This window comes from Nonomuraea sp. NPDC049758 (assembly GCF_040674635.1).
Taxonomy (GTDB): domain Bacteria; phylum Actinomycetota; class Actinomycetes; order Streptosporangiales; family Streptosporangiaceae; genus Nonomuraea.
Window position 1 is genome coordinate 1 of the sequence record NZ_JBFAMZ010000033.1, and the last position, 56,019, is coordinate 56,019.

The 56,019-nt window shown below is 73.7% G+C and carries 53 protein-coding genes (1 of these 53 only partly in view); 31 read left to right on the plus strand and 22 right to left on the minus strand.

Annotated elements, in window-relative coordinates; genetic code table 11:
• On the plus strand, window positions 1–1,166 hold a 1,166-nt coding region (locus tag AB0J46_RS47255; protein ID WP_364342517.1), incomplete at its 5' end, for a GAF domain-containing protein.
• 156 nt (window positions 1,167–1,322) lie between these two features.
• On the plus strand, window positions 1,323–2,546 hold the full coding sequence (locus AB0J46_RS47260) for an MFS transporter (protein WP_364342520.1): 1,224 nt from the start codon (window positions 1,323–1,325) through the stop codon (window positions 2,544–2,546).
• 86 nt (window positions 2,547–2,632) lie between these two features.
• On the opposite strand, the gene AB0J46_RS47265 is transcribed toward AB0J46_RS47260, so the two are convergent.
• Complete coding sequence (locus AB0J46_RS47265) at window positions 2,633–3,040, minus strand: pyridoxamine 5'-phosphate oxidase family protein (RefSeq protein ID WP_364342523.1); 408 nt, start codon at window positions 3,038–3,040, stop codon at window positions 2,633–2,635.
• A 64-nt stretch (window positions 3,041–3,104) separates the two neighbouring features.
• A complete protein-coding gene (locus tag AB0J46_RS47270; protein ID WP_352351499.1) occupies window positions 3,105–3,746 on the minus strand; it encodes a response regulator transcription factor in 642 nt (213 codons plus the stop codon).
• A 187-nt stretch (window positions 3,747–3,933) separates the two neighbouring features.
• Between AB0J46_RS47270 and AB0J46_RS47275 the strand changes: the two genes are divergently transcribed.
• From AB0J46_RS47275 to AB0J46_RS47300, 6 genes are read left to right on the plus strand one after another with little or no spacing between them, the layout of a single operon-like run.
• The gene (locus AB0J46_RS47275) at window positions 3,934–7,575 is read left to right on the plus strand and encodes a nitrate reductase subunit alpha (protein WP_364342687.1); all 3,642 of its coding nucleotides are present in this window, start codon (window positions 3,934–3,936) and stop codon (window positions 7,573–7,575) included.
• Entirely contained in the window at window positions 7,575–9,125 is a 1,551-nt protein-coding gene (gene narH, locus AB0J46_RS47280) for a nitrate reductase subunit beta (protein WP_364342527.1), read from the plus strand. Before AB0J46_RS47275 ends, narH begins: the two co-directional genes overlap by 1 nt.
• Window positions 9,122–9,784 carry a nitrate reductase molybdenum cofactor assembly chaperone gene (gene narJ / locus AB0J46_RS47285; protein ID WP_358301483.1) on the plus strand — a complete coding sequence of 221 codons (663 nt, stop codon included), beginning with the start codon at window positions 9,122–9,124 and terminating at the stop codon, window positions 9,782–9,784. The genes narH and narJ overlap by 4 nt, the downstream gene beginning before the upstream one ends.
• Complete coding sequence (gene narI, locus AB0J46_RS47290) at window positions 9,781–10,467, plus strand: respiratory nitrate reductase subunit gamma (RefSeq protein ID WP_364342530.1); 687 nt, start codon at window positions 9,781–9,783, stop codon at window positions 10,465–10,467. The genes narJ and narI overlap by 4 nt, the downstream gene beginning before the upstream one ends.
• Before the next feature lie 30 nt (window positions 10,468–10,497).
• Entirely contained in the window at window positions 10,498–10,722 is a 225-nt protein-coding gene (locus tag AB0J46_RS47295; protein WP_364342533.1) for a hypothetical protein, read from the plus strand.
• Between the two features lie 31 nt (window positions 10,723–10,753).
• Window positions 10,754–11,560 carry a universal stress protein gene (locus tag AB0J46_RS47300; RefSeq protein WP_364342536.1) on the plus strand — a complete coding sequence of 269 codons (807 nt, stop codon included), beginning with the start codon at window positions 10,754–10,756 and terminating at the stop codon, window positions 11,558–11,560.
• A 15-nt stretch (window positions 11,561–11,575) separates the two neighbouring features.
• Here AB0J46_RS47300 and AB0J46_RS47305 read toward each other — a convergent pair whose 3' ends face one another.
• Window positions 11,576–12,223 (minus strand): pyridoxamine 5'-phosphate oxidase family protein, encoded by a 648-nt coding sequence (locus AB0J46_RS47305; RefSeq protein WP_364342539.1) that lies wholly within the window; start codon window positions 12,221–12,223, stop codon window positions 11,576–11,578.
• Window positions 12,224–12,379: 156 nt separating this feature from the next.
• Here AB0J46_RS47305 and AB0J46_RS47310 point away from each other — a divergent pair, with 156 nt between their 5' ends.
• Entirely contained in the window at window positions 12,380–13,753 is a 1,374-nt protein-coding gene (locus AB0J46_RS47310) for a cytochrome ubiquinol oxidase subunit I (RefSeq protein ID WP_352326394.1), read from the plus strand.
• A gap of 7 nt (window positions 13,754–13,760) precedes the next feature.
• Window positions 13,761–14,732: a cytochrome d ubiquinol oxidase subunit II gene (gene cydB / locus AB0J46_RS47315; protein WP_364342542.1), complete on the plus strand. Its 972-nt coding sequence runs from the start codon at window positions 13,761–13,763 to the stop codon at window positions 14,730–14,732.
• Between the two features lie 30 nt (window positions 14,733–14,762).
• Here the strand turns inward: cydB and AB0J46_RS47320 are convergent, their stop codons facing one another.
• Window positions 14,763–15,638 (minus strand): SGNH/GDSL hydrolase family protein, encoded by an 876-nt coding sequence (locus AB0J46_RS47320; protein ID WP_364342545.1) that lies wholly within the window; start codon window positions 15,636–15,638, stop codon window positions 14,763–14,765.
• 267 nt (window positions 15,639–15,905) lie between these two features.
• On the opposite strand from AB0J46_RS47320, the gene AB0J46_RS47325 reads away from it, so the two are divergent.
• The 7 genes from AB0J46_RS47325 (at window position 15,906) to AB0J46_RS47355 (ending at window position 22,969) form a co-directional block, all read left to right on the plus strand.
• On the plus strand, window positions 15,906–16,973 hold the full coding sequence (locus AB0J46_RS47325; RefSeq protein ID WP_364342548.1) for a LacI family DNA-binding transcriptional regulator: 1,068 nt from the start codon (window positions 15,906–15,908) through the stop codon (window positions 16,971–16,973).
• 108 nt (window positions 16,974–17,081) lie between these two features.
• The gene (locus AB0J46_RS47330; RefSeq protein ID WP_364342551.1) at window positions 17,082–18,344 is read left to right on the plus strand and encodes an extracellular solute-binding protein; all 1,263 of its coding nucleotides are present in this window, start codon (window positions 17,082–17,084) and stop codon (window positions 18,342–18,344) included.
• A 3-nt stretch (window positions 18,345–18,347) separates the two neighbouring features.
• Window positions 18,348–19,310, plus strand: a complete 963-nt coding sequence (locus AB0J46_RS47335; protein WP_364342554.1) for a sugar ABC transporter permease — start codon at window positions 18,348–18,350, stop codon at window positions 19,308–19,310.
• Window positions 19,307–20,137, plus strand: coding sequence for a carbohydrate ABC transporter permease (locus tag AB0J46_RS47340; protein WP_364342558.1), 831 nt, complete (start codon window positions 19,307–19,309; stop codon window positions 20,135–20,137). Before AB0J46_RS47335 ends, AB0J46_RS47340 begins: the two co-directional genes overlap by 4 nt.
• 32 nt (window positions 20,138–20,169) lie before the next feature.
• On the plus strand, window positions 20,170–21,375 hold the full coding sequence (locus tag AB0J46_RS47345) for a family 1 glycosylhydrolase (RefSeq protein ID WP_364342561.1): 1,206 nt from the start codon (window positions 20,170–20,172) through the stop codon (window positions 21,373–21,375).
• A gap of 59 nt (window positions 21,376–21,434) precedes the next feature.
• Window positions 21,435–21,929, plus strand: a complete 495-nt coding sequence (locus AB0J46_RS47350) for a glycoside hydrolase family 20 zincin-like fold domain-containing protein (protein WP_364342564.1) — start codon at window positions 21,435–21,437, stop codon at window positions 21,927–21,929.
• A complete protein-coding gene (locus tag AB0J46_RS47355) occupies window positions 21,926–22,969 on the plus strand; it encodes a family 20 glycosylhydrolase (protein WP_364342567.1) in 1,044 nt (347 codons plus the stop codon). The genes AB0J46_RS47350 and AB0J46_RS47355 overlap by 4 nt, the downstream gene beginning before the upstream one ends.
• Before the next feature lie 82 nt (window positions 22,970–23,051).
• On the opposite strand, the gene AB0J46_RS47360 is transcribed toward AB0J46_RS47355, so the two are convergent.
• The 3 genes from AB0J46_RS47360 to AB0J46_RS47370 form a co-directional block, all read right to left on the minus strand.
• Window positions 23,052–23,963 carry a hypothetical protein gene (locus AB0J46_RS47360; RefSeq protein WP_364342570.1) on the minus strand — a complete coding sequence of 304 codons (912 nt, stop codon included), beginning with the start codon at window positions 23,961–23,963 and terminating at the stop codon, window positions 23,052–23,054.
• Window positions 23,964–24,180: 217 nt separating this feature from the next.
• Complete coding sequence (locus AB0J46_RS47365; RefSeq protein WP_352351471.1) at window positions 24,181–24,825, minus strand: response regulator transcription factor; 645 nt, start codon at window positions 24,823–24,825, stop codon at window positions 24,181–24,183.
• Window positions 24,822–25,826 (minus strand): histidine kinase, encoded by a 1,005-nt coding sequence (locus AB0J46_RS47370; RefSeq protein ID WP_364342573.1) that lies wholly within the window; start codon window positions 25,824–25,826, stop codon window positions 24,822–24,824. Before AB0J46_RS47370 ends, AB0J46_RS47365 begins: the two co-directional genes overlap by 4 nt.
• Before the next feature lie 446 nt (window positions 25,827–26,272).
• Here AB0J46_RS47370 and AB0J46_RS47375 point away from each other — a divergent pair, with 446 nt between their 5' ends.
• Window positions 26,273–26,731: a CBS domain-containing protein gene (locus tag AB0J46_RS47375; protein WP_358301452.1), complete on the plus strand. Its 459-nt coding sequence runs from the start codon at window positions 26,273–26,275 to the stop codon at window positions 26,729–26,731.
• A 5-nt stretch (window positions 26,732–26,736) separates the two neighbouring features.
• Window positions 26,737–28,020, plus strand: coding sequence for an ArsB/NhaD family transporter (locus AB0J46_RS47380; RefSeq protein ID WP_358008863.1), 1,284 nt, complete (start codon window positions 26,737–26,739; stop codon window positions 28,018–28,020).
• 15 nt (window positions 28,021–28,035) lie between these two features.
• On the opposite strand, the gene AB0J46_RS47385 is transcribed toward AB0J46_RS47380, so the two are convergent.
• Window positions 28,036–28,920 (minus strand): phosphotransferase, encoded by an 885-nt coding sequence (locus AB0J46_RS47385; RefSeq protein ID WP_364342578.1) that lies wholly within the window; start codon window positions 28,918–28,920, stop codon window positions 28,036–28,038.
• Between the two features lie 510 nt (window positions 28,921–29,430).
• On the opposite strand from AB0J46_RS47385, the gene AB0J46_RS47390 reads away from it, so the two are divergent.
• The 5 genes from AB0J46_RS47390 (at window position 29,431) to AB0J46_RS47410 (ending at window position 35,149) form a co-directional block, all read left to right on the plus strand.
• Window positions 29,431–30,369 carry a lysophospholipid acyltransferase family protein gene (locus AB0J46_RS47390; protein ID WP_364342581.1) on the plus strand — a complete coding sequence of 313 codons (939 nt, stop codon included), beginning with the start codon at window positions 29,431–29,433 and terminating at the stop codon, window positions 30,367–30,369.
• Between the two features lie 126 nt (window positions 30,370–30,495).
• The gene (locus AB0J46_RS47395; RefSeq protein ID WP_364342584.1) at window positions 30,496–32,730 is read left to right on the plus strand and encodes an MMPL family transporter; all 2,235 of its coding nucleotides are present in this window, start codon (window positions 30,496–30,498) and stop codon (window positions 32,728–32,730) included.
• The gene (locus AB0J46_RS47400; RefSeq protein WP_364342587.1) at window positions 32,727–33,584 is read left to right on the plus strand and encodes a lysophospholipid acyltransferase family protein; all 858 of its coding nucleotides are present in this window, start codon (window positions 32,727–32,729) and stop codon (window positions 33,582–33,584) included. The genes AB0J46_RS47395 and AB0J46_RS47400 overlap by 4 nt, the downstream gene beginning before the upstream one ends.
• 90 nt (window positions 33,585–33,674) lie before the next feature.
• The gene (locus AB0J46_RS47405; RefSeq protein ID WP_352351457.1) at window positions 33,675–33,926 is read left to right on the plus strand and encodes an acyl carrier protein; all 252 of its coding nucleotides are present in this window, start codon (window positions 33,675–33,677) and stop codon (window positions 33,924–33,926) included.
• Window positions 33,926–35,149: a beta-ketoacyl-[acyl-carrier-protein] synthase family protein gene (locus AB0J46_RS47410; RefSeq protein WP_364342590.1), complete on the plus strand. Its 1,224-nt coding sequence runs from the start codon at window positions 33,926–33,928 to the stop codon at window positions 35,147–35,149. The genes AB0J46_RS47405 and AB0J46_RS47410 overlap by 1 nt, the downstream gene beginning before the upstream one ends.
• 17 nt (window positions 35,150–35,166) lie before the next feature.
• On the opposite strand, the gene AB0J46_RS47415 is transcribed toward AB0J46_RS47410, so the two are convergent.
• Window positions 35,167–35,604, minus strand: a complete 438-nt coding sequence (locus tag AB0J46_RS47415; protein WP_364342593.1) for a VOC family protein — start codon at window positions 35,602–35,604, stop codon at window positions 35,167–35,169.
• A gap of 73 nt (window positions 35,605–35,677) precedes the next feature.
• Window positions 35,678–36,865 carry a cytochrome P450 gene (locus tag AB0J46_RS47420; protein ID WP_364342596.1) on the minus strand — a complete coding sequence of 396 codons (1,188 nt, stop codon included), beginning with the start codon at window positions 36,863–36,865 and terminating at the stop codon, window positions 35,678–35,680.
• A 73-nt stretch (window positions 36,866–36,938) separates the two neighbouring features.
• Here AB0J46_RS47420 and AB0J46_RS47425 point away from each other — a divergent pair, with 73 nt between their 5' ends.
• Window positions 36,939–37,547, plus strand: coding sequence for a TetR/AcrR family transcriptional regulator (locus AB0J46_RS47425; protein ID WP_364342599.1), 609 nt, complete (start codon window positions 36,939–36,941; stop codon window positions 37,545–37,547).
• A gap of 69 nt (window positions 37,548–37,616) precedes the next feature.
• Here the strand turns inward: AB0J46_RS47425 and AB0J46_RS47430 are convergent, their stop codons facing one another.
• On the minus strand, window positions 37,617–38,219 hold the full coding sequence (locus AB0J46_RS47430) for an ABATE domain-containing protein (RefSeq protein ID WP_364342602.1): 603 nt from the start codon (window positions 38,217–38,219) through the stop codon (window positions 37,617–37,619).
• Window positions 38,220–38,286: 67 nt separating this feature from the next.
• On the opposite strand from AB0J46_RS47430, the gene AB0J46_RS47435 reads away from it, so the two are divergent.
• From AB0J46_RS47435 to AB0J46_RS47445, 3 genes are all read left to right on the plus strand, one after another.
• The gene (locus AB0J46_RS47435) at window positions 38,287–38,676 is read left to right on the plus strand and encodes a RidA family protein (RefSeq protein WP_358301424.1); all 390 of its coding nucleotides are present in this window, start codon (window positions 38,287–38,289) and stop codon (window positions 38,674–38,676) included.
• Between the two features lie 32 nt (window positions 38,677–38,708).
• Window positions 38,709–40,121, plus strand: a complete 1,413-nt coding sequence (locus tag AB0J46_RS47440; RefSeq protein WP_364342605.1) for an MFS transporter — start codon at window positions 38,709–38,711, stop codon at window positions 40,119–40,121.
• A 102-nt stretch (window positions 40,122–40,223) separates the two neighbouring features.
• Window positions 40,224–40,499 (plus strand): hypothetical protein, encoded by a 276-nt coding sequence (locus AB0J46_RS47445; protein ID WP_364342608.1) that lies wholly within the window; start codon window positions 40,224–40,226, stop codon window positions 40,497–40,499.
• A gap of 15 nt (window positions 40,500–40,514) precedes the next feature.
• Here AB0J46_RS47445 and AB0J46_RS47450 read toward each other — a convergent pair whose 3' ends face one another.
• The 7 genes from AB0J46_RS47450 to AB0J46_RS47480 all read right to left on the minus strand — a co-directional run bounded on the left by AB0J46_RS47450 (window position 40,515) and on the right by AB0J46_RS47480 (window position 47,736).
• Window positions 40,515–41,378, minus strand: a complete 864-nt coding sequence (locus AB0J46_RS47450) for a serine hydrolase (RefSeq protein WP_364342611.1) — start codon at window positions 41,376–41,378, stop codon at window positions 40,515–40,517.
• Window positions 41,379–41,459: 81 nt separating this feature from the next.
• Window positions 41,460–42,656, minus strand: a complete 1,197-nt coding sequence (locus tag AB0J46_RS47455) for a HAMP domain-containing sensor histidine kinase (RefSeq protein WP_364342614.1) — start codon at window positions 42,654–42,656, stop codon at window positions 41,460–41,462.
• On the minus strand, window positions 42,653–43,339 hold the full coding sequence (cseB, locus tag AB0J46_RS47460) for a two-component system response regulator CseB (RefSeq protein ID WP_364342617.1): 687 nt from the start codon (window positions 43,337–43,339) through the stop codon (window positions 42,653–42,655). The genes AB0J46_RS47455 and cseB overlap by 4 nt, the downstream gene beginning before the upstream one ends.
• A 15-nt stretch (window positions 43,340–43,354) precedes the next feature.
• Window positions 43,355–44,530, minus strand: coding sequence for an ABC transporter permease (locus AB0J46_RS47465; RefSeq protein WP_364342620.1), 1,176 nt, complete (start codon window positions 44,528–44,530; stop codon window positions 43,355–43,357).
• A 2-nt stretch (window positions 44,531–44,532) separates the two neighbouring features.
• Window positions 44,533–45,207 carry an ABC transporter ATP-binding protein gene (locus AB0J46_RS47470; RefSeq protein ID WP_358301402.1) on the minus strand — a complete coding sequence of 225 codons (675 nt, stop codon included), beginning with the start codon at window positions 45,205–45,207 and terminating at the stop codon, window positions 44,533–44,535.
• On the minus strand, window positions 45,200–46,939 hold the full coding sequence (locus AB0J46_RS47475) for a peptidoglycan-binding protein (RefSeq protein ID WP_364342624.1): 1,740 nt from the start codon (window positions 46,937–46,939) through the stop codon (window positions 45,200–45,202). The genes AB0J46_RS47470 and AB0J46_RS47475 overlap by 8 nt, the downstream gene beginning before the upstream one ends.
• The gene (locus tag AB0J46_RS47480; RefSeq protein WP_364342627.1) at window positions 46,939–47,736 is read right to left on the minus strand and encodes a hypothetical protein; all 798 of its coding nucleotides are present in this window, start codon (window positions 47,734–47,736) and stop codon (window positions 46,939–46,941) included. Before AB0J46_RS47480 ends, AB0J46_RS47475 begins: the two co-directional genes overlap by 1 nt.
• 172 nt (window positions 47,737–47,908) lie before the next feature.
• On the opposite strand from AB0J46_RS47480, the gene AB0J46_RS47485 reads away from it, so the two are divergent.
• Entirely contained in the window at window positions 47,909–48,460 is a 552-nt protein-coding gene (locus AB0J46_RS47485) for an AAA family ATPase (protein WP_364342630.1), read from the plus strand.
• Here the strand turns inward: AB0J46_RS47485 and AB0J46_RS47490 are convergent.
• The 3 genes from AB0J46_RS47490 to AB0J46_RS47500 form a co-directional block, all read right to left on the minus strand.
• Window positions 48,438–48,938 carry an anthrone oxygenase family protein gene (locus tag AB0J46_RS47490; RefSeq protein ID WP_358301390.1) on the minus strand — a complete coding sequence of 167 codons (501 nt, stop codon included), beginning with the start codon at window positions 48,936–48,938 and terminating at the stop codon, window positions 48,438–48,440. The genes AB0J46_RS47485 and AB0J46_RS47490 overlap by 23 nt on opposite strands.
• A 130-nt stretch (window positions 48,939–49,068) precedes the next feature.
• Complete coding sequence (locus tag AB0J46_RS47495) at window positions 49,069–49,818, minus strand: methyltransferase domain-containing protein (protein WP_364342633.1); 750 nt, start codon at window positions 49,816–49,818, stop codon at window positions 49,069–49,071.
• Window positions 49,819–49,900: 82 nt separating this feature from the next.
• A complete protein-coding gene (locus tag AB0J46_RS47500) occupies window positions 49,901–50,770 on the minus strand; it encodes a LysR family transcriptional regulator (protein WP_364342636.1) in 870 nt (289 codons plus the stop codon).
• Window positions 50,771–50,846: 76 nt separating this feature from the next.
• Between AB0J46_RS47500 and AB0J46_RS47505 the strand changes: the two genes are divergently transcribed.
• Entirely contained in the window at window positions 50,847–50,996 is a 150-nt protein-coding gene (locus AB0J46_RS47505) for a hypothetical protein (protein ID WP_358301381.1), read from the plus strand.
• A gap of 7 nt (window positions 50,997–51,003) precedes the next feature.
• On the opposite strand, the gene AB0J46_RS47510 is transcribed toward AB0J46_RS47505, so the two are convergent.
• Window positions 51,004–53,127 (minus strand): SpoIIE family protein phosphatase, encoded by a 2,124-nt coding sequence (locus AB0J46_RS47510; RefSeq protein WP_364342639.1) that lies wholly within the window; start codon window positions 53,125–53,127, stop codon window positions 51,004–51,006.
• A gap of 423 nt (window positions 53,128–53,550) precedes the next feature.
• Between AB0J46_RS47510 and AB0J46_RS47515 the strand changes: the two genes are divergently transcribed.
• A protein-coding gene (locus AB0J46_RS47515) for a S8 family serine peptidase (RefSeq protein WP_364342642.1) crosses the window boundary here: on the plus strand, window positions 53,551–56,019 show its 5' portion. It continues 825 nt past the right edge of the window; the window shows 2,469 of its 3,294 coding nt (coding positions 1–2,469); the start codon lies at window positions 53,551–53,553; its stop codon lies off the right edge, out of view.

The window sequence follows — 56,019 nt, forward strand, 5'->3', positions numbered from 1 at the left end:
TCGCGCTGGCCACCGCCGCCGGCGTCGCCGTGGAGAACGCCCGCCTGTACGAGGAGTCGCGCCGGCGCGAGACCTGGCTGCAGGCGTCCTCGGAGATCACCACCAGTCTGCTGTCCGGCGCCGGCTCCCGCGAGGTGCTCACCACCATGGCGGCGCGGGCCCGCCAGATGACCGACGCCGACCTGGTCCAGGTGCTGCTGCCCGACCCCTCGGGCGGCACGCTGACCGTTGACGTGGCCGAGGGCGAGGGCGCCGACGAGCTGCTGGGGATGGCGTTCGACGTCTCGGCGACCCTGGCGGGGGAGGTGTTCACGCACGCCGAGCCCAGGTCCGAACGCGACCTGCCGGGCGCGCCCTACCCCGACTCGCCGCTGCGGCGGCTGGGCTACGGCCCCGGCCTTATGGTGCCGCTGGGCGCCGCCCCCCGCGTGCGCGGCGTGCTCATGCTGGCCAAGCGCGGCGGGCGGCTGCCGTTCAGCGGGGCCGACCAGCAGATGCTGGAGTCGTTCGCGGGGCAGGCGGCGATCGCGCTGGAGCTGGCCGAGGCCCGCCGCGACGCCGAACGGCTCGGCCTGCTGGAGGACCGCGACCGCATCGCCAAGGACCTGCACGACGTCGTCATCCAGCGGCTGTTCGCCACGGCCATGACGCTGATGAGCACCGTCCGGCTGGTCGAGCGGCCGGAGGCGGGCAAACGGCTCCAGCACGCCATCGACGAGCTGGACGAGACCATCCGCCAGATCCGCTCGTCCATCTTCGCCCTCCAGGCCCCCCGGGAGGACGCCGCGCCGAGCCTGCGCACGAAGATCGTCGACCTGGTGGAGGGGGCGGGCGCGCACCTGGGGTTCATGCCCGGCCTGCGCATGGAGGGCCAGATCGACACCCTGGTGCCCGACCAGGTGGCCGGGCACCTGCTCGCCGTCCTGCGCGAGGCGCTGTCCAACGTGGTGCGCCACTCCCACGCCACCCGGGCCGAGGTCTCCATCGAGGTCGCCGGCGGCCGGCTCACCCTCCTCGTCGGCGACAACGGCGTCGGAGTGGGCGACGGCGGGCGGCGCAGCGGCCTGCGCAACATCGAGGAACGGGCCGCCGACCTCGGCGGGGCCGCCGAGCTGGAGACGCCGGAGGAGGGCGGCACCCGCCTGCGCTGGCACGTCCCGCTGTGACGGCCGCCCCGGCCCCTCGCGCGTCCTAAGTCCCGGGAGGTCGGGACCTTCGTCCATACCCCGCGTCATGCCCGCTGAGCTGTGATGGGACGGCAAAGCCAGGTGATCGCGGCCATCCAGGCCGCCCCACCTCCGCATGAACCACGTGAGGAAGACATGACGAACGCACCGGCCACCACCCCCGGCCGCAGCCCGGCGTTGATGCTCACCCTGGCGACCCTGGGCTTCGCGGTGAACTTCTGGGCCTGGGCCCTGCTCAGTCCGCTCGGGCCGCGTTTCAAGGAGCTGCTCGGGCTGTCGGCCGGGCAGCAGGCGCTGCTGGTGGCCGTCCCGGTGATCGTGGGGTCGCTGGGCCGCATCCCGGTCGGCGCGCTCACCGACAGGTTCGGCGGGCGGGTGATGTTTCCGCTGGTCTCGGCGGCCACCATCGTCCCCGTCCTGTTCATCGGCCTGTTCGGGCAGACGTCCATGGTCTCGCTGCTGATCGGCGGGTTCTTCCTCGGCGTCGGCGGCACCGTGTTCGCCGTCGGGGTGCCGTTCGTCAACGCCTGGTTCCCGCCGAACCGGCGCGGCCTGGCCGTCGGGATCTTCGGCGCCGGGATGGGCGGCACCGCGATCAGCGCGCTGACCACCGTCCCGCTGGTCCGCGCCGGCGGCGCCGCGGTGCCGTTCCTCATCACCGCCGTCGTGCTGGCCGCGTACGCGGTCGTGGCGTGGCTGGTGCTGCGCGACGCGCCCGGCCGTGCCGTCGTCACCCAGCCGCTCGGTGCCCGCATGGCCGCCGCGCTCAGGCTGCCGATCACCTGGCAGGCGTGCGTGCTGTACGCGGTCGCCTTCGGCGGTTACGTCGCCTTCTCGGTCTACCTGCCCGCCTACCTGCAGACCGGCTACGGGCTGGAGCAGGCCGACGCCGCCAACCGGATGGCGGGGTTCGTCGTGCTGGCCGTGCTGGCCCGGCCGATCGGCGGCTGGCTGTCGGACCGCGTCGGCCCGGTGCCCGTGCTGACCGGCGTGTTCGTCGTCACCGCCGGCACGGCGGCCGTGCAGGCGCTCACCCCCGGCCTCATGCCGGTCGGCACGATCGCGTTCCTGACCATGGCCGCCGCGCTCGGCGCCGGCAGCGGCGCCACGTTCGCGCTGGTCGCGCAGGTCGCCCCGGCCGACAAGGTCGGCACGGTCACCGGCCTGGTCGGCGCCGCCGGCGGGCTCGGCGGGTTCGTCCCGCCGCTGGTGATGGGCTTCCTGTACGGCCGGCTCGGCTCGTACGGCCTCGGCCTGGCCCTGCTGGCGGTCACCGCCGTGGTGACGCTGGCCCTGACGGTGACCGCGGTCCGCGCGCTGGCCGCCCGCCGCGTGGCCGGCCCGGCCGGCTCGCGCTGACCGCCACCCACACAAAGGCGCTGACCACACTCCACGAAAAGGCGGGGCCCGGCCGTCCGGCCGGGCCCCGCGCATTTGGCGGTACGTCAGTCGGCGATCCGGCGGCCGGACAGCTGCTCGGCGTCGACCACGATGTAGTGGTCGCGGCTGCCCGGAGCCCACGGGGACAGGGGCAGCGCGGCGAGCCGGGCCGTCTCGGCCGGGTCGGTCACCGCCCGCGCGTGCCCGACCGCCGTCACCGACCAGCCGGTGCGCATCGCGGGATCGAACTCGTCGGCCTCGAACGCCACCACGGCGTGCCGGGTGGCCGCGGCCAGCTTCGACCCGATCGAGGTGCGGATGACGACGCGCTCGCCGTCGAGGCAGAAGTTGACCGGCTGCACGGCCGGCAGGGCGCGATCGGTGAAGACGATCCGCCCGATCGGCGTGGACGACAGCAGGCGCAGGCACTCCTCACGGGAGAGCACCTGGAGCCCGGACGAGTCGAGTTGCATGCTTCTCAGCCTCCCACCAGGCACGTTCCCGGTGTCAGAGGCGAAAGTCCCGACGCGGGGGCGCTCAGTCGCGACGATCGGCCCGCAACCGCGCCGACAGCGCGGCGGCCTGCGTCCGGCGCTGCATGTTGAGCTTGGCCAGCAGGTTGGACACGTAGTTCTTGACCGTCTTCTCGGCCAGGAACATGCGCTCGCCGATCTGCCGGTTGGTCAGCCCCTCGCCGATCAGGTCGAGGATGTTCCGCTCCTGCTCCGACAGCGCCGCCAGCGGGTCCTGCCGGGCGGCCTGGTCGCGCAGCCGCTGCAACATCGCGGCGGTGGTCTGCGGGTCGAGCAGCGACTGCCCGGAGGCCACCGTGCGCACCGCGCCGACCAGGTCGGAGCCGTGGATCTGCTTGAGCACGTAGCCCGAGGCGCCGGCCATCACCGCGTCGAACAGGGCGTCGTCGTCGGCGAACGAGGTCAGCATGAGGCAGGCCAGCCCGGGCAGCTTCGAGCGCACCTCCCGGCACACGTCGACGCCGTTGCCGTCGGGCAGGCGCACGTCGAGGACCGCGACGTCGGGCTTCAGCGCCGGGATGCGGGCGATCGCCGACTCGGCCGTCCCGGCCTCGCCGATCACCTCGATGTCGTCCTCGGAGCCCAGCAGGGCGGCCACGCCACGCCGCACGACCTCGTGATCGTCGAGAAGGAACACACGAATCATGCCTCCGACGCTACCGCCTCCCGTCACCCGGAAGTAGGGACCAAGGTCCCGGGCGCCGGTCGTGGGCCCATCGGCCGGTACGAAGGGACTTTGGTCCCTGCCGGGAGCGCCTGCCCGCCCACCAGCCTGGATCCATGACCGTTGTGGCAGGGGAAGAGTTGTGAGCGACATAGACGCGATCCCGGGCATGGGGCCGTTGCTGGCGGCCAGGAAGTTCTTCACCAGGGCGGAGGTGTCGGCCGACGGCCGCACCCTGCACCAGATCGATCCCGGCGCCTGGGACCGCTTCTACCGGGACCGGTGGGCGCACGACAAGGTGGTGCGCTCGACGCACGGCGTGAACTGCACGGGCTCGTGCTCCTGGCAGGTGTTCGTCAAGGACGGCCTGATCACGTGGGAGCACCAGGCCACCGACTACCCGTCGGTCGGCCCGGAGTCGCCCGAGTACGAGCCGCGCGGCTGTCCCCGTGGCGCGTCCTTCTCCTGGTACACCTACTCTCCCTCGCGGGTGCGCTACCCGTACGTGCGCGGGGTGCTGCTGGAGATGTGGCGTGAGGCCAAGGCCAGGCTGGGCGACCCCGTGCTGGCGTGGGCGGAGCTGACCGGCGACCCGGAGCGTGCGCGGGCCTACAAGCGGGCCCGCGGCAAGGGCGGGTTCGTCCGGTCGAGCTGGGACGAGGTCCTGGAGCTCATGGCCGCCGCCCACGTGCACACCATCAAGGATCACGGCCCCGACCGGGTGGTGGGCTTCTCGCCGATCCCGGCGATGTCGATGGCCTCGTTCGCGGCCGGCACCCGCTTCCTGTCGATGATCGGCGGCACGCTGCTGTCGTTCTACGACTGGTACGCCGACCTGCCGATCGCCTCGCCGCAGGTGTGGGGCGACCAGACCGACGTGCCCGAGGCGGCCGACTGGTGGAACTCCCGCTACCTGATCATGTGGGGCTCCAACATCCCGGTCACCCGCACCCCGGACGCCCACTTCATGACCGAGGCCCGCTACCAGGGCACCAAGGTCGTCGCGGTCAGCCCGGACTACGCCGACAACGTCAAGTTCGCCGACGACTGGCTCGCGCCGCACCCCGGCACCGACGGCGCCCTGGCCATGGCGATGGGCCACGTGACGCTGACCGAGTTCTTCCGCGACCGCCAGGTGCCCTACTTCACCGACTACGTGCGCAAGTACACCGACCTGCCGTTCCTGGTGACGCTGGAGCCGCGCGGCGACGCGTACGTGCCGCGCCGCTTCCTGACCGCCGCCGACCTGGGCCAGGACAGCGAGAACGCCGAGTTCAAGACCGTCTTCCTGGACGAGACGACCGGCGCGGCGCAGGTGCCGAACGGCTCGCTCGGCCACCGCTGGGGCCAGGAGGGAGAGGGCCGCTGGAACCTCGACCTGGACGGCGCCGTCCCCGCGCTGACCCTGCTCGGCCGGTCCGGGCGCGCGGTCGAGGTGGACCTGCCGCGCTTCGACGAGGGCCCCACCGAGGGCGGCTCGGTCATGCGCCGCGGCGTCCCGGTCACCGAGATGGCCGGCAAGCTCGTCACGACGGTGTTCGACCTGCTCATGGCCCAGTACGGCGTGGCCCGCGACCTGCCCGGCGAATGGCCGGCGAGCTACGAGGACGCCACGCAGCCCTACACCCCGGCCTGGGCGGAGGAGATCACCTCGGTGCCGGCCGCCACGATCGCCAGGATCGCCCGCGAGTTCGCCCGCAACGCCGAGCGCACCCAGGGCCGGTCGATGATCGCGATGGGCGCCGGCACCAACCACTGGTTCCACTCCGACCAGATCTACCGCTCGTTCCTGACGCTGGTGCTGCTGACCGGCTGCCAGGGCGTCAACGGCGGCGGCTGGGCGCACTACGTGGGCCAGGAGAAGGTCCGCCCGGTCACCGGCTTCCAGCACCTGGCCTTCGGCTTCGACTGGCAGCGCCCGACCCGGCACATGGCCGGCACCGCGTTCTGGTACCTGGCCACCGACCAGTGGCGCTACGAGAGCTTCGGGGCCGGCGAGCTGGCCAGCCCGCTGGGCGAGGGCAGGTTCGCGGGCCGCTCGTTCGCCGACTGCAACGCCCAGGCGGCCCGGCTGGGCTGGCTGCCCTCGCACCCGACGTTCGACCGCAACCCGCTCAAGCTCGCCGACGAGGCCGCCGCGCGCGGCGTCCCGGTGGCCGAGCACGTGGTGGACGAGCTGAAGGCCGGGCGGCTGCGCTTCGCCGCCGAGGACCCGGGCGACCCGGCCAACTTCCCGCGGGTGCTGACCGTGTGGCGGGCCAACCTGCTCGGCTCGTCCGGCAAGGGCAACGAGTACTTCCTGCGCCACCTGCTCGGCGCCGACGCCGAGGCGCGCAACGAGGAGACGCCCGAGGGGCTGCGCCCGGCCGAGGTGACCTGGCGGGAGAACGCCGCCGAGGGCAAGCTCGACCTGCTGACGACGATCGACTTCCGGATGACGTCCACGGCGCTGTTCTCCGACGTCGTCCTGCCCGCCGCCACCTGGTACGAGAAGCACGACCTGTCCAGCACCGACATGCACCCGTTCGTGCACGCCTTCAACCCGGCCATCGCCCCGCCCTGGCAGACCAGGTCCGACCACGACGCCTTCCTCGGGCTGGCCGACGCCTTCTCCAAGCTGGCCGCCCGCCACCTGGGCCGGCGCACCGACGTGCTGGCCGTCCCGCTCACCCACGACACCCCGGACGAGCTGGCCCAGCCGGGCGGCCGGGTGCGCGACTGGAAGCACGGCGAGTGCGAGCCCGTCCCCGGCCGGACGATGCCCAAGATCGTCACGGTCGAGCGCGACTACGGCGCCGTCGCCGAGCGCGTCCGCGGGATCGGGCCGCTCTTCGCCGACCTGGGCCTGACCACCAAGGGGATCACCTACCGGGTGGGCCCCGAGCTGGACTACCTGCGCGAGCAGAACGGCGAGACCCCCGAGGGCCACATCTCCCTCGGCACCGCCGACCGGATGTGCGAGGCCATCCTCGCGCTGTCCGGCACCACCAACGGCCGCCTGGCCACCCAGGGCTTCGAGACCATGGAGAAGCGCACCGGGACCAGGCTCGCCGACCTGGCCGCCGAGCACGAGGGCAAGCGCATCACGTTCGCCGACACGCGGTCGAGGCCGCAGCCGGTGATCACCTCGCCCGAGTGGTCGGGCTCGGAGACCGGCGGGCGCCGCTACTCCGCCTTCGTCATCAACGTCGAACGCGACAAACCATGGCACACCCTGACCGGCCGGCAGCAGTTCTTCCTCGACCACGACTGGATCATCGAGCTGGGCGAGCAGCTTCCCGCCTACCGGCCGCCGCTCGACCTGCGCCGCCACCACGGCGACCAGCGCGACGGGCAGGCTGATGGGCAGGGCGCCGAGGTCACCGTCCGGTACCTGACGCCGCACTCGAAGTGGTCGATCCACTCGGAGTACCAGGACAACGCGTACATGCTGGCCCTGTCGCGGGGCGGGCCGACGATCTGGATGAGCGTCGAGGACGCCGCCTCGATCGGGGCCGCCGACAACGACTGGATCGAGGCGTACAACCGCAACGGCGTGGTCGTGGCCAGGGCGGTCGTCTCCCACCGGATGCCGGCCGGGACCGTGTACATGTACCACGCCAAGGACCGCAACGTGAACGTCCCGCTCACCGAGCGGTCGGGCCGGCGCGGCGGCGTGCACAACTCCCTCACCCGGCTGCTGCTCAAGCCCAGCCACCTGATCGGCGGGTACGCGCAGTTCACCTACGCCTTCAACTACTACGGGCCGACCGGCAACCAGCGTGACGAGATCACGGTGATCCGCCGCCGCGGCCAGGAGGTGACCTACTGATGCGCGTCATGGCACAGGTCGCCATGGTGATGAACCTGGACAAGTGCATCGGCTGCCACACCTGTTCCGTCACCTGCAAGCAGACCTGGACGAACCGGGACGGCGTCGAGTACGTCTGGTTCAACAACGTCGAGACCAAGCCCGGCGTCGGCTACCCCAAGCGGTACGAGGACCAGGAACGCTGGCACGGCGGCTGGCAGCTCGACCAGCGCGGCCGGCTCAAGCTGCGCGCGGGCGGCCGGGTCAAGCGGCTGCTCAGCCTGTTCTCCAACCCCGACCTGCCGGACCTGGACGACTACTACGAGCCGGCCACCTACGACTACGACACCCTGCTCAACGCCCCCGCCGGACCGCACGTGCCGGTCATCCGTCCCAAGTCGGCCATCACCGGCAAGGACATGAACATCACGTGGGGCGCCAACTGGGAGGACGACCTCGGCGGCGCCCCCGAGCACGCCCACGGCGACCCCAACCTGGCGGCCATGGCCGAGAAGGTGCGCATGGAGTTCGACCAGACCTTCATGTTCCACCTGCCGCGCATCTGCGAGCACTGCCTCAACCCGGCGTGCGTGGCCGCCTGCCCCTCCGGCGCGATGTACAAGCGGGAGGAGGACGGCATCGTCCTGGTGGACCAGGACCGCTGCCGCGGCTGGCGCATGTGCGTCTCCTCGTGCCCGTACAAGAAGGTGTACGTCAACCACAAGACCGGCAAGGCCGAGAAGTGCACGTTCTGCTTCCCCCGCATCGAGGCGGGACAGCCGACCGTGTGCGCCGAGACCTGCGTGGGCCGGCTGCGCTACATCGGCCTCGTCCTGTACGACGCCGACGCCGTGCTCGCCGCCGCCCGCGTGCCCGACCCGCGCGACCTGCTGGAGGCTCAGCGCAAGGTCTTCCTCGACCCCGACGACCCGCAGGTGGCCGCCGCCGCGCGCGCCTGCGGGATCAGCGAGGACTGGATCGAGGCCGCGCGGCGCTCGCCGATCTACCGGCTGGCCATGCGCTACCGGGTGGCGCTGCCGCTGCACCCGGAGTACCGCACGCTGCCGATGGTCTGGTACATCCCGCCGCTGTCGCCGGTCCTCGACGCCGTGACCGGGGCCGGCGCGGACGCCGACGACCCCGACAACGTCTTCCACGCCATCACCGACCTGCGCATCCCGCTGGAGTACCTGGCCGGGCTGTTCAGCGCCGGGGACACCGAGGTGGTGGCCGGGGTGCTGATGAAGCTGTCGGCGATGCGCGGCTACATGCGGGCCCGCACCCTCGACGGCACCGTGGCCGGGGACCTGCTGGAGTCGGCCGGGATGACGGCGCGGGACATGGAGGAGATGTACCGCCTGCTGGCCGTCGCCAAGTACGAGGAGCGCTACGTGGTGCCCGCCGCCCACCGCGAGGACGCCGCCGCGTTGTCGGCCCAGGCCGCCGGGTGCAGCCTGGACGGCGACGGCGGCCCCGGGATGAGCGAGTTCCACCCGACCGGCGTGACCGGCCGCCGCAGCGACGGACGCCTGGGCCTGAAGCTGTTCACCGGCAAGGGGCCGGCGTCATGAGACTGCTGCCCGCCCCCGACACCGTCGTCGAACGGCCGCAGGACCGCGCCGCGCTGCTCCGGCTGGTCTCGCTGCTGCTGCAGTACCCGGACGCCGGGCTGCTGGCCGCCCGTCCCGAACTGCGCACGGCCGTCGCCGCGCTGCCCGACGGGCATCCGCGCCAGGCGCTGGAGCAGTTCCTGTGGTGGTTCGGCGATCGGCAGCCGATGCCGCTGGCCCGCCACTACGTCGAGACCTTCGACCTGCGCCGCAGGTCCAGCCTCTACCTCACCTACTACCTGCACGGCGACACCCGCCGCCGGGGCATGGCCCTGCTGACGCTCAAGCAGCGCTACCGTGTGGCCGGGCTCACCCCGCCCGAGGGCGAGCTGCCCGACTTCCTGCCGGTGGTGTGCGAGTTCGCCGCGCTGGCCGGGCCGGACGTGGGGGAGGCGCCGCTGCGTCAGCACCGCAAGGGGCTGGAGCTCATCCGCACCGCCCTGCACGAGGCCGGCTCGCCGTACGCGCTCGTGCTGGACGCCCTGTGCGCGGTGCTGCCCGGCATGTCGGAGGCCGAGCGGGCCGCGGTGGCCGACCTCGCCCTGGCCGGCCCGCCCGCCGAGGAGGTCGGCCTGGCCCCGTACGGGCCGCCGCTGAACGAGAGTGAGGTACGGCCGTGAGCGTCGTGCTCTGGGCGATCGTCCCCTATGTCGCCTTGACGATCTTCGTCGCCGGGCACGTCTGGCGCTGGCGGGTGGACCAGTTCGGCTGGACCACCCGGACCACGCAGGTGCTGGAGAGCAGGCTGCTGCGGCTCGGCTCGCCGCTGTTCCACCTGGGCGCGTTCGCGGCCATCGGCGGTCACGTGCTCGGCCTGCTCGTCCCCAAGAGCTGGACCGAGGCCGTCGGCGTGGACGAGCACCTCTACCACCTGGTGTCGGTCAGCGCCGGGACCGTGGCCGGGGTCATGGTCGTCGCGGGCCTGACGCTGCTGCTGGCCCGGCGCCTGGCCAGCCCGCGGGTGCGGCGCACCACGACCCGCGCCGACAAGGTGCTGTTCACCGTGCTGGCCGTGGTGATCGTGCTCGGCATGGCCGCGACCGTGGGCAGCAACCTGCTCGGCGGCGGTTACGACTACCGGGCCACGATCGCCGTCTGGTTCCGGGGCGTGCTGACCTTCCGTCCCGACCCGCGGCTGATGGCCGACGTGCCGCTGCTGTTCCAGCTGCACGCGATGTCGGCCTGGCTGCTGGCGGCGATCTGGCCGTTCACCCGGCTGGTGCACGTGTGGTCGGCGCCGGTGGCGTACCTGTGGCGGCCCTACGTCGTCTACCGGCGACGTGTGCCCGTCCGGCCCCGCTGACCGGCGCCCGCCGAGGGGAGGGGCACGCGGATGAGCGTCGCCAGGGTGGCGGTGGCGCTGCTGGCCGCCGCCGGCGCGGCGCTGGTGGCGGCCGGCCCGGTCACGGCCGCCCAGGAGAGCACGGAACGCGTCGAGATCCGGCTGGACCGGCGCGGACAGCTGATCAGGCCGGTCGGTGACGTCCCGTGCGCGGACGGCGCGGCGTCGTGCGCGTCGGTCCTTCCGGGGACGACGGCGGCCCGGCCGCGGACCTGAGGGCGCGAGAAGCCCGGGAAGGAGAGGTGTGATGGGCGGTCAGATCGTGGTGGCGGTGGACGGATCCGCGCCCGCGACCGCGGCGGTGGAATGGTCGGCGGCCGATGCCGCGCGGCGCGGGCTGGACCTGCGCATCGTGCACGTGCGCCGGCCCGGCGGGACGGACGACCCCGCCCGCGCGCTGGAGGCCGCCGCCCTGGCCGGGCAGGCCGAGCGGGTCGGTGTGACGACGGAGGTGATCGCCGGGAACGTCGTGGACACCCTGGTCGCGGAGTCGCTCGCGGCCGACAGCCTGGTGCTGGGCGCGCGCGGGCTCGGCGGGTTCACCGGCATGCTGGCCGGATCGGTGAGCGTCGCCGTGGCCGGGCACGCCGCCGGCCCGGTCGTCGTCGCCCGGACACCGCCGCAGGGGCGGCACGACCGGGTGGTGGTGGGCTTCGACGGCTCCGGGCACGCGCGCACGGCCATGGAGTACGCCGTCGAGCAGGCCAGGGCGCGCCGGGCGCGGCTGCACGTGGTCTCGGCCTGGCAGATCCCGGTCTCCTCGCCGTACGCCGCCGCCTACGGCAGCCTCATCGAGGTCATGCAGGACGCCGACCGCCAGGCGCACGGGCACGTCGTCCCGTGGCGGCAGGCCAACCCCGACCTGGTCATCACCGAGGAACAGCCGTGCGAGCACCCGGTCTCCGCCCTGGTCCGGGCCGCCGGGACGGCCGACCTGGTGGTGGTGGGCTCGCGCGGGCTCGGCGGCTTCGCCTCGGCCGTGCTGGGCTCGGTCGGCCACGGGGTGCTGCATCACGCGGCCTGCCCGGTGGCGGTCGTCCGGCCCCGCTTCTAGCTCCCGGCCCGGCCCTCACATGGAGTGGATGCGGCGGCCGGTGACGTGGTGGGGGACGATCCGGATGTGCAGCCGCCGGTCGCCGCCCGCCCACGGGGTGACGTCCGACCCGGCCTGCTCGTCGGGGGTCACGTGGTGGGCGGGCCCCTGAACGAGCACGCTCCACCCCTGCCGCCGGGCCTCGTCGATCCGGTCCACCTCGAAGCCCACCATGACCTCGACGCCCTCCAGGCCGGTCCGCAGATCCTGGTCGAGCGGGCCGCCCGCGGCGGTGCGGAAGACGATGGCGCCGTCGTGCACGCGGAAGTTGACGGGCAGCACCGTCGGCCCGTGCGAGCCGTTGAACGCGATCCGGCCGATGCCGCCGGGCGCGATCAGGCGCAGGCACTCCTCGCGGTCGAGGACCTCCAGGACGGGCTCGGCCATCGCGGGCCCGACGCCCGGCGGACGGTCGCGCCCGCCGCCCAGCAGGTCCTGGCCGGTGGTCCCGAGCGCGTCGGCCAGGCGGTTCAGGGTTCCCCGGTCCGGGATGTCCACGTGCTCCTCCATGTACCGGAGGTAGCCGGCGGACATCTCCGCCCGCTCCGCCACCTGCTCGACGGTGAGCCCCAGCCGCTGCCGGTGGTACTGGATGCGGTGGCCGAAGTCGCCGGTCGCTGTCACTGTCTCCTCCTGCCTCTGCGTCCCCATGCGGGGTGACGCTGTCCAGGCACTCCGTACCCCGGACAGGGTCCTTCGCCCCTTCATGGGACCAACGTCCCTCGGCCCCGGGACGCACGGCCCTACGGCGCGGCGGCCGGGAGGAGGAGCCTGGCCTGCATGGATGTCCTGGATCTCTCCCGGTGGCAGTTCGGCATCACGACCGTCTACCACTTCCTCTTCGTGCCGCTCACGATCGGCCTGTCGATCATCGTGGCCGGTCTGCAGACGGCGTGGCACCGGACGAAGAAGCCGGAGTACCTGCGGCTGACCCGGTTCTGGGGCCGGCTGTTCCTGATCAACTTCGCCATGGGCGTGGTGACGGGCATCGTGCAGGAGTTCCAGTTCGGGATGAACTGGAGTGACTACTCCCGCTTCGTCGGCGACGTGTTCGGGGCGCCCCTGGCCATGGAAGGGCTGATGGCCTTCTTCCTGGAGTCCACCTTCCTCGGCCTGTGGATCTTCGGCTGGGACCGGCTCTCGCCCCGGCTGCACCTGGCCACGATCTGGCTGGCCGCCATCGGCACCAACATCTCGGCCTACTTCATCCTGGCGGCCAACTCCTGGATGCAGCACCCCGTCGGCTACCGGATCAACAACGGCCGCGCCGAGCTGACCGACATCTGGGCCGTCCTGACCAACTCGACCACGCTGGTCACTTTCCCGCACGTCCTGTTCGGCGCGTTCCTGACCGCGGCCGCGTTCGTGCTGGGCGTCAGCGCCTGGTTCCTGCTGCGCAAGCGGGACGTCTCCCTCTTCCGCACCTCGGCCCGGCTGGCGCTGGCCGTCAGCCTGGTCTCGGCGGTCGGGGTGTCGTTCTCCGGCCACTGGCAGGCCCAGATCATGACCGAGCAGCAGCCGATGAAGATGGCCGCCGCCGAGGCCCTGTGGGAGGACGAGACCTCCGCCGGCTTCTCCCTGTTCGCCATCGGCGACGTCGAGAACGGCCGCAACCACGTCAACCTGCAGATCCCCTACGGCCTGAGCCTGCTGTCCACCAACACCCTGGACGGCGAGGTCGAGGGCATCAACGACATCCAGGCCCGCTACCAGGCCCTGTACGGCCCCGGCGACTACCGGCCGATCGTCGGCCTGGCCTACTGGTCCTTCCGGCTGATGATCGGGTTCGGCATGCTGTCGGCGCTGCTCGCCCTGGCCGGGCTCTGGCTGACCAGGCGCGGCCGGCTGCCCGCGGGCCGCTGGGCCTACCGGCTGGCCATCGCCGGGATCGGCCTGCCGTTCCTGGCCAACAGCATGGGCTGGATCTTCACCGAGATGGGCCGCCAGCCGTGGACCGTCTTCGGGCTGATGCGCACCGCCTACGCCGTCTCGCCGACGGCGGACGTCCCCTCGGTGGCCATCACGCTGGTCGGCTTCACGCTGGCCTACGCCGTGCTCGCGATCATCGAGATCCGGCTGCTGGTCAAGTTCATCCGGATCGGGCCGAACGAGCAGGACGAGCCCGAGACCGCCGTCCCCGCGCTGAGCTACTGAGGAAATCATGGAAAACGTCTGGTTCGTCCTGATCGCCGTGCTGTGGACCGGCTACTTCCTGCTGGAGGGCTTCGACTTCGGCGTCGGCATCCTGATGCCCGTCCTGAGCCGCGAGGAGGCCGACCGGCGGGCCGTCCTGAAGACGATCGGCCCGGTGTGGGACGGCAACGAGGTGTGGCTGCTGGTGGCCGGCGGCGCGACCTTCGCCGCCTTCCCCGAGTGGTACGCCACCCTGTTCAGCGGCTTCTACCTGCCGCTGTTCCTCATCCTGCTGGCGCTCATCGCCCGCGGCGTGGCCCTGGAGTACCGCAGCAAGAGCGACAGCACGCGCGGCTGGGACCGGGCGCTGTTCTGGGGCTCGCTCGTCCCGGCCTTCCTGTGGGGGGTGGCGTTCGCCAACATCGTGCGCGGTGTGCCGCTGAACGCCGAGCACGAGTACACCGGCACGCTGCTGACCCTGCTCAACCCGTTCGCGCTGCTCGGCGGCCTGGCCACGCTGCTGCTGTTCACCCTGCACGGCGCGGTCTTCCTGGCCCTGCGCACCACCGGCGACCTGCGCCTGGCCGCCGGCCGGATGGCCAAGAGCATCTCCCCGGCGGCGTTCCTGGTCGTGATGGCGTTCCTGCTGCTCTCGGACGGCGGCGGCGGCGCGCTGCGGTGGGCCGCCGTGGCGCTGGTCGCCCTCGGCCTGGCCGGCGCGGTGGCCGCGACCGTGCGCGGCCGCGACGGCTGGGCCTTCACCGCCAGCGCGGTCGCCGTGGTCGCCCTGGTGGCGGCGATCTTCACCGGCCTGTTCCCGAACGTCATGCCCGCCCTGGACCCGGCCAACAGCCTCACCGTGACCAACGCGGCCTCCAGCCCGTACACGCTGACGGTGATGACCTGGGTCGCGGCCGTCTTCACGCCTCTGGTGCTGGCCTACCAGGCGTGGACGTACTGGGTGTTCCGCCGCCGCCTCACCGGCGCCGCCCGAACCTGACGGCCATCGCGATCGGCGGCGGCGGCGCCGTCACCGCCGGGCGGCGTCCACCGCGCTCAGCACGGCGGTGGACATGGCCTGGTGGCCCGAGGCGTTCGGGTGCAGGCCCGCCGAGTCCACGCCCTCCATCGGCTCCATCCACCGCACGCCGAGGGGCTTGCACAGGTCGTGGCCCACCGAGCCGGTGTAGGTGTCGACGAATCGGGCGCCGCCCGCCGCGGCGCGCTCGGCGAGCATGGTGTTGAGGCGCTTCTCCACGTCCCGCAGCCAGGGGGCGTCGCCCTTGGCGATGGGGACGGTCGCATAGCAGTTGCTCCCGTCGTCCGGCATGATGACCGGATAGCCGACGACGAGGACGTCCGCGCCGGGGGAGCGCCGCCTGATCTCCTGGAGCACGGCGTCGATCCTGTCGCCGGTGGCGGCGACGCGCCCGGCGAGCTGGTCGATGCCGGCCAGGGTGTAGCCGGCCTTGCACGGCGAGCCGCCGGGATTGAGCTTGCCGAGGATGACGCAGCGGCCGATGATGCTGCTGACGTTGATGTCGTTGCCGCCGACCCCCAGGGTGACCAGGTCCGTCTCCGGGCGGAGCGCGTCCAGCTGGGGCGGGGCCGCGCCCTGCGCGCCGGTCATGTTCGCCGTGGTCGCGCCGGCGCAGCTGACGTCCGTGAAGGCGGCGACGGTCCGCGCGGCCGCGGTCAGGGTCGGGTAGTTGCGGTCGGAACGGCCGCAGTCGGCGTCCGTCTGATTCGGGATTCCCGGGCCCGCGGTGTAGGAGTCGCCGAGGGCCACATAGTGGCCGACGGCGGTGTCGCGGGCGGAGGCGTGCGCGGCCGGCGTCGCGAGGAGCGAAGAGAGGGCCGCCGTGACGGCCGCCGCTGAGAGTGTCAGGGACTTCTTCCCGAACATGGGCACCTTCTCTGGAGGGGGGTGAGGGCAGGGGCCGGCGCGGCGGCGGAGGTGAACACCGCGCACGCAGGGCGAACCCGCGGCGCGCAGCCATTTCCTACCAGGTGGTTAGTTTTGCTCGGGCGCGGGCGTCCCGTCAAGATCCCGGTCGCCTCCGGTACGCGTACGAGCGTGGTGATCATCGGCCGGGCGCGGCGCGTAGGGTGGTGACCTGAAGCGGATACGATCCGTTCGCAGGCGACGCCGGGAAGGGCGGGTGATGGTCCGGTGGCGCAGAGGGCGACCGTCTACGACGTCGCTGAGCGGGCAGGCGTCTCCATCGCGACGGTCTCGCACACCTTCCGGCAGCCGGAGCGGGTTCGCCCGGCGACGCGCGAGCTGGTCCTGCAGGCCGCGCGGGCCCTCGGCTACGTGCCGAGCGGCAGCGCGCGCGGGCTCGCGAAGGGCCGCTCCCAGGCGCTCGGCCTGTACGCCTTCGACATGTTCCTGCCCGCCGACCTCGGCGCCCAGGATCTCGACGCCATGGTGGCCCGGGAGCTCGACGGCCTCGGCGACGTGCGGCGATTCCCGCTCTACGTCGACGAGATCCAGCGCGGGTTCGAGCTGGAGGCGCAGCGGCTGGGCCGCCCGGTGATGCTCGGGTCCGGGGCCAGCCGCGACTCGCTGGGCAGCTTCGACCTGGCCGGCAGCGTCGACGGCCTGGCGATCTTCCCGGGCGGCGCGGCGCGCGACCTGCTGGAGCACGTGGGCCGCGGCGTGCCCGTGGTGATCTTCAGCAGCCCGCCCATGCACGACCCCCTGCACCACATCACGGTGGCCAACGAGAGCGCCGTGCGCGAGCTCGTCGATCACCTGGTCGAGCGGCACGGCCGCCGGTCTCCCGCGTTCCTCGGCGAGCCGGCCGCGCCCGACATCGCCGCCCGGTTCGCCGGGTTCCAGGCGGCGCTGGCCGCGCACGGGCTGCCGGTCCCCGAGGAACCGTTCGACACCACCGCGCTGGCCCAGGACAGCCTGCGCTCCTTGCGCGCCGCCATCGCGGCCGGCGACGTGCCGGACGCCCTGGTCTGCGCCACCGACCAGCTCGCGCTCACCGTGCTGGACCTGCTGGCCCGGCACGGCATCCGGGTGCCGGACGACGTCGCGATCACCGGCTTCGACGGGATCGTCGCCGGGCGGCTCTCGAACCCGACGCTGACCACGGTCCGCCAGCCGTTCGCCTCGATGGGGCGGCTCGCGGTGCGCATCCTGACCGACACCGCGGCTGGGGTGTCCCACCCCAGGTCGTACGTGCTGCCGACGCGCATGGTGCTCGGCCGCAGCTGCGGCTGCTCCTGACGGAATTTGGTCTCAATTGCGCATTGGGGCTGGATTTCTGGCGAGTTAAGCGCATAAATTCTCAGCCGTTCGGGGGAGGCAACACAGGCCGACAGGAAGGAACTGGCCGTGCGACACAGATCAACAGTGGCGGCCCTGGCCGCGATCGCCGTTGCGGCGGCGCTCACCGCGTGCGGCCGGGCCGACGAGGGCGCCGGACGGGCCCAGCCGTCCTCCAGCGTCGCGGCCAAGGCCGCCGGCGCGATCACGATGTGGGCGATGGGCAACGAGGGCGAGCTCCTGCCCGAGTTCGTGAAGAAGTTCGAGGCCGCCAACCCGGGGGTCAAGGTCGACGTGACCGCCATCCCGTGGGACTCGGCCTACCAGAAGTTCCAGACCGCCATCGCCGCCGGGAACGTTCCAGACCTGGCCATGATGCCCGGCCTGCCGGTGTTCAAGGACGCCTTCGCGCCCGTGCCCGCGGCCATCGGCACGGCGGGCATGTACCCGGGAGCCGTCTCGACGGGAACGATCGGCGGCCGGCTGCTGGAGGTGCCGTGGTACGTCGACGTCCGAGCGCTCTACTACCGGACGGACCTCGCCCGCAAGGCCGGCTGGGACAAGCCCCCCGCCACCTGGGACGAGCTGCGCCGGATGGCGGCCGACCTGCAGCGCAAGGCCGGTGCGAAATGGGGCATCCGGCTGCCCGCGGGCACGACCGGATCGTTCCTGTCCTCGCTCTGGATGCCGTGGTCCAACGGCGCGGAGCTGATGAACGCCGACCAGTCCTCGTGGACCCTCGACACGCCCGAGTTCGCCTCGGCGTACGAGTACCTGGCGTCGTACTTCAAGCAGCGCATCGCCGATCCGAACGCCGACACGGCGCCCGCCGCCGCGGTGAAGGACTTCCTGACGGGCACGACGCCGATGCTCGTCGCCGGCCCCTTCCTGCGCGGCGCCATCTCCCAGGCCGGCGGGGACGCGTTCGCGGGCAAGTACGCGACCGCGCCGCTTCCGGCGGGGAAGAGCTCGACCTCGTTCGTCGGCGGCGCGAACCTCGTGGTCTTCAAGGCCGCCAAGAACCCCGATTCCGCCTGGAAGCTCGTCCAGTGGCTCAGCGAGCCGCAGACCCAGGCGGCCTGGTACAAGGTCAGCGGCGACCTGCCGGCGACCCAGAGCGCGTGGCAGGATCCGGCGCTGCTCGCCGACCCGACGCTCGCCGCGTTCGCCGAGCAGCTCAAGACGGCCAAGGCGCCGCCGCAGCTCGTCGCCTTCGACAAGGTCGGCGCGGCGGGCGACTCCGCGATCGAGCAGATCATCAAGGGCGGCCGCCCGGTGGCGGACACGCTGCGCAAGCTCCAGCAGCAGGCCGACGGCATCGGGGTGTCCTGAGCGGTGTCGAACCCCATGTCGCCCACCGCCCCCGGACGGGCGCGCGCCTCCCGTGACGTGCGCGCCCGCCGGGCCGGGGGAGCCAACTCCGAACGCCGGCGCCGCCAGACGACGGTCGCCTGGCTGTTCGCCGCGCCGTTCGTCGTCGTCTTCGCGGTGTTCATGGTCCTGCCGATCGCCGGTTCGATCGGCTTCTCCTTCACGGACCTGACCGCGCGGGACATCCAGTCGCCCTTCAACGTGAACTTCGTGGGCCTCCAGCAGTACGCGGACGTCCTCACGGATCCGGAGTTCCAGAACGCCGCCGGGGTGACGGCGCTGTTCGTCCTCGTCGGCATCCCCGCCACGGTGGCGCTCGGGCTGGGGCTGGCGCTGGCGCTCAACTCGGGCGTCCGCCGGCTCAGGCCGGTCTACCGCGTCGCCTTCTACGCGCCGGTGGTCACGAGCGTCGTCGCGGTCTCGGTCATCTGGCGTCACATCCTCGCCCGCGACGGGCTGCTCAACATGGTCCTCGCCCTGGTCGGCGTCGAGGGGCCGGACTGGCTGAACAGCACCACCTGGGCCCTGCCCTCGTTGATCCTGATGGCCGTCTGGCGCAACACCGGGACCCTCATGGTGATCTTCCTGGCCGGGCTGCAGGCCGTCCCGGCCGACGTCGCGGAGGCGGCGGCGATGGACGGCGCCGGGCCCTGGCGCCGCCTGCGCAGCATCACGTTGCCGCTGCTGCGCCCCACGATCCTGCTGGGCTGCGTGCTCATCTCGGTCGGCTACCTGCAGTTCTTCGAGGAGGCGTTCGTGATGACGCAGGGCGGGCCGCTCGGCTCCACGCTGTCCATGACGTACTACACGTTCAACGCCTTCGGTTTCGGCGACTTCGCCAAGGCGTCCGCGGCGAGCTACATCATGTTCGTCGTCATCGCGGCGGTCGGCGTCCTGCAGTTCCGCCTGCTCAGGAGGGCCACATGACCCAGCAGGGACGCCTGACGGCGCGCTCGCTCAGCTATGTGGTGCTGACCGCCGGCGTGGTGGTGTGGCTCGCGCCGTTCGCCTGGATGGTGCTGGGCGCGTTCAAGACGCAGGACGAGATCTTCGCCGACCCCCCGACGTGGTGGCCGCACTCGCCGACCGGCGGGAACTTCGCCCGCTGGCTCACCGAGCTGCACTTCGGCACCTTCTTCGGCAACAGCCTCGTCGTCGCCGTGCTCACCGTGCTCGGCAACCTGCTGTTCTGCTCGATGGTCGGCTACGCGCTGGCCAAGATGGACTTCGCCGGGAAACGCGCCCTGCTCGGCGTCGTGCTGGTGACCATCATGGTGCCCGGCGTGGTGACCTTCGTCCCGCTCTTCGTGATCGTCGCGAAGATGGGCATCCTCGACACGTACGGGGCCCTGGTGCTGCCGTTCCTCACGCAGCCCGTGGGCGTCTTCCTGATGCGCCAGTTCATGCTGGACATCCCCGACTCGCTGCTGGAGGCCGCGCGCATCGACGGCGCCTCCGAGACGAGGATCTTCACCCGGGTCGTGCTGCCGTTGTGCGGCCCCGCGCTGGCCACCCTCGGCATCCTCACCTTCCTCGGCTCGTGGAACAACTTCCTGTGGCCGCTCGTGGCGAGCCAGACCGAGTCGATGTACACGCTGCCGGTCGCGCTCTCGCTCTACTCCACCGGCCAGTACGCGACCGACTACGGCACGCTGCTCGCCGGGGCCGTGCTGATCATCACGCCGATCCTCGCGCTCTTCGTGTCCCTGCAGCGCTACTTCGTGCAGGGCATCGCCACCATGGGCCTCAAATGACCACACCTCCGACACCCAAGACAGGATCGAACATGACGACTTCGCAGCCGCCGGCATTTCCGGACGGTTTCCTGTGGGGCGCGTCGACGGCGGCCCACCAGGTGGAGGGGAACAACGTCGGCAGCGACTTCTGGCAGGCGGAGCACGACGGGAGCCGGGGCCTGCCCGAACGCTCGGGGGACGCCTGCGACAGCTTCCACCGGTGGCCCGAGGACCTGGACATCGCGCGCGACCTCGGTCTCAACGCCTACCGGTTCAGCGTCGAATGGGCCCGCGTGGTCCCCGCCCCCGGTCACCCGTCGGCGGCCATGCTGGACCACTACCGCCGGATCATCGAAGGCTGCGGGCAGCGCGGGCTGACCCCGGTCGTCACGCTCCACCACTTCACCAGCCCCGCATGGCTGAGCGCCGGAGGCGGCTGGACCTCCGGGGAGGCGGTCGCGCACTTCGCCGACTACGTCCGCGCGGTGCTGCCGATCCTCGACGGCGTGCCGTGGGTCTGCACGATCAACGAGCCCAACATGGTCGCCCTGGTGGCCGCGCGCCGCAGGCACGGCGGCGGCGAACCCGTCCCCTCCTTCGTCCCGCCGGACCCCGGCGTGACCGCCGCGCTGGCCCGTGCGCACGAGGAGGCCCGCGACCTGCTCGCCTCCGTGCCCGGACTGCGCTCGGGGTGGACGGTGGCCAACCAGAACGTGCAGGACCACGGCGCCGGACCCGACCGCACCGCCGAGCTGTCGTACCTGGTCGACGACCAGTACATCGACCTGGCGAAGGACGACGACTTCATCGGCGTGCAGGCCTACAGCCGCCTGCGCGCGGGCGGGGACGGCGTCATCGCCCCCGGCCCGGACGACAGGCGCACGATGATGGACTGGGAGTACTACCCCCTCGCGCTGGAGGACGCGGTCCGGCACACCGCCGCCCGGCTCGGCGGATCGACACCGCTGCTGGTGACCGAGAACGGCATCGCGACCGCCGACGACGACGAACGCATCGCGTACACGACGGAGGCCGTGACGGGCCTGGCCCGCGCCATGGCCGACGGCATCGACGTGCGCGGTTACCTGCACTGGTCACTCCTGGACAACTACGAGTGGGGATCGTGGACGCCCACCTTCGGCCTCGTCGCGGTCGACCGGACCACGTTCCGGCGCACGGTCAAAGCCAGCGCCCGCTGGTTCGGACGGCTCGTCCAGGACCCGGCGGCCGTCCTGGGCGGAAAGGCCGCGTCGTGACGGAAACCCTGGAGGTGACCCCGGACGCACGGCCTGGCGGGGCTGCTGGGAGGCCGGCGATGAGGGCCGCGCTGGTGCCGTGGCCGCACGCGGTCGCGCTCGACCCCGCGACGACGACCGTCCTGCACCCCGGCCGCGTCGGGATCCGGGCGGACGATCGTCTGCGCGACGCCCGCGCGTGGCTCGAAGGCGAGCTCGCCCGGCTCCCCGCGACCCCCTCGGCGGGTCAGCCGTCCCCGTCGCGCGTCGTCCTGCTGATCGGCGAGGCGCCCGGCGACGTGCCGCCGGCCGGCGGGATCGCGCCGGAACAGCTCCCCCCGGACGAGCGGCACACCGTGACGATCGCCCCGGGGGAGATCACGATCACCGGCCCGACCCCGCACGCGGTCCTGCGGGGCGCCGCGACGCTGGTGCAGCTGGCGGAATCGGCGGCGGGCCGGCTGCCGGTCGGGCGCATCGCCGACGGGCCCGCCCTGGCGTGGCGGGGCCTGATGCTCGACGCCGTCCGGCATCCCTTCCGCCCGGACGAGATCCGCCGCGTCATCGACCTGTGACGCGGTACAAGCTGAACGTGCTGCACCTGCACCTCACCGACTCCGGCGGCTGGCGGCTGCAGTCGGCAGCCCGTCCCGCGCTGGACGCGACCTCGCCCGGCGAGCTGATCACGCGGCGCGAGCTGGCGGAGCTGACGGCGTACGCCGCGGCGCGCGGGGTGACGATCGTGCCCGAGATCGACCTCCCCGGGCACGCCCACGCCGCGATCCGCGCCTACCCGGAGCTCGCCGGCGACGGGACCGCCGCCCGTCTGGGCTACGTGGATCCGGCCGTGCCCGGGGCCGAGTCCTTCATCGCGGAGACCGTCGCCGAGTTCGCGCAGGCGTCCCGTGCCCGGTTCGTGCACGTCGGGGGTGATGAGCCGTTCGGGATGCCCGTCACGGCGTACACGCGCGCGGTCGGCGTGGCCGTCCGCGCGGCGCACGACGCCGGCAGCCGGGTCGTGGCCTGGCAGGAGACGGTACGCGCCGGGGCGCTGGGTGACGGCGACCTCGTGCAGCTGTGGATCGGCGCGGAGACGAGCATCGACGCCGACGCCAAGAAGGCCGAGCTGCCGGAGTCCGCGCACCCCTTCGTCGACCAGATGGTGGCGTTGTTCGCCCTCGCGCCGTCCGACGGGCCCGCCGCGGCGGCGGCCGGGCTGCCGGTGCTGCTGTCCTCCAGCGACGTGCTGTACTACGACCGCCCGTACGCCGAGCCCGCCGCGGACGCCGAGGGGGAGGCGCGCCGGGCCCGGCTCGGGTTCCGCGACTATCCGGCCAAGACCCTCCGGCAGATGTTCGACTGGACCCCGCGGTCCCTGGTGCCGGGGCTCGACGTCCGCGTCGCCGGGGTGGAGGCCGCGATCTGGTCGGAGACGATCACGTCCTTCGACGACCTGGCGTTCCTGCTGCTGCCCCGTCTTCCGGCCGCGGCCGAACGATCCTGGACGCGCGAGCCGGTGACCTGGGAGGACCACCGGGCACGCCTGCGACCGCACGCCGCCACGTGGCAGGCGACGGGATGGGGAGCGGCGTACCGGCCCGCGGCGGAGCCGTGACCCCGCCGCGGCCCCGGGGCTCGTAGCGGTCCCGGGGCTGGTCGTGGTCCCGGGCTCGCCGCGGCCCCGGAGGTCGTCGTCGTCAGGCTCGCACGGGTGACCCGCCGAGCTCGGTCACCGTCAGGGCGCGCAGCAGGTACGGGTGCAGGCCCTCGGCCCGCGGCCGGGGCAGGCCGGCGGCGATCGCGGCCTCGGTGAGCGCGGCCCGCGTCCAGGCCAGGTCGACCGGCCGGCCCGCCTCGCCGGTGAGCAGCGGGTGGTCGGCGGGCCGGTCGCCGCACAGGCGGCGCAGCGGGCGGCGCAGGTAGGGGGCGAGCGGGAAGGCGACGATGTCGCCCCGCCCGTCGTGCAGGGTGATCAGCACGGGGTCGCCGGCGCCCGCCAGGTGCACGTCGCACGGGGTCAGCCGGGCCAGCGCGTCGACGGACGCGCCGGTGGACTCCAGCAGCCCGACGGCCACGGCCTCGGCTAAGCGCCCCTCCTCGGCCAGCAGGGCGACCCCGCCGCGCAGCAGCCGCCGCTCGGCCGGGGTGGGCGGGTGAGCGGCCGGCGCCGGGAGAGCCGGCCCGTGCCGTCCGGCGAAGGCGTAGAACGAGGCCAGCACGGCCCGCCTGCGGATCACCGTCGCGCGCGCCAGCGGCCGGCCGGACGGCGCCAGACCGGCGGTGAGCGCGGCCAGGCAGTAGGCGTCGACCTGCGATCCGGCCCCCAGCACGTCGCCGCCGGGATCCTGCCCGCGCAGCCACCGCAGGTAGGAGGCCAGCACCCGCAGCCGCGTCCGCCGCAGGGCCGGGGAGGGCCGCTCGCGCAGCCAGGCCGCCGCCACGCCGGCCGCCGCCGGGCCCAGCCCCTCGACGACGTCGACGTCGGCCGCGGGGACCTCGCCCCCGTCGCCGGGACCGCGCCGCGGACGCAGCCCCTCGATGCGGGAGACGAGGCCGCGGGCCTCCTGACCGGTGAGCGCGCCCCGGGACGCGACGGTGTCCTCGGCCATGCTCAGCACACGACCGGTACGACGACGGGATCGGCGGCAGGGTCGGCGGCGGCCCGTGCCGGAGCACAACAGGACGAAAGGGAGGCGTGGAGGACGTCACTGCTCGCGCCCAACGGACCCATCATGATCTCGATCGTCTCATGGAACTGCGCCCGCGGGCTCCATCCGGCCGGGCCGCCGGGGCCGCGGGACCCCGGGGCGCGGCCGTCGGCCGAGGTCAGGGTTCGATCAGGCCGGCGCGGATGGCGTAGCGGGTCAGGTCGAGCCGGTCGTTGAGGCCGAGTTTGGCCAGGATGTTGCTGCGGTGGCGGTCGACGGTCTTGGGGCTGATGACCAGGGTGTCGGCGATGGCCTTGGTGGAGTGGCCCTCGGCGATGAGCTTGACGATCTCCTCCTCGCGGGCGGTCAGCAGGCTGTCGGGCAGCGGGTCGCCGTGCCGGTGGCGGTGGAGGTAGTCGCGGATCAGCGCGGTGACCGCCCCCGGGTAGAGGAACGGCTCGCCGCGCATCGCCGCCCGGCACGCCTCGATGAGGTCGCGGTCGGCCACCGACTTCAGCACGTAGCCGCAGGCCCCGGCCTTCAGCGCGGCGAAGAAGTACTGCTCGTTGTCGTACATCGACAACATCAGCAGGCGGATGCCGGGCCGGCGGCGGGAGATCTCCCGCGCGGCCTGCAGGCCGGTCATGCGCGGCATGGCGATGTCCAGGACGACCAGGTCGATGTCGTGGGTGCGGACGGCCTCCACCGCCTCGGCCCCGTCGGCCGCCTCGGCGACCACGGTCAGGTCGGGCTCGGCGTCGAGGATCAGGCGGACGCCCTGGCGGACGAGCGCGTGGTCGTCGGCGAGCAGGATGCGGGTCATCGGGCGTTCTCCTTGGCCGCGCCGGGGACGGTGAGGACGATCTCGGTGCCGCCGCCGGGCGGCGAGTGCACGCTCAGGCGGGCCCCGATGAGCAGGGCGCGCTCGTGCATGCCGCGGATGCCGGCGCCCGGCTCGCCGATGCCGCCCCGGCCGTCGTCGGTGACGCGCAGGACCAGGTCGCCGTCGTCGGACGTCAGCGTGAGCGTCGCCCTGGTGGCCTGGGCGTGGCGGGCGACGTTGGTCAGGCTCTCCTGGGCGATGCGGTAGAGCACCAGCTCGACCTCGGAGCTGAGCGGCGGCAGCCCTGCGGCCAGTCTACGCGTGACCTCGACCGTGCCGGTCTGCGACAGGTCGGTGGCCAGCGCGGTGAGGGCGCTGGTCAGCCCGAGGTCCTCCAGGACGCCGGGGCGCAGCCGGTGGGCGACCTGGCGCACCTCGTCCAGGCTGGTCCTGATCGCCTCTTGGGCGTGGCCGAGCTCGTCGGCCAGCTCCGCGGGCGCCCGGTCGCGCACCCGCTTGAGCGCCAGGAGCGCGACGGTGAGGCTCTGGCCGATCTCGTCGTGCAGCTCGCGGGCGATGCGGCCGCGTTCGGCCTCCTGGGCGGCCAGGGCCTGGGCGCTGGCCACGCTTCGCTCCTCCTCCAGCCGGTCGAGCATCTGGTTGAAGGTGTCGGTGACGCTGCGCAGGTCCCGGTTGCCGGCGGGCAGCCGGTCGTGGGTGTGCAGCAGGTCCACCCGCCGCATGAGGGCGGTCAGGGAGGTCAGCGGGGCCAGGCTGGCCCGCACCAGGAACGCGTTCGCCGCCAGGATCAGCGCCAGGCCGATGAGCAGCACCGGGACCTCGGTCAGCAGCACCGGTGAGGAGACCGTCGCGGGTGACAGCGCCAGCACGAACGTGCCCGCGGCGAAGACCAGCGCGTTGATGACGAACAGGCGGCGGAACAACGCCTGGGCCGGGGTGCGGCCAGGCGGCTCCGGCGCGGTGGCGACGGCGTCTCTCATGCCTTCAGCCTGGGCGTTCGCCGCCCGCGCTGTCCACTGACCCGGCCCGAATACGGTCGCGCCCCCACCCGATATGGGGGCCGGACCCGATGGGCGCCGCCCCCCGCGCGGTGATGGCATGGTCTCCCCGGAAAACAGGGACGGACCGTAAGGAGGTGGGCGATGCGTGGCACGGACCTTCTCCGAGCCGCGGCGGCAGGACCGCTTCTCCTCCTGCCCGCCCGCGGGTCGCGGTCCGTCCCCCGGGGCCATCTGACGCGCGGGCCGCGCCGGGGGCCGGCCGCCGTCCCGTGGCCGGGGCAGAGCGCCTGAGCCGTCCCGGCCGCCTTTGTGACCTTCGCCCATGCCCCCGCTGGAGGCTCCCCATCAAGATCCGCCATACGACCGTGCCCCGAACCGGGGCGAACCGTCGTCTTCCCACCACTTCGACCACCGTGGACGGTGCCATGCGAGCACAGGACATCGCCGTCACCCTGCCGACCGTGACGGCCCGCGACTCCGTGGGACGCGCCGTGCGCCTGATGGTGGTCAACCGGCTGCCCGGACTCATCGTGGTGGACGAGCGGGGCAGGCCGGCGACCGTGCTGCCGGGCACGCAGGTGCTGCGGCTGGCCATCCCCGGCACGTACCAGGAGGACCAGGCCCTGGCCCGCACCCTCGACGAGAGCGACGCCGAGCTGTTCTGGCAGGAGCTCGCGCACCTGACGGTCGGCGACTGCCTGCCCAGGCCGCCCGCGCGGCCCGTCACCGTGCCGCCGGACGCGACCCTGCTGGAGGTGGCGGCGCTGATGGCCCGCACGCGCAGCCCGCTGGTCGCCGTCCTCGGCCCGGACGCCACCCTCACGGGGGCGATCACGCTGGAACGCCTGCTGACCAGCCTGGCCATCACGAGCCTTCCGGACTGATCCGCATGAGCGCGATCCTGGCCCTATCCATCTTCGTGGTGGCGTTCTTCTTCATCGCCACCGAGAAGGCCGACAAGGTCAAGGTCGTCCTGGTGGCGGCCGGCCTGATGACCGTGCTGGGGCTGACACCGGGGGAGGAGGTGTTCTCCTCAGGGCACGCGGGCATCGACTGGAACGTCATCTTCCTGCTGCTCGGCATGATGATCATCGTGGGGGTGATCAAGCAGACCGGGCTGTTCGACTACCTGGCGATCTGGGCGGCCAAACGCTCGCGGGGGCGGCCGTACCGGCTGATGGCGATGCTGATGGCCATCACCGCCGTGGCCTCGCCGTTCCTGGACAACGTCACGACGATCATGCTGGTCGCGCCGGTGACGGTGATGGTGTGCGGGCGGCTGCGCATCCCGGCGCAGCCGTACCTGATCGCCGAGGTGCTGGCCTCCAATATCGGCGGGGCGGCGACGCTGATCGGCGACCCGCCGAACATCATCATCGGCAGCCGGGCGGGGCTGACGTTCAACGACTTCCTCGTCCACATGGCGCCCGCGGTCGTGGTGATCTTCGGGGTGTTCGTGCTGCTCACCTACCCCCTGTTCCGCCGGTCGTTCCACTACAATGCCGAGCACGTCGCCAAGGTGATGGCGCTGCAGGAGCGGCGGGCCATCACCGACCCGGCGCTGCTGGCGCGGTCGATGACGGTGCTGGCCGGGGTGGTGACGGCGTTCGCGCTGCACTCCGTGCTGCACCTGGCGCCCTCGATCATCGCCCTGGTCGGCGCGGGGGTCATGCTGCTGGTCTGCCGGGTCGAGCTCGGGGACGTGCTGCGCGAGGTCGAATGGCCCACGCTGGTGTTCTTCGCCGGGCTGTTCGTCATGGTCGCGGGTCTGGTGCACACCGGCATGATGGAGACCATCGGCCGCGCCACCATCGACCTGTTCGGCGACAACTACTTCGCCGCGGCCACCTCGCTGCTGTTCGGCTCCAGCGTGCTGGGGGCGTTCTTCGACAACATCCCGTACGTGGCGACGATGGCGCCGGTGGTGGAGGAACTGGCCGCCGCCGCACCGGACGCGTCCACCGGGCAGGCGCTGTGGTGGGCCTTCGCCTTCGGCGCCGACTTCGGCGGCAACGGCACCGCGGTCGCCGCCAGCGCCAACGTCGTGGCCCTCGGGATCGCCGCCCGCACCGGGAACCCGATCTCCTTCTGGCAGTTCACCCGGTACGGCATCGTCGTCACCCTGGGCAGCACGGCCCTGGCCTGGGTGTACGTCTGGCTGCGTTACTTCTGACCCGGGCCGCCCGGGTCAGGGGCGCAGCCGGTGGAACAGCTCGACCCGGGCCCGGTGGTAGTCGAGGTCCTCCTCGTCGTGCGGCACGCCCGCCGCGGCGGCCTTGCGGAAGTAGGCGTGCTCCCTGCGCAGCTTGTGCCGGACGAGCTGGGCGAGCGACTCGTCGTCGAGGGGGGCCGCCGTGCCGCCCTCCTCGTGGTAGGCGGCCACGAACTCCTTGCTGGGGCCGGTCAGGTCGTCGCCCCACTCCAGCGCGGCGGCGGCCAGCTCCAGCTCGGGGGCGCCGACGAAGGTCTCGTCCCAGTCGAGGACGGCGACGATGCGGCCGTCCCTGGCCAGGGTGTTGCCGGTGTAGTAGTCGCCGTGCAGCGGGTGGCGTACGGGATGCCCGGCGTGGAAGGCCGCCAGCCAGCGGTCCAGGACGGGGTCGTGCAGGTCGGCGGCGTCCGGGGGCGGGTCGCCGTACAGACCGGACTCCTGGAAGGCGGGCACGGGACGCGGGCCGGGACGCAGACCGGCCAGCGCGCGGTGCAGCCTGGCCAGCAGCCGCGCGCCCGCCTCCCGCTGCGCCGGGACGTCGGAGTCGGGCCACTCGCCCTCGACGTAGGGCCAGCAGGAGATCGGCCGCCCCGCCACGACGACCACCGTCGCGCCGCCCCCGGTGGCCAGCGGGGCGACGGCCTCGGGGAGCGTGGTGGCGGCGTGCCGGGCGACGGCGTGGCACCACTCCGACTCGGCCACCCCGCGCGCGGCCGGGCCCACCCGGACGACGTGGTCCCCGAGACGGTAGGCGGCCGACTCCTCCCCGCCGTGCAGCCGCTCGCCCTCTCCTTCGGCGCCCCAGGCCCGGGAGACGGCGGCACGGATCTCGGGGGTGAGGGGCGTCTTTGCGTAGATCACCTTGTCAGGTTATGGGGCTCAGGTCATGAGCTGGGACGGCTTGGGGAGTGTTCTGCCAAGGTCGGGCGACACGTGGCGCAAATTCGGCGCTCTCCGCCGGAGGGCGCTTAACCTGCACTAACAGGATCATCATCCGCTTGTCACCCCGCGGTCAGGGCCGCCGGTGCCGAGCCCGCTCCGAATTCGGGACGCTCATGATCGTGCAGTCACATGAAATCGCCCAAAGCACACATCCGCCCCATATCCGCCCGTCCCGGCGCCGGGGCACCCACACGCCACCTGGCGCCGCGCGCCGCGGCCCGCAGCCGGCCGACGCCGTCGCGCCCGGCCTGCGGCGAGCCGTTGCCGTCGTGCCCGGCTCGTCCGCCGTGGGCCTGCCGCCCGCCGTCGTCTCGCGCTGCCGTTAGCGCCGCTCGGGCCGGCCCGCCGATCACCGTCTGGGAGTCCCGCGTGTCCCATCCGACTCCACCCGCAGTGCCGACTGCGGCGCCGTCCGTGATGCCGTCCGTGATGCCGTCCGCTGTGCGGTCCGTCGTGCCGTCCGCCGGGGCGGGGCGGGGGCGTGCGACGTGGCGGCACGTCGCCGGCCCCGGCCGGCGCGTGGAGATCAACCCGTGGCTGGCGCGGGCGCCGTGCTCGGTGCGCGCGTGCCTGCCGGAGGAGGCCGTCGCCGCCGGGCGGACGCGCCGCGCGGCCCGGCTGTGCGGCGCCCTGCTGGTGCTGCTGGCCGCGCTGCCCGCCTTCCTCGTCATGGGGGCCGCGCCGAGGCTCTGGCGGGCCAGGACCGCGCAGGCGGCGGCCCGGCTGCTGCTGCGCGCGCTCGGCGTCCGGGTCGAGGTCGCCGGTCCGGCGGACCTCGCGGGGACGGCGGCCGGGGTGCTCGTCGTGGCCAACCACGTCTCGCTGCTCGACCCGCTGGTCATGCTGGCCGCGCTGCCCTGCCGCCTGCTGGCCAAGCGGGAGGTGCGCCGGTGGCCGCTCATCGGGACGCTCGGCGCGGCCTGCGGGGCGCTGTTCATCGACAGGGAACGCCTGTCCACGCTGCCCGCCGCGGTGGGCCTGATCCGCGACGCCCTGCTGGCCGGGGAGACGGTCGCCGTCTTCCCCGAGGGCACCACGTCCTGCGGGCGCGAGGTCGGCACGTTCCGGCCCGCGGTCTTCCAGGCGGCGATCGACGCGGGGGCGGCGGTGTGCCCGGCCGTCCTGCGCTACTACGAGGGACCGCGCCCGTCGAGCCGGGGGAGCTGGGTGGGCGAGGACTCGGTGACCGGGTCCGTCGTCCGGGTGGCCGGGACGCGGCGGCTGCGGGCCGAGGTGCGGCTCACCCCGCTCCTGCCGCCGCCCGCGCCCGCCCGCGGGCCGCTCGGACGGGCCGCCCTGGCCCGCGCCGCCGAGGAACGCGTACGCGCCGGCCTCGACCGACCGCACAAGCCAACCGCACAGGACTGACCACACAGGCCCGCGCCGCGGAGGAGCGCGTGCGCGGCGGCCTCGACCGTTACTCGACGTAAGGATTCACCGATGTGGGGCAATTCGCCGCCGTCCGGCCGTGGGCGGAGGTGGCCGCGACGGGTCGTGCTCTGGGGCGCGGCCGTCACGTTCGCCGTCTCGCTCGTGGCCGGCCTGGACGTGCACGACCGGCTCGTGCTGGGCGACATCGTGCCGCTCGGATCGCAGTCCCTGCGCGCGGACGACATCCTCCAGGACGCCTTCCACGCGGGCAACGCCGACCTGGTCCTGATCGCCCGCGCCGCACACCCGGTCGACGACCCCGAGATCGACGCCGCCGGGACGCGGCTCACCGAACGCGTCTCGGCCGATCCCGGCGTGTGGCGGGTCACCTCGTACTGGCGTGGCCACGAGCCCAGGCTGCGCAGCGGCGACGGGCGCGCGGCGGTCGTCCTGGCCCACCTGAGCGGCGACAACGCCGCCCGCAACGCCGCCGCTCGGCGGATCATGGACTCCCTGCACGGCCGCTACGGCCCCCTGTCGCTGACCGCCACGGGCGAGGCCCAGGTACGCGTCGAGGCGCAGGACCGCAGCGAGACCGACCTGCGCACCGCCGAGCTGATCGCCGCGCCGCTGACCCTGGCCATCCTGTGCGTGGTGTTCGGCAGCCTGGTCGCCGCCCTGCTGCCGGTGCTGATCGGCGCGCTGGCGGTGATCGCCACCATGGCCGTGCTGCGGCTGCTCACCGAGGTCATGGAGATCTCGGTGTTCGCGCTGAGCATCTCCAGCGCGCTCGGCTTCGCCCTGGCCGTCGACTTCAGCCTGTTCATCGTCACCCGCTTCCGCGAGCAGCTCGCCCAGGGCCAGGACGCCGTCCAGGCCGTCTCCGTCACCATGCGCACCACCGGCCGGGCCATGGCCTGCTCGGCGGCCACCGTGGCGCTGTCCATGTCGGCGCTGCTGCTGTTCCCGTTCACCATCCTGCGCTCGCTGGCCGTCGGCGGGATGACGATCAGCCTGACGGCGGCCGCGGCCAGCCTCGTGGTGCTCCCGGCCGTGCTCACCCTGCTCGGCGACCGGGTCAACCGGCTTCCCGTGCCCGGCCCGTGGAACGCCGCGCGCCGGTCCGCGCCGCCGGTGGAGGACGGGCCCTGGTACCGCCTGGCGGTCGCCGTCATGCGCCGCCCGCTGGCGGTGGCCGTGCCCACCACCGCGCTGCTGCTGGCCATGGGCGCGCCGTTCCTGGGCGCCCGCTTCGGCACGCTGGACGACCGCATCCTGCCGCCCGACGCGCCCGCCGCCCGCGCGGCGCAGGCGCTGCGCGCGGAGTTCGGCGGGCAGCAGGTCGTCGGCGGCACCATGATCGTGCTGCCGGACCTGCGGATGACCGGGCAGAGCTCCGCCGGCCCGCTGGACGGCTACGCCAGGCGCCTGGCCGCCACCGACGGCGTGCTCCGGGTGGACACGGCCGGCGGCTCCTACAGCCGGGCCGCCACCGTGCCGGGGCCGGGCCGCCGGTTCACCGGCGAGGCGGGCACCTGGCTGCTCGTCACCACCGCGCACGAGCCGTACTCGGTGGCCAACAGCGAGCTCGTCCGGCGCCTGCGCGCGATCCCGGCCCCGGGCCAGGCGCTGTTCGCCGGGCCGGGCGCCGAGCTCGACGACATCAGGCAGAGCATCGCCGGCACGCTGCCCACGGCCCTGGCGCTGATCGCGCTGGCCACCCTGGCCATGGTGACGCTGCTGACCCGCAGCGTCGTGCTGGCCGTCAAGGCCCTGGTGATGAACGTGCTCAGCCTCACCGCCACCTTCGGCGCCCTGGTCCACGTCTTCCAGGACGGCCACCTGCGCGGGCTGGTCGGCGACTTCACCGCCACCGGCAGCATCGACGCCCTCATGCCCACGCTGATCTTCTGCGTCGCCTTCGGCCTGTCCATGGACTACGAGATCTTCCTGCTGTCCCGGATCACCGAGGAGTACCGCGACCGCGGCGACACCGCCACCGCGGTCGCCACCGGGCTGCAGCACACCGGGCGGCTGTTCACCTCGGCCGCCGTCATCTTCGCCGTCGTCATGGCCGCCGTGGCGACCTCCGGCCTGGCCGTGCTCAAGATGATCGGGGTGGGCATCGCGGTGGCCGTCCTGGTCGACTGCACGCTGATCCGCACGCTCCTCGTGCCCGCCGTGATGCGCCTGGCCGGGCCCGTCAACTGGTGGTCGCCCCGGCTGCTGCGCGGCAGGCGGGGGAGCGGCGGCGGCTCTCCCGGCGACCCGCCGCGCGTCCCCGTCGGCGCGGCCGCGGGCGGCCCGGACGGGACGGAGCCCGCGGCGCCGGCGAGCACACCCGCGAGCACGCCGTGACGACCGTCCGCGATCAGGACCACCGCCACGAGCGGCCGCCGTCCGGGCCGGGGCTGTCGCCGTGCACGCCGGACGCGTGCGTCCGGCCGCCGGTCGCCGCCGCCGGGCCGGTGCGCCGGGCCGCCCGCCTCCTCGGCTGCGCGCTGGCCCTGGGAGCCGCCCTCACGCTGTCGGCGATGCCCGCCCGCCGCGCCGGCGCCCTGCGCGCACGCCTCGCGCGCAGGGCCATGGGCCTGATCGTGCGCGCGCTCGGCATCACGGTGCGGATCCCCGGCGGTGTCCCCGCCCTGGACGGCCACGGCACCCTGCTGGTGAGCAACCACATCTCGTGGGCCGACCCGCTGATCATGGCGGCCCTCACGCCGGCCCGCCAGCTCGCCAAACGGGACATCGGACGGTGGCCGCTGATCCGGTCGCTGGCCGCGGCCCACCGCACCCTGTTCATCGACAAGGACCGGTCGGCCGGGCTGCCCGCCGCGATCACGGCCGTCGCCGCCGCGCTGCGCGACGGGGACGCGGTGCTGGCCTACCCCGAGGGCACCACCTGGTGCGGGCAGGCCATGGGAGCCTTCCACCCGGCCCTGTTCCAGGCCGCCGTCGAGGCGGGCGCGACCGTCCGGCCGGTGGCGCTGCGCTACCGCGAAGCCGGCGCGCCCTCCACCCGCGCCGCCTGGATCGGCGTGGAGTCCCTGCCGGTCTCGCTGCTGCGCGTGGTCGCGACCCGGAACCTGGTGGCCGAGGTGACGTTCCTGCCCCCCGTGCGCCTCGAGCTCACCGGACGGCCGCGCGCGGACCGGGCGGCGCTGGCCGCGCTGACCGAGTCGCGGGTCAGGGACGCTCTGGGCCCGGCTTGATGGACATTTGAGGTGTCATACCCGGACCCGCCCACACTCCTGGAGCACACTCGGACACGCCCCCCATCCGCCGAGAGAACGGACGGCACCATGACCGACGACCAGATAACAGACGTGCTCCGCGGCCACTGCGCGCGGGTCCTGGGCGTCAGCCCGGCCCAGATCGGCCCGCACACCGACCTGCGCGAGGAACTGGACGCCGACAGCCTGGACTTCGCCGAGCTGCACGCCGTGGTCGAGGACGAATGGGGCACCTTCGCCGACGACCGGCTCCAGCGGGTGCGGACGGTCGCCGACATGGCCGCCGTCATCCGCCGCCACCTGACGGCGGTGGGCGGCTGATGCGACCCCGGGTCGCGGTGACCGGGCTCGGCCTGCGCACGCCCGCCGGCTCCGGTCCCAAGGAGCTGTGGAACGCGCTGCTCGGCGGGCGCTCGACGGCACGGGCCATCACGTCCTTCGACACGTCCGCGCTCGCGGTGCGGTTCGCCTGCCAGGTGCCGGAGCTGGACGTCTCGGCGTACCTGACCGACCGGCAGGCCCGGCGGCTGGACCGGGCGTCGCTGCTGGCGGTGTGCGCGGCGGGTGACGCCCTGGCCGACGCCGGTCATCCGCGGGTGGCGCCCGAGCGGCGGGCCGTGGTGGCGGGCAGCTCGTTCTGCGGCACCGAGACCTACGAGTCGGCGCTGCTCGACACGCCCGGTCCGGCCGCGCTGCGGCTGTCGCCGATCTTCATCCCGAAGATCATGCCCAACGCCGGCGCCGCCGCCATCGGCATGCGGTACGAGATCCGCGGGCCGAGCATGTCCGTGGTCACCGCCTGCGCCTCCGGCGCGCACGCCATCGGCGAGGGCGTCCGGCTGATCCGCGACGGCTCGGCCGACCTGGTCGTGGCCGGGGCCGGGGACGCCAACGTCACCCCCGGCATGCTGCACGGCTTCAGCCGATGCCGGGCCCTGTCGGTCCGCAACGACGACCCCGAGGCCGCCTGCCGCCCCTTCGAGGCCGACCGCGACGGGTTCGTGCTGGCCGAGGGGGCCGCGTTCCTCGTCCTGGAACGCCTCGACGACGCCGTGCGCCGCGGGGCGCGCGTCCACGCCGAGGTGTCCGGCTACGGCCGCACCAGCGACGCCCACGACCTGACGGCCCCCGCGCCCGGCGGCGAGGGCGCCCGGCGGTGCATGGACGCCGCGCTCGCCGACGCGGGCCTGGCGCCCGAGGACATCGTGCACGTCAACGCCCACGGCACCGGGACCGAGCTGAACGACCTGGCCGAGGCGCAGGCGATCGGCCGCGTCTTCGGGCCGGCCGCCGTGCCGGTGAGCTCGACCAAGGGGGTGACCGGGCACGCCCTCGGCGCGTCCGGGGCGATCGAGGCCGTGGCCTGCGTGCTGGCGATGGCGGAGTGCACCGCCCCGCCGACCGCCAACCTGGACCGGCTCGACCCGCGCTGCGACATCGACGCGGCGCCCGTGCCGCGCCCGATCGCGAGGGGGCCGGTGATGTCGAACTCGTTCGGCTTCGGCGGCCACAACGCCACGCTGGTCTTCTCGCCGGCGCGCTGACCGCTCCCGCCGGACGGTCAGCCGCGCCGGGAGACGAACACGCAGAACGGGTGCCCGGCCGGGTCGGCGTAGACCCGCAGGGGTTCCTCGTCGTCGTCGATCCGGTCCAGCAGCAGCCGGCCGCCCAGGCGCAGAACGCGTTCGTGCTGCTCCAGCAGGCTCTCGACCGACGGCACGGTCAGGTCGAGGTGGAGCTGCTGGGGCACCCCGGGCTCCGGCCAGGTCGCCTCCGGAAGCGTCTCGACCTGCTGGAAGGCGAGCTGCGGCGCGCCGTCCCTGGTTCGCAGCACGAGCCAGTCGCGGCCGCGCTCGTCGTCGGCGCCCGGCTGCGGCGGCTCGTCGCCGGGCCGGTAGACCAGGTCCAGCAGGGACCGGTAGAACTCCGCCAGCGCCCTGGCGTCGGTGCAGTCGAGCACCACCTGACACAGCCTGATCCCGCCGTCCGTACCGGCCATGCGCGCCTCCCGTGATCGTCTTGTGTCCGTCATGCTCTCTGCACGGCGGCAGGGCAGGTCAAACGCGGCGGCCTCACCAGGTGACCGGCAGGGACGCCAGGCCGTAGATCGTGGCGCGCGGGCGCAGCGGCACCTCCTCGGCGGGCACGGCCAGCCGCAGCCCGGGGAAGCGGCGCAGCAGCGCGGGGAAGGCCAGCCGCATCTCCAGGCGGGCGAGCTGCTGTCCCAGGCACTGGTGGATGCCGTGGCCGAAGCCGAGCTGCGGGCCGGCCTCACGGGTGACGTCGAAGCGGTGGGGGTCGGGGAAACGGGCCGGGTCGCGGTTGACGGCCGGCAGGGAGAGCGTCACGGTCTCCCCGGCCCTGATCGTCCGCCCGGCGAGCGGCACGTCGGCCCGCGCGACCCGGATCGGGCCGATGTGCACGATGCTGAGGTAGCGCATCAGCTCCTCGACGGCGGTCGCCGCCACGCCCGGGTCGGTGCGCACCAGCTCCGCCTGCTCCGGACGGCTCAGCAGCAGGAACGCGCCGAGGGCCAGCATGTTCGCGGTGGTCTCGTGGCCGGCGGTGAGCAGCAGGGTGGCCACCCCGGTCAGCTCCTCGTGGTTCAGCTCGCCGCCGGAGACCAGCTCGCCGAGCAGGTCCTGGGCGGGCTCGGCCCGCTTGCGGGTGACCAGCTCGGACAGGTAGCCCATCAGCTCGGCGCCCGCCGCGCCGCGTTCCTCGGCGGAGTTGTCCAGGTTCACCGCGCGCGCGGTGGTGTCCTGGAAGCGCGCGCGCTCGTCGTACGGCACGCCGAGCAGCTCGCAGATCACCAGCGACGGGATCGGCAGTGCGAACGCGCCGACCAGGTCGGCGGGCGCTCCGGCCCCGGCCATCTCGTCGAGGCGGCCGTCGACGATCTCCTGGATCCTGGGCTCCAGGAGCCGCATCCTGCGCATGCTGAAGCGGCCGGTGAGCAGCCGCCGATAGCGGGAGTGCTCGGGATCGTCCATGGCGATGAAGAAGCCCGGCGGGATCACCAGGTCGGCCAGGCCCTCGGGCGGCGCCAGCTCCTTGATCGGCGGCGCGGCGCCCTGGGAGGTGTTGCTGAAGCGCGGGTCGTCGAGCACCGCGCGGGCCTCGGCGTGGCCGGTGACCAGCCAGCCGGGGCGGCCGTCGGCGTAGATCATGCGGTGCAGCGGGCCGTGCAGCCGGGCGAGCTCGGCGGGCGGCTCGAACGGGTCCACACGGTCGAGCGGCAGGCTCTGAAGGATGTCCATGCCCCCAGAAAACCGCAGAGACTGCGAATTTGCAACCTATGCATAAAAGCAGGGCATGCAGTAGGGTGGCGCCGTGGAAGGTCATCGCGAACGCAAGAAGGCCCGCACCCGCCGCGCGCTGCTGGAGGCGGCCGTCCGGCTGTTCGCCGAGCGGGGGTACGAGCAGACCACCGTCGCCGACATCGCCGCGGCGGCCGACGTCGCGCCCCGCACCTTCTTTGCCTACTTCGCGAGCAAGGAGGACGTGCTCTTCCTGCAGGCGGGCGAGCGCGAGCGGGTGATGCTGGAGGCGATCGCCGGGCGGCGGCCGGGAGAGCCGCTGGGGGAGCTGCTGAGCCGGATGTTCGAGGCCATGGTGCGCAGCCTGGCCGAGGACGACGAGCTCGGCTTCGCGCTGTCGCCGCTGCGGGCGCGGCTGATGGTCGCCGAGCCCGCGCTGCGCGCCCGCGGCCTGACGCTCATGATGGAGACCCAGCCCCGGCTGGCCAGGGCGCTGTGCGAGGTCTATCCGGGGCTCGACCCGGTGTCGGCGGGGGCGGCGGTCGGCAGCTTCATGGGCGCGCTGGCCGTGGCCGGCATGGTCGCCCAGGAGCAGGGCGGCTCAGAGGACGACGTCCTGGCCGCCGGGCGGCGCGGGATCGAGGTCGCGATCAACGGCCTGTCGAGCCTCGACCGGCCTTAGTCGGCGCGGGGCCGCGCGGCGTCGCGTCCGCAAGCCGCTCCCGGCGGGCGCGCGCCCGCCGGCCGCTCGTCACGGCTCCAGGGCCTGGCGGGCGCGCAGGGCGCGGAGTTTGTGGCGGTTGCCGCAGCGTTCCATCGCGCACCAGCGGCGGGCGCCGGGGCGCGAGGTGTCGACGAACACCAGCGGGCAGTTGTCGCTCGCGCACTCGCGGATGCGTTCGGCGAGCGGCCCGGACAACAGTTCGATCATCTCCCGCGCCATGGCGGACAGCGCCTGGGAGGCCCGCACCGGTGACGCCCATCCGGCGGTGACGCCGTCGGCGGCGAGTTCGGGGACCAGCGGCGCGGCCGTCGCGGCCCGGTTGATGACCGTGATCGCCCCGGCGGGCAGGGGGCGGCGCGCCGCCTGGGCGTGCGCCGCGTCCCAGATCGCCTGGCGCAGGGCCTTGGCGTCGGCGAGCTCGCGGGCGGTCACGGGGGCCGTCATGACCGCCGTCAGCGGTGGCTGGGCCAGCCATTCGGCCAGGTCGGCGGGCTCGTGCAGGGTCTCGAAGATCGCATATTGACCCTCGCCGCCGGTGTGGGCGAAGTCGAGGCAGAGGGCGCCGGCGTCGAACCGGAACGACCCGCCCTTGGGATCGTGCAGCACCCGTCCGGTTGCGTTCACTCGCATGACACCACTATAACTGGTGTCGCAACGAAACCTCTTTAACCGGTTTCAGAACGTGAGGAGAAAGAACATGGGCGTACGGCACATCAACCCCGAGGGGCTGCACCGCAGCCCGGCCTTCAGCCAGGCCGTCGTGGTCGAGCAGCCGGCCAAGACGATCTACATCGGCGGCCAGAACGGCGTCGGCCCCGACGGCAAGGTCGTCGGCCCCACGGTGGGGGAGCAGGCCAGGCAGGTGTTCCGCAACCTCAGGACGATCCTGGAGAGCGAGGGCGCGAGCCTGGCGAACGTCGTGCACTGGCGCATCGCCGTGCTGGACGGCCACACGTTCGACGAGGGAGTGGCCGCCTTCCAGGAGGTGTGGAACCGGGCCGACCCGCCGCCCGCCATCACGGTGCACGTCGTGGCCGGCCTGAACCCGGGATGCCTCGTCGAGGTCGACGCCGTCGCCGTCGTGTGACCCCGCGGGCACCCTCGACGAGATCTCCGATCATGACGAACACCGCGGACGCGCCACCGGCCGGGCGGAGCGCCGCCCGGCCGCCCGGCCCCCTCTGGCCGATCGTCGCCCTGGTCTGCCTGGCGCAGTTCATGATGGTCCTCGACGTGTCGATCGTGAACGTCGCGCTGCCCGCCATGGAGTCCGACCTCCGCCTGGGCGCCGAGGGGCTGCAATGGGTGGTCAACGGCTACCTGCTCACCTTCGCCGGGTTCCTGCTGCTGGGCGGCCGGGCGGCCGACCTCTACGGCCGCAGGCGCACCTTCGTCGCGGGCCTGGCCGTGTTCGCGGCCGCCGGCCTGGCCGGCGGGCTCGCCACCACGCCGGAGCTGCTGATCGCCGCGCGGGCGTGCCAGGGGCTCGGCGCGGCCGTGGTCGCCCCGGCCACGCTGACCATCCTCACCACCACGATCCCCGCCGGGCCGGCGCGGGCCAGGGCCGTCGCCACCTGGGGCGCGGTCGGGGCGGCCGGCGGGGCGGCGGGATCGCTGGCCGGCGGGCTGCTCACCGACCACCTGTCCTGGCGCTGGATCCTGCTGATCAACGCGCCGATCGGGGCGGTCGCGGTCATCGCCGCGCTGCGCCTGCTCGCCGAGAGCCGCGACGCCGGCGCCCGCGGGCTCGACCTGACCGGCGCGATCACGGTGACGGCCGGGCTGTCGGCGCTGGAGCTGGGCGTGCTGCAGATCCCCGCGCACGGCTGGGGTTCGGCGCGCGCGCTGGTCCCGATGGGCGTGGGGGTGCTGGCGCTGGCCGTGTTCGTCCTGGTGCAGGCCCGGTTCGCGCGGGCGCCGCTGATGCCGCTGCGGATCTTCCGGGCCCGCTCGGTGTCCGGCGCGCTCCTCGTGCAGTTCCTGCTGGGGGCCGCGGGCTTCGCGCTCTGGTACTTCCTGTCGCTCCACATGCAGCAGGTACTGCGCTACAGCGCGCTCCAGGCGGGCCTGGCGTTCCTGCCGCACACCCTGGCCGTCGTCGTCGCCGCCAAGGCCACGCCGTGGCTGGCCGGCCGGGTCGGGCTGCGTCCGCTGCTGGCCACGGGCGCGCTGGTCTCGGCGGTGGGGTTCGCCTGGCAGGCCGTCGTCACGCCGGAGAGCGGCCTGCTCGCCGGGATCGTGCTGCCGGGCGTGCTCGTCACCGGCGGGCTGGGGCTCACCTCGGCCCCGATCGCGATGACCGCCACGGCCGGCGCCGCCCCCGGCGAGGCGGGGCTGGTCTCCGGCATCCTCAACTCCTCCCGCCAGGTCGGCGGCTCCCTCGGGCTGGCCGCGCTGACCACCCTGGCCGCGGCCCCCACCGGCGCGCCGACGTCCGGGTACGCCCTGGCGTTCTGGGCGTGCGCCGGCCTCGTGGCCGCCGGGGCGGTGGCCGTGCTCGCTCTGCCCAAGGCTTCGAAGGACCGTCCCTGACGGGGGATCGCGTCCGATAGTGGACATCGTTCCCGGGTGGCGCGCAGCGGGTCGCGGGGCAGGGAAGAGATGCCGCCGTTCCTTCGGAGGAGAGGGAATCTCGTGATCACGCTGGTGCGACGGCTCGCCGTCATCTCGGCCCTCGCCCTCGCCGGGGCGTCCCTGCCCGCCTCGTCCGCGCACGCGATGGGCTCGTGGGTCTGCTCCGGCGGCTCCCGCACCTACCTGGGCAGCGTCGTGGGCTACCACATCCTGGGTTCCGGCTGCACCGGGGAGGGTTCGGGAGCCGGGTCGATCACCATCCCGTCCGGCACCTACGGCTGCGCGGTCGTCAACCCGACACCCCAGCTGGGCATCGTCAGCGGCCTGAACTGCTGAACGGTGCCGGGCACGTCAGCGCGACCGGTCGAGCAGCCACCGCTCGACCGCCGCGCTCATCCGCCCGCCCGCCTCCAGCGCCGCCGCCTTGGCGGCGGCCGGGTCGGTGTGCGCGGCCTGGCCGAGGATGACGCCGAGCACCAGATGGCCCCGTACGCGCGAGGCCCACATCAGGTTGCCGCCCGCGGCCGTGCCCGAGCCGGTCTTGATGCCGATGACGCCGTGCCTGTTCAGCAGCGTGTTGGTGTTGTGCAGCCGCCGGGCGTCCCCCGGGACGGACGTGTCGGTCTGCGCCACCACCGCCCGCAGCACCGGGTCGCCCATCGCCGCCCTGGCCAGCCTGAGCTGGTCGGCGGCGGTGCTGACGGTGGTGTCCTCGTTGCCGCTGGCCCCCGTGTACGTGGTGTCCGCCATGCCCAGTCGTCGTGCGGCGGCGTTCATCCGGGCCACGAAGCGCTCCTGGGAGCCGGCGTCCCAGCGGGCCAGGAGCCGGGCCACGTTGTTGCCCGAAGGCACCATCATCAGCTCCAGCAGCCGCCGCAGCCGTACCGTCCGGCCCTGGACGAGCGGGACGGTCGACTCCAGCCGCGACAACGACTCCTCGGCCGCCGTGCGGTCCACGGTGATCGGCGGGCCGTCGTCGCCGGGCCGCAGCGGATGGCGGCGCAGGATCACGTAGGCGGTCATCACCTTCGTCACGCTGGCGATCGGCACCGGCCGCGGGTCGCCGCTGACGCCCAGGCTGCCCACGTCGGCCACCTCGACCGCCGCCTGCCCCTCCCGCGGCCACGGCAGGGACGCGTCCCCGGTGACCGGGGGAGCCCCGGCACAGCCCGACAGAACGCCCGCCAGCAGCAGAAACATCAAGGAACGTCGCATACCGGCCAGGTTGCGCGACCGCCGTGTCCGTACGGCCGTGGCCGCGCATCCGTCCGCGCTCAGCCGTGTATCAGCCCGGCATCAACCCGCCGGGAGGCGGAGGACGGCGACCGCGCCGCCGTCCGGGGCGTTGGCCAGGGTCAGCTCGGCGCCGATGACCCGGGCCTGGCCCAGCGCGATCGTCAGCCCCAGGCCGTGCCCGCGGCCCCGTTCGGCGGCGCCCGTGCGGAACCGGCGCGGCCCCTCGGCCAGCAGCTCCGGCGGGAACCCCGGCCCCCGGTCGCGCACCTCGATCACGTGGTCGCCGACCGCGATCTCCACCGGCGCCGCGCCGTGCCGATGGGCGTTGAGCACGAGGTTGGCCAGGATCCGGTCGAGCCGCCGCGGATCGGTCTCGGCCACCGGGTCCCCGTCGGCCAGCACCCGCGCCTCGACCCCCACCCGGGACGCCGACTCCGCGGCCAGCCCGGCCAGCAGCACGCGCACCCGCTCGGCGACCTCGGCCCCGGCGTCCAGCCGGGACACCTCCAGCAGGTCCTCCACCAGCGTCCGCAGCACCCGCACCCGGTCCCGCACCAGGTCGGTGACCTCGCCCTCGTCCAGCAGCTCGACCACGGCGACCAGGCCCATCAGCGGGGTGCGCAGGTCGTGCGCGACGTCGGCGGTGAACCGCTGCTCGGCCAGCAGCCGGTGCTGCAGGCTCGCCGCCATCGAGTCCACGGCGGCGGAGATGCGGGCGATCTCGTCCCGGCCGCGGGCGTCCGTCCGGGCCGCCAGGTCGCCCCCGGCGATCCTGCGGGCGGTGTGCGCGACCCGCCGCAGCCGCCGGTTGGGCAGCTCGGCCGCCAGCACCGACAGCGGCACCACCCCGGCCAGGGCGAGCAGCCCGGCCTTGGCCATGTTCCGGTCGAGCGCCTGGAGGCCGAGCACTTCGGAGCCCATCGCGATCTGCACGCTCGTCACCTCGCCGCCGTCGCCGTACGGCTGGACCGCCCACATCCACGGCTCGTCCCGGTGGTCGAGCCCGTACCAGACCACCCGCCGGCCGGGCCGCAGCCGGTCGGCCAGGGCGTCGGGGAGCTCGGCGACGGGCACCACGTCCTCGGTGGTCCCGGCGGCCAGCGACTCCTCCAGGGCCACCTCGGCCCGGGCCTGGCCGATGTCGAGCGCCCGCTGCCAGGTCGCCCGGTGCACCAGCAGCCCCACCACGGCGGCGACGACGGTCGCGGCGAGCGTGACGAGTGCGGCGATCTTCCAGCGCAGCGAGGCCGGATTCACGTGACGGCCAGCTTGTAGCCGAACCCGCGCACGGTCTCGACGCGCTCGGTGCCGATCTTCCTGCGCAGCCGCTGCACGCACAGGTCGACCACGCGGCTGTCGCCGTCCCATCCGTAGTCCCACACGTTGCGCAGCAGCGTCGCCCGTTCCAGCACGATGCCGGGATGGGCGGCGAACTCCAGCAGCAGCCGCAGCTCGGTCGGCGACAGCTCGACGCGCCGGCCGGCCCGGCGCACCTCCAGCGCGCCGGTGTCCACGCTCAGGTCCCCGAACTCCAGCACGGCCGCCCCTGCCTCGGCCCCGGCGGCCGGCGTCCGCGCGAAGGTGGCCCGGCGCAGCAGCGACCGGATCCTGGCCACCAGCACCGGCAGGTCCACCGGCTTGACCACGTAGTCGTCGGCGCCGCCCTCCAGCCCGGCCACGATGTCCAGCCCGTCGCCGCGGGCCGACATCATCAGGATCGGCACCTGGCTGGTCTCCCTGATGCTGCGGCACACGCTGATGCCGTCGAGGCCGGGCAGCATCACGTCCAGCAGCAGCAGGTCGTGATCGCCGGTACGGGCGGCCTCCAGCCCGTCGAGCCCGTCGGCCGCCGTGGTCACCCGGTAGCCGTACCGTTCCAGGGCCATGCCCAGCGACGTGCGGATCACGGTGTCGTCCTCGACGAGCAGCAGGGATGTCATGAAATCGCACCATACCTAGCGAAGTGCATTGACTGGTTCCATCCGGGCGGCGCGCAGAGCCGGATACAGGCCCGCCAGCAGCCCGACGACGGCCCCGGCCACCGGCGCCAGGACGGCCGGCCCGACGTCCAGGACGGGCGTCCACTGCTTGACCGCGCAGACCCCGACGATCACCAGAATCCCCGCGGACGCGCCCAGCACGCCGCCGATCAACCCGGTCAGCGTGGACTCCAGCAGGAACTGCGCCGCGATGTGGCGGCGCGCCGCGCCCAGCGCCCGGCGCAGCCCGATCTCGGCGACGCGTTCCATGACGGTCACCAGTGTGACGTTGGCGATGCCGACCGCGCCGACGACCAGCGAGACCAGCCCGAGGATCAGGAACAGGGCGTTGACGTCGCCCTCCACCGCGTCGCGGGCCCTGGTGGGGCTGGGCGGCGAGATGACCTGGAGCAGGGCCTCGTTGCCGGGGCTGAGCGCCGTCGGCGCCTGCCGGGCGATCAGCTCGGCGGCCCCGAGCGCGGTGTCGACCAGGACGCGGGTCACGCTGCCCAGGCCGTAGGGCCGGCCGGCCGTCGGCGGCAGGATGACCGCGCTCGCCAGGCTCCTCTCCCGCCGGAGATCCCCGAGCACCCCGATCACGGTGTACGCCCGGGTGCCGATGAACACGGCCGGAGCCCGGTCCAGCCCGGTGATGCCGAGCAGCCGGGCCGCCTGCTGGCCCAGCACGACGACCCGGTCACCCCGGGCGACGTGCCCGGCGTCGAAGTAGCGGCCCTCGATCATCCTGCCCTTGACCGCCGCGGGCAGGCCGGGGCTGCTGGAGACCACGGTCAGCGTCTGGTCGGTGACGCGGGCCGGGTCCACGACGTCGTTGGAGCGGACGACGAGGTTGGCGCTGCGGTCGGACTCGGCGAGCGCGGCGGCCGCGACCACCCCGCGCAGCCGGGTCACCCGGCTCACGTCGGCCCATCCGACCAGCGGGAACGGGTACGCCGGGACCTCGACCGTGACGGAGGTGGCGGTCAGCTCGTCGAAGCGGCCGACGACCTGGTTGCCGGCCGTCGCGGCGACGCCCAGGGTCACCACGAGCGTGGTGATGCCGAGCACGGTGCCCAGCGTGGTCAGGGCCGAGCGCACCGGGCGGGCCAGCAGGCCCGCCACGGCCTCGGTCAGCAGGTCGCGCGGGTGCACGTCTACTCCTCCGTGAGGACGCCGTCGGTGATGCGGACCCGGCGTCCGGCCCGGTCGCTCACCTCGGTCTCGTGGGTGATGACGACGATGGTCATCCCTTGGGCGCGCAGCTCGTCGAACAGGTCGAGCACCGCGCCGGTGTTCCTGCTGTCGAGGTTGCCGGTGGGCTCGTCGCACAGCAGCAGCGACGGCTCGCCCAGCAGGGCGCGGGCGATGGCGGCGCGCTGCCGCTCGCCGCCGGACAGCCTGCCGGGCAGGAAGTCCACCCGGTGCGACAGGCGCACCCGGTCGAGGGCGCGCACGGCGCGGTCCCGCCGTCCGGCGCGCGGGGCGGTGCCGTAGACCTCGGCCAGCATGACGTTCTCCAGGACGCTCCGGTGCGGCAGCAGGTGGAAGGACTGGAAGACGAAGCCGATCCGGCCGCCGCGGACGGCGGTGCGCGCCCCTTCCCTCAGCGTGGTGGTCTCGATGCCGTCGAGCCGGTAGCTGCCGCGGGTCGGCCGGTCGAGCAGGCCGAGGGTGTTGAGCAGGGTGGACTTCCCCGACCCCGACGGGCCGACGACCGCCACGTAGTCCGCCCGCTCGACCCGCAGGTCGACCGACGACAGCGCGCGGACGGGCGGGTCGCCGGGGAACTCCTTGGTCAGCTCGCGGAGGTGGATGACCGGCTCAGCCACTGTTGACCACCACCCGATCGCCCGGCTGGAGGTCGCCGGTCACCTCCACGGCTCCGTCGGCGGACAGGCCGGTGCGCACCTGCACCTCCTCGGTCCGGCCGGGCGCGGTCTCCACCCGCACCCTGGCCCGGCCGTCCGCCGCCGTGACGACCGCCGCCACGGGGACCACGAGCACCTCCCCGCCGGTGGCGCCGATGGTCACGCGGACCGTGACAGGCTGCCCGGCGAGCGCGCGCAGCCCCTTCGCGGAGGCGGGCGTGACCGTCACCGGGACGGCGCCCTTCGCGTCACGTCCGGCGACGGCGGTCACCGTGCCGGGGACGGTCGTGCCGGAGTCGGTCTCGATGCTCGCCGCCAGCCCCGGCTTCACGCGTTCGGCCTCGGCCGCGTCCACCGAGCCGGACACCACGAAGCCGGCGCCGGTGACCGTGGCGACCGCCTTGTCCACCGGCTCGCCCGCCTTGACGGCCGGCTTGTGCAGGCGGACGGGCAGACTGGGCAGGAAGACGATCTCGCCGGGCGGCACGGTGGTGCCGTAGGTGCGGGAGAACTCGGCCAGCAACGCCCGCGCCGCGGCCAGGTCGCTGCGCGCGTTGGCCACCTTCAGCCTGGCGGGGGAGAGCTGCCTGGCCTGCCGCAGGGCCTGCTCGGCGAGGGCCACCGCCTCCCGCGCCGCCCGTACGGCCTTCTCCAGCCCGGCCAGCCGCTTCGCCCGCGCGGTTCCGGCCGCCGCCCGCGCGCGTTCCAGCGCCGACCGGGCGGCGGCCAGGTCCGCGCGGGCGTTGGCGACCCGCAGTTCGAGCAGGCGGGTGTCGGCGGGCGGCCCCGCCGCGGGGGCGGAGCCGGGCGCCGCGGTCGGCGCCGTGGTGGGCCCGGTGGTCGGCGCTGTGGTCGGCGCTGTGGTCGGCGTCGCCCTGGCCTGGGCGAGCTCCTGCTCGGCCGCCAGCAGCCGCTCCTCGGCCGCCCGCACGGCGCTCTCGGCGGCCTCGACGCCGGCCTCGTCCTCGGCCGTGCGGTCCTGGGCCCGCGCGCTCTTCAGCGCCTGGTCGGCCTCCTTCAGGTCGCGGCGGGCGCCGGTCACCCTGAGCTTCAGCGGGAGCACGTCCATGCCCTGGTCGAGGGCCTTGCTCTCGGTCGCCAGCACCTCCCGCGCGGTCCGCACGGACCGCGCCAGCTCGTCGCGCCGCTGCCGCAGCTCCAGGGTGGGCTGCTGGGCCTCGTAGCCGCGCCGGGCGTAGAAGCGCGACACCGCCGCGACGGTCGCCCCGTCGAACACGCCGGTCACCGGCACGCGGTGCCCGAGCCGGCGCAGCGCCTTCTGCAACTGCCGGACGTCGTCCCCCTCGGCGCCGGGGACGATGCCGCGGTGCATCGGCACCCTGCCCGCGAAGACGAACACCGGTCGCCCGTTCACCTCCATGAGCACCGCGCCCTCCACGAGCTGCCCCCGCCGGGGAGCACGGGTGGCCCGCTGGACGGCCTCGCCGCCGCCGACCACACCGGCCAGCGACACCGGACGGGCGGAGCCGTACTCCAGCGTGCCGCTGACGACGACGGTGGCGACCAGCCTGCGCCGCTCGACCTCGACGGTGACCAGCGACGGCACGGGCGGCCTGCGCGCCGCCGCCTCGTCGGCCGGGGAGCGCAGCCGGGTGCCCACCCCCCAGCCGGTCCCGGCGACCGCCAGGACCACGACCAGCACGAGCAGCAACTTGCCGCGAGGGGTGCGCATCACTGCTCTTGGAACCCGTACTTCACCCGCGCCTGGTTGGTGAGCCGCCGTTGCAGCGGGACGAAGGCCGCGTAGAAGTCCTTGCCGCACTCCAGGTCGACCAGCGCCGACCTGATCTCCTTGGCCAGGTACGGCCGGGCCGCGGCGGCCGTGACCTCGCCCGCCTTGCCGAGCCGGTCGGCCTGCTCGCCCCACAGCATCGACCCCCGCGCGCTCAGCGCCAGCGGCCGACCAGAGATCACCCGCTCGCCCTTGGACTTCAGGCACTCCGCGAACGGCCCGGCCAGCTCCACCAGCTTCGGATCGCCGTCGAGCGCCTTGTCGATGTTCTCGATCTCGGTGCTCATCTGGTCCTGGTAGTCGGCGAGCGAGGTGACCTTCAGGCCGTTGACCTGGCGCAGGGCGCTGACCCGGCACTCGTTCATGGTCTTCTGGTAGGCGTCCCGCCGGGGGCCGGAGAGCCCGTCCAGCGTGGCCTGGTTGGGGTCGGGGGCCCGGGTCTCGGTAGGCTTGGGGTAGACGATCGCGGAGAAGACGCCGAAGCCGTTCTTGCTCCGCTCGGCCTTCATCGCGTCGTAGTCGGCCGGGTCGGCGTCGGGCGGCGCCGGCCGGCTGACCGAGGGCGTGTAGGCGAAGCCCTTCTGCTTCATGCAGGTGGCGATGACGGTCTCCCGCTCGCGGAGCTTGTCCGCCCCGGCCTCGCCCCCGCCGGACGCCGGAGCGGCCTGTCCCGCCGGAGCCCCTCCGCAGCCGGTCAGCACCGCCAGACCGAGCAGACCGCACACCAGCACACGCATCGAGGGCTCCTTCACCGTGGGGACGCGCCGCGCTCCGCGACGCCTCGGCCACTCTTGAGCCCTTTTCCGTCCGCCCGGCCTTGGCCGGGTATCACCAGGCGCTCGGCCGTGTATCGGCCGTGTATCAGCGCCCGTAGCTCGTCACCAACCCCCACGGAAACGGAGAAGAACCGTGCCGAATCACGTTCTCACCGGCACCCCCGGCGCCGGGAAGACGGCCGTCCTGCGGCTGCTGGAGGTTCACGGGTTCAGCGTCGTCGAGGAGGCGGCGACGGACGTCATCGCCCTCGGCCAGGCGCTCGGCCGCGCGGAGCCCTGGCGCGAGCCCGCCTTCGTCGAGGAGGTGGTCAGGCTCCAGCGGCGGCGCCTGGAGGCCGCGCCCGCGGGCGCCGAGGCCGCCGTCTTCTTCGACCGCTCGCCGGTCTGCACGCTGGCGCTGAGCCGCTTCCTTGGGTTTCCCGCCTCGCGCCTGCTGGCCCGCGAGGTCGAGCGGGTGGTGAACCGGGGGACGTACGACGGGAAGGTGTTCTTCGTCCGCAACCAGGGGTTCGTCCGCGCCACCTCCGCCAGGCGGATCGGCTACGAGGAAGCGCTGGACTTCGAGCGCCTGCACGAGCGGACCTACCGCGACCTCGGGTTCGAGCTCGTCGAGGTGCCCGCCGGGCCGCTGGCCGACCGCGTCGCGCTGGTCGAGCGCGCGGTCAGCCCACCCGGCCGCTCTTGACGAGCGCCCAGCACAGCGAGGCGAACGCGCCGGTGGTGGTGATCGTCCGGACGAGGTTGTAACCGGCCCACTTGGCCTCGTCGAACGCGCGGCGCACCGCGGCCAGGTCGGCGATCCGGTCCGGGTCGCCGGCCGCCTTGATGGCGTCGTTGAGCGGCACGTTCACGGCCACCGTGAGCACGAAGGCGACCAGGTAGAGCACCAGCGCGACGATGATCCAGGGGAGCACCGCGCGCACGTTCTGGCCGAGGTGCAGCGCCGCCGCCAGGCCCGTGAAGGCCAGCGCGCCGACGAAGCTGAGCATGAACCAGGGGTTGAGGATCGCCCGGTCGACGGCCTGGAACGCCCCGACGAACGTGCGGTCGTCGGTCGCGCCCAGACCGCGCATGATGGTGTGCGAGTAGAGCCCGAAGACGCCCGCCGCGAGCCCGGTCGCCATGGTCGCCGCGATCAGCACGACGGTGCGCAGAACCGACATCAGTGTGTCCCCTTGTTCGTTCCCGCGCCCGACGTCCCGGACGCGCGAGGACAAGTCAACGCGACACCGGGGGAGCGCGGCCATGGCCGAGACTCTCCCGGCCATACGCCAGACTCCAGGGGCTCCGGGGTCAGGGCGCGGGCGGGTTCCGGCGCGCGGTGACCAGCGCGAAGGACAGGTATTCCCCCTGGTCGGCTTCGAGCATGGCGATCGTCGCCGTCTCCTGCCTGGCGCGGGCCCACAGCAGCCAGTCGTGCCAGCCGCCGTCCTGCAGGCGCGCGGACGTCACCGTGACCAGCTCGGTGATCTCCCACTGGAAGCGCCACCACGCGGCGGTGTGCCAGGCGATGGCCTCCCAGCCGACCAGCGCCTTGACGTGGGCGGGGATGTGCCCGAGGTCGCGGACCTCGCGGGTCATGCCGGGCGTGGCGACGCCGAGCTGCCCGCCGGGCCGCAGGAAGCGGACCAGGTAGGGCAGGTAGGAGTCGGCCGTCCCGAAGTACTCGAAGGCGTCCACGCTGACGATGGCGTCGAAGGACTCCTGCTCGAACGGCAGCGCGTGCGCCTCGGCCCGTACGGCCCGGACGCGGTCCGCGACGCCCGCCGCGGCGAAGACGGCCGCGGCCTTCTCGGGCGCGACCCACAGGTCGGCGGCCACCACCTCCACCCCGAACTCGCGGGCCAGGAAGACCGAGGTCGCGCCCAGGCCCGAGCCCAGGTCGAGCACCCGCATGCCGGGCCGCAGGTCGAGGTCGCGGGCCAGGTCCTCCAGCAGCCACAGCGGATGGGGGCCCATGTCCAGCCCGAGCACCCATTCCGGGTCGTATTTGGAGGAAAGCGGATAGACGTCGGGGCGCACGAGGTCCTGGATCGCTGACACAGCGGGCCATCCCACCACGAAGGCCCCGCCCGATCAACCGGTTATCCGCCGCCGGGGCCGGGGCCCGCGAGTCCGATCCGGGTCACCGGGTGAGGTGCGCCAGCAGGGCTCCGGCGGCCGGGTTCGTGGGAACGGGCGCCCGGCCGGCCAGCACGACCGTCCTGGCCGGATCGGGCTGGCGGATGCGCACGGTCGGCAACCCCTCCTGCTCGGCCACCCGCCGGGGGACGATCGCCACCCCGATCCCGGCGCGCACCAGGTCGACCAGCAGCCGGATCTGGGTGACCTCGCAGGTGATCTGCCGGTGCAGCCCGCACCCGGCGGCCAGCCGGCGCACCGCCGTCTCCAGCCCGGTGCCGGCCTTGAAGTCCACGAACGGCTCCTCCGCCAGCTCCGACAGCAGGGCCCGCTCCGCGCCGGCCAGCCGGTGGTCGGGCGAGGTCATCAGCACCAGCTCCTCCTCCCAGGAGTCGAACACGGCCAGCCCCGGCGGCAGCTCGGCGCCGTCGAGCGCCAGGTAGGCCAGGTCGAGCTCGCGGGCGAGCAGCGCGTCGAGCAGCCCCGCCACCGGCGCGTCGCGGACCGAGATCTGGATGCCGGGCCGCAGGCGGTGGAAGGCGGCCAGCTCGGCCGGCAGGTCGACGCTGGTGAGGGTCTGGATGGTGCCGATCGCCACCCGGCCGGTGGCCAGCCCGGCCACCGCGGACACGGCCTCGCCGGCCGCCGCGGCGTCGGCCAGCAGCGCCCGCGCGGCCGGCAGGAACGCGTGCCCGGCCGGGGTGAGGACCGGCCGCCGCCCGGTGCGCTCGAACAGGTCGGCGCCGAGCTCGCGTTCGAGCTTGCGGATGGACGTGCTGAGCGCCGACTGCACGATCAGCTCCGCCCGCGCGGCGGCGGTGAAGCTGCCGTGGGTGGTGACGGCGACGAAATGGCGGAGCTGGCGCAGTTCCATCCATCTACGATATCGATGGCTGCCAGCGAGACGATGTGTTGGATCGATCAGTGCGGGCCAGGACATCCTGGTCCGCATGGAACGACACGTACCCGCCCTGTGGTCGGCCGCCTACTGCTCCCGCCGTCCCGCCCCGGTCCGGCTCGCCGGGCGGGGGCTGCTGAAGCTCCTCGACTTCGTCCGGGCGCTCGCCCTGGCCGACCACCGCACGTTCGTCTCGCACTGAGCGGGGCTCAGCCCGCGTTCTCCCGGTGCCGCAGGAGCAGCAGCGCGATGTCGTCGGTGTGCGGGGCGTGGTCCAGCAGCGTCCCGGCGACCTGCTGGAGCTGCTCGCGCGGGGCGCTGGTCAGGTACGCCGCCAGCGTCCCGATGGCCTCGTCCAGGTCCACGCCCGGCGCCTCGACCAGCCCGTCGGTGTAGAGGGCCAGGACGGCGCCCGGCGGGAACGGCACCTCCACCGTGGCGTACTCGGCGTCGGCGTCGATGCCGAGCAGCAGGCCCGCCGGGATGTCGATGATCTCGGCCGGCATGTTGGGCGGGCGCAGCAGCGGCAGCGGATGACCGGCGTTGGCCGCCCGCAGCGTGCGCAGGCGCAGGTCGAAGTAGATGAGCAGGCAGCTGGTGAACAGGTCGGTGTCCAGGTCCATGAGCAGCCGGTTGGTGTGCTGGAGCACGTCCCCGGGGCTGGCCCCGACGGCGGCGTGGGCGTGGATGGCGGTGCGCACCTGGCCCATGAGCGCCGCGGCCGTCATGTTGTGCCCCTGGACGTCCCCGATGACGGCGGCGGCGGTGGTCTCGTTGAGCCGGATCAGGTCGTAGAAGTCGCCGCCGATGCCCACGCCGCGGGTCGCGGGCACGTACCGGGCGGCCACCTCCAGGCCCGGCATGTCGGGCAGGCTGCCGGGCAGCAGCGAGGTCTGCAGGCTGTGGGCCAGCCGGTCCTTGGTGTCGTAGAGCAGCGCGCGGTCCAGGGCCTGGCCCATCAGCCCGGCCAGCGTGGTCAGCGTCGCGCACTGCTCGGCGGTGAACGGCCGCGGGTGGTCGAAGGCCAGCAGGCAGACGCCGAAGGTGTCGTCGGAGACGGTCAGCGGCAGGAAGGCCCAGGCGGCCATCCCGTCGTCCTGGGCGGTGTCGGGGAAGGCCCGGCTCAGCTCGGCCCGGTCGGCGTAGAAGGCGGGCTCGCCCGTGCGGACGACCTGCTCGGCAGGGCTGGGCGTGGCCAGCGTCTGGCCGTCGAACCGTTCCAGCACCTCGGGGACGTAGCCGTGGGAGCCGACGATCCGCATCCGGCCGCTCTCCGCCCTCATGATCGCCATGGCCTGGGCCTTGAACACCGGCATGACGTGCTCGGCGATGAGATCGACGACCTCCCGGACGTTCAGCGCCCGGGTCATCGCCGAGGCCATGTGCAGGAAGTTGTAGAAGACGTCGGCCCGCGGCAGCCCCGAATTGTCCGGCATGAAGGCGCGCGCGGGCCGCTGCGCGGACAGGTCGGCCCCCGAGGGGGTGATGCGCAGGCTCAGGCCCGTCGGGTCCGGGTGCAGGACGAACTCCAGCTCGTGGCCGTCCGGCCGGCGGGCCGAGCAGGAGGCGACCTGCTGGCCGACCACCGCCGCCCGGCAGCGGTCCTGGAAGGCCGGGTCCTTCAGCCACGTCGCCGTCTCCCACAGCGGCGTGCCCAGCAACTCCGAGACGGTGGTGCCGAGCAGTCCGGCGGCGGCGGGGCTGGCGAAGGTGACGACGCCGTCCAGGTCGAGCGCGACGGAGCCGTCCCGCAGCCGGTCCAGATAGCCGGCCGCGGCCACGGCCTCGTACGGGTCGGGCATCGGCGGCGGCACCGGGGTCAGCACCCGCGGCTCGCCCCCAGGACGCAGCGGACATCCGCTGTCGGCGGCCTGCTCCAGGACGGCCGCCAGGCGCTCGCTCGTGGCGGCGATGACCTCCTGCTCCCGCCCGCTCAGCTCGGCCGGCCGCCCCTCCGGCCAGAGCAGGATCCACGAGCCCCACATGCGGGAGTCGCTGTGCAGGGGCGCGGCGGCCGAGGCGAAGGCGTACGGGAAGGCCAGGGCCGTGCCCGGGAAGCGGCGGGCCAGCTCCTGCGCGGTCGGCACCCACACCAGCCGCCCCTGGCGCACGGCGGCGGCCACGGGCGCACCGCCGTCCAGCCTGACGGTGGTCCACGGCTTGACGAGCTGCGTGGGCAGCCCGATCTCCGCCTCCATCACCAGGACCTGCGGGGAACCCGTCAGGAGGTACACCGCGCCGATGTGCGCGCCGGTGTCACGGGCGGCCTGGGCGAGCTGCTCGTCCAGCGCCGAGGTGTACGGCCGGGTCCCCTCGTCGGCGTGGCCGCCCACGGACTACCTCGTTCCGTCCTGCGCTGACGTCGGCGCCGCGTCCCGTTGATCGCCCATAGGACAACTGTAGATATCCGTATTGGGGGTGATGCTCACCGTTGCCGGATTCTGGCGAAGAGGAGGGACGAATATGAGCATTGCGGCGGGCGGTCGACTGGTGGGGCCAATTGGCCGGAACGTGACAAAGCGGCGGGGTTCTCGGCCAGTTGATCGCTGTCTACACTCCGGTTCGGACGCCAACCCACCCCGTCCACGGGGAGGGGAGGCGGTCCAGCTCGTCACCCACCGGGGAGGGTCATCGATCTCTCCGGCATGCGCGCGTGGGGGTGACATGACGTCCTCGGCCGGTCCGGCGGGTTCGTGCAGCTCCTCGGCCAGGAGGTCTTTGTGTTGTCCCGTTCGTTCTCATCCCGTTTACGCCGGTTGACATCGTTAGCCGTCGGGCTCGGTGTCGTGCTGACCATGAGCCCGGCCGTGGCGCGGGCCACGCCGGCCCCGCCCGGAAAATGGCGGTCGGTGCCGCTCACCGGCGCCGAGGTGGTCGAGGGCGCCAAGTCTCCCACCGGCAAGCTCGCCAAGAGCGACGCGGCGCTGCTGAAGGTGACCTCGCCCGCGGCGGTCAACGTCATGGTCAAGCTGGACTACGACTCGCTGGCCGCCTACCAGGGCGGGCTGGCCGGGCTGCCGGCCACCAGCCCCGCCGTCACCGGCAAGGCCCTCGACACCAGGAGCGCCGAGGCCAGGAAGTACGGCACCCACATCCAGGACGTCGAGAACGCCTTCCTCGGCGAGCTGGCCAAGAAGGTCCCCGGAGCCGTCGTCGGCCAGCGCGTCAGGACCGTCTACGGCGGCATCGCCCTGCGCGTCCCGGGCAACAAGGTGGCCGACGTGCTGCGGCTGCCCGGCGCGGTCGCCGTCCAGGAGGACAGGCCGCAGCAGCTGCTGACCGACTCCAGCCCCGAGTTCATCGGCGCCGACGCCATCTACGGCAAGCTCGGCGGCAGCTCCTCCGCGGGCAAGGGCGTGATCGTCGGCGTGCTCGACACCGGCGCCTGGCCCGAGCACCCGTCCTTCGCCGCCGCCCCCGGCCTGCCCGCCCCCGGGCCCACCAAGGACGGCACGCCGCGCGTGTGCAACTTCGGCGACAACCCGCTGACCCCCGCCAGCGACCCGTTCACCTGCAACAACAAGCTGATCGGCGGGCAGCCGTTCATGGAGACCTACAACGCCGTCTACGGCGGCGAGGTCTACGGCGACAGCGCCCGCGACTCCAACGGGCACGGCACCCACACCGCCAGCACCTCCGCGGGCGGCCCGGTCGCCGACGCGAACCCGCTGGGCATCAGCCGCGGCCCGATCCACGGCATCGCCCCGGCCGCCGAGGTGTCGGTCTACAAGGTGTGCGGCGCGCAGGGCTGCTTCCCCTCCGACTCGGCGCAGGCCGTGGCGCGGGCCGTCCTGGACGGCGTCCGCGTGATCAACTTCTCGGTCTCCGGCGGCAGCGACCCCTACAGCGACCCGGTCGAGCTGGCCTTCCTCGACGCCTACGCGGCCGGCGTGCTGGTCTCGGCCTCGGCCGGCAACTCCGGCCCCGGCGCCGGCACCACCGACCACCGCGGCCCCTGGGTGACCACGGTGGCCGCCTCCTCGCAGTCCCGGACGTTCCAGTCCACGGTCACGCTGTCCGGCGGCGGCGCCACGGCGACGATCAAGGGCGCGTCCATCACCGCGGGCCTGGCCTCGCCGCTGCCCGTCGTCCTGGCCTCGGCGCCGCCGTACTCGCGCGCCGCGTGCGACGTCCCGGCCCCTCCCGGGCTGTTCACCGGGAAGATCGTCGCCTGTGAGCGCACCCCCAACCGCGTGCTGAAGAGCTTCAACGTCAGGCAGGGCGGCGCGGCCGGGATGATCCTCTACAACGCCTTCCCGTTCGACGTCTTCACCGACGCCCACTGGCTGCCGTCCGTGCACGTGGACAAGCCCGAGGCCGACACCCTGCTGGCCTTCCTGGCCGCCCACCCCGGCGCCACCGCCTCCTTCACGCAGGGCGTCAAGTCCACCTGGCAGGGCGACGCGATGGCGCACTTCTCCTCGCGCGGCCCCGGCGGCGACTTCCTCAAGCCGGACGTCACCGCGCCCGGCCAGCACATCATGGCGGGCATGACGCCGACCCCCGAGTCGCCGCTGGAAGGCCCGCCCGGCAACCTCTACCAGGTCATCTCCGGCACCTCGATGTCCGCGCCGCACGTCACCGGCTCGGCGGCGCTGGTCTTCGCCCTGCACCCCACCTGGACGCCCGGCCAGGTCAAGTCGGCCCTGGAGACCACGGCGAAGACCGCGGTCACCAAGCAGGACAGGACCACCCAGGCCGACCCGTTCGACATGGGCGGCGGGCGCATCGACCTGACCAAGGCCGGTGACCCCGGACTGACCCTGGACCAGGACGCCGCCGGCTTCGTCGCCTCCGCCGCCGACCCGCTCAACCGGATCGACCTCAACCTGCCCTCGGTGAACGCGCCCACCATGCCCGGCGTCATCACCGCCAAGCGCACCGTCACCAACACCACCGGCTCGTCGCTCACCTTCACCGCCTCCGGCACGACCGTGAGCGGAGCCGCCGTCGCCGTGCTGCCGCCGCTGTTCACCGTCGCGCCCGGCAAGAGCGCCAAGCTGAGCATCGTCGTCACCGCGCCGGAACTGCCCGAGGGCCAGTACTTCGGCCAGGTCAACCTCAAGCAGGTCGGCGGCTCGCGCGCGCTGCACCTGCCGGTGGCGTTCTACCGCAAGCAGGGCGCGGTGCCGGTCGAGCAGACCTGCGCCCCGGACGCCATCGCCAGGAACACCGGCGAGTCCACCTGCACCGTCACCGTGCGCAACACCACCTATGAGGACGCC

Excerpts from the sequence above, each read along its gene's own strand:
- AB0J46_RS47260 (WP_364342520.1), top strand. The coding sequence starts at position 1,323 with ATGACGAACGCACCGGCCACCACCCCCGGCCGCAGCCCGGCGTTGATG.
- AB0J46_RS47265 (WP_364342523.1), bottom strand. The coding sequence starts at position 3,040 with ATGCAACTCGACTCGTCCGGGCTCCAGGTGCTCTCCCGTGAGGAGTGC.
- AB0J46_RS47270 (WP_352351499.1), bottom strand. The coding sequence starts at position 3,746 with ATGATTCGTGTGTTCCTTCTCGACGATCACGAGGTCGTGCGGCGTGGC.
- AB0J46_RS47275 (WP_364342687.1), top strand. The coding sequence starts at position 3,934 with ATGGGGCCGTTGCTGGCGGCCAGGAAGTTCTTCACCAGGGCGGAGGTG.
- narH (WP_364342527.1), top strand. The coding sequence starts at position 7,575 with ATGCGCGTCATGGCACAGGTCGCCATGGTGATGAACCTGGACAAGTGC.
- narJ (WP_358301483.1), top strand. The coding sequence starts at position 9,122 with ATGAGACTGCTGCCCGCCCCCGACACCGTCGTCGAACGGCCGCAGGAC.
- AB0J46_RS47295 (WP_364342533.1), top strand. The coding sequence starts at position 10,498 with ATGAGCGTCGCCAGGGTGGCGGTGGCGCTGCTGGCCGCCGCCGGCGCG.
- AB0J46_RS47300 (WP_364342536.1), top strand. The coding sequence starts at position 10,754 with ATGGGCGGTCAGATCGTGGTGGCGGTGGACGGATCCGCGCCCGCGACC.
- AB0J46_RS47310 (WP_352326394.1), top strand. The coding sequence starts at position 12,380 with ATGGATGTCCTGGATCTCTCCCGGTGGCAGTTCGGCATCACGACCGTC.
- cydB (WP_364342542.1), top strand. The coding sequence starts at position 13,761 with ATGGAAAACGTCTGGTTCGTCCTGATCGCCGTGCTGTGGACCGGCTAC.
- AB0J46_RS47320 (WP_364342545.1), bottom strand. The coding sequence starts at position 15,638 with ATGTTCGGGAAGAAGTCCCTGACACTCTCAGCGGCGGCCGTCACGGCG.
- AB0J46_RS47340 (WP_364342558.1), top strand. The coding sequence starts at position 19,307 with ATGACCCAGCAGGGACGCCTGACGGCGCGCTCGCTCAGCTATGTGGTG.
- AB0J46_RS47345 (WP_364342561.1), top strand. The coding sequence starts at position 20,170 with ATGACGACTTCGCAGCCGCCGGCATTTCCGGACGGTTTCCTGTGGGGC.
- AB0J46_RS47350 (WP_364342564.1), top strand. The coding sequence starts at position 21,435 with ATGAGGGCCGCGCTGGTGCCGTGGCCGCACGCGGTCGCGCTCGACCCC.
- AB0J46_RS47360 (WP_364342570.1), bottom strand. The coding sequence starts at position 23,963 with ATGGCCGAGGACACCGTCGCGTCCCGGGGCGCGCTCACCGGTCAGGAG.
- AB0J46_RS47365 (WP_352351471.1), bottom strand. The coding sequence starts at position 24,825 with ATGACCCGCATCCTGCTCGCCGACGACCACGCGCTCGTCCGCCAGGGC.
- AB0J46_RS47370 (WP_364342573.1), bottom strand. The coding sequence starts at position 25,826 with ATGAGAGACGCCGTCGCCACCGCGCCGGAGCCGCCTGGCCGCACCCCG.
- AB0J46_RS47375 (WP_358301452.1), top strand. The coding sequence starts at position 26,273 with ATGCGAGCACAGGACATCGCCGTCACCCTGCCGACCGTGACGGCCCGC.
- AB0J46_RS47380 (WP_358008863.1), top strand. The coding sequence starts at position 26,737 with ATGAGCGCGATCCTGGCCCTATCCATCTTCGTGGTGGCGTTCTTCTTC.
- AB0J46_RS47390 (WP_364342581.1), top strand. The coding sequence starts at position 29,431 with ATGCCGTCCGCTGTGCGGTCCGTCGTGCCGTCCGCCGGGGCGGGGCGG.
- AB0J46_RS47405 (WP_352351457.1), top strand. The coding sequence starts at position 33,675 with ATGACCGACGACCAGATAACAGACGTGCTCCGCGGCCACTGCGCGCGG.
- AB0J46_RS47410 (WP_364342590.1), top strand. The coding sequence starts at position 33,926 with ATGCGACCCCGGGTCGCGGTGACCGGGCTCGGCCTGCGCACGCCCGCC.
- AB0J46_RS47415 (WP_364342593.1), bottom strand. The coding sequence starts at position 35,604 with ATGGCCGGTACGGACGGCGGGATCAGGCTGTGTCAGGTGGTGCTCGAC.
- AB0J46_RS47420 (WP_364342596.1), bottom strand. The coding sequence starts at position 36,865 with ATGGACATCCTTCAGAGCCTGCCGCTCGACCGTGTGGACCCGTTCGAG.
- AB0J46_RS47430 (WP_364342602.1), bottom strand. The coding sequence starts at position 38,219 with ATGCGAGTGAACGCAACCGGACGGGTGCTGCACGATCCCAAGGGCGGG.
- AB0J46_RS47435 (WP_358301424.1), top strand. The coding sequence starts at position 38,287 with ATGGGCGTACGGCACATCAACCCCGAGGGGCTGCACCGCAGCCCGGCC.
- AB0J46_RS47440 (WP_364342605.1), top strand. The coding sequence starts at position 38,709 with ATGACGAACACCGCGGACGCGCCACCGGCCGGGCGGAGCGCCGCCCGG.
- AB0J46_RS47450 (WP_364342611.1), bottom strand. The coding sequence starts at position 41,378 with ATGCGACGTTCCTTGATGTTTCTGCTGCTGGCGGGCGTTCTGTCGGGC.
- cseB (WP_364342617.1), bottom strand. The coding sequence starts at position 43,339 with ATGACATCCCTGCTGCTCGTCGAGGACGACACCGTGATCCGCACGTCG.
- AB0J46_RS47475 (WP_364342624.1), bottom strand. The coding sequence starts at position 46,939 with ATGCGCACCCCTCGCGGCAAGTTGCTGCTCGTGCTGGTCGTGGTCCTG.
- AB0J46_RS47480 (WP_364342627.1), bottom strand. The coding sequence starts at position 47,736 with ATGCGTGTGCTGGTGTGCGGTCTGCTCGGTCTGGCGGTGCTGACCGGC.
- AB0J46_RS47490 (WP_358301390.1), bottom strand. The coding sequence starts at position 48,938 with ATGTCGGTTCTGCGCACCGTCGTGCTGATCGCGGCGACCATGGCGACC.
- AB0J46_RS47500 (WP_364342636.1), bottom strand. The coding sequence starts at position 50,770 with ATGGAACTGCGCCAGCTCCGCCATTTCGTCGCCGTCACCACCCACGGC.
- AB0J46_RS47505 (WP_358301381.1), top strand. The coding sequence starts at position 50,847 with ATGGAACGACACGTACCCGCCCTGTGGTCGGCCGCCTACTGCTCCCGC.